This window comes from Priestia sp. P5 (assembly GCF_029522155.1).
Taxonomy (GTDB): domain Bacteria; phylum Bacillota; class Bacilli; order Bacillales; family Bacillaceae_H; genus Priestia; species Priestia megaterium_E.
The window spans coordinates 1-57,671 of record NZ_JAKWFJ010000005.1; the positions used below are offsets into that span (position 1 = coordinate 1).

Below are 57,671 nucleotides of genomic sequence, written 5' to 3' on the forward strand. Positions count from 1 at the left end.
ACGCCGCCAGCGTTCATCCTGAGCCAGGATCAAACTCTCCGAAGAAATGTTTGACTTGCTCAATTAAAAAATAAAATTTAACGTTGACGTTTGTCGCTTTGTTCAGTTTTCAAAGTTCAACCGCCGCCCTTAAGCGACTTTATTATCTTATCAAGTTTTTAACGTAATGTCAACAACTTTTTGAAAATCTTTTTTTAGCTTCGTTGTTAACGGTATGTCTCAACGACGCTTTATAATAATAAAATATATTTTAACTAAAGTCAACGGTTTTAAAAAAAAAAATTAAAAACTATTATTTATAGATTTGAACAATGACTACTGCACCGTATTCCGTATTATAGTAAATATTATAGGCAAAAGCCAGCTGTAACTTTGCCTTCTTTGTTCCTGCGCTTTTACATATTCTTTTTTATTATTCTTTTTTTTATTATTCCTATAGAAGAAACTAAAAAAGAGCTGTCCATTAGACAGCCCTTTCTTATTTCCCTTTAAAACTAGGCCTTCTCTTCTCAGCAAATGCTTGAAGCGCCTCGAGACGATCTTCTGTCGGAATCGTTAACTCATATGCTTTTCGTTCAATTTGCAAACCAGTCTGCAAATCAGCCTTCATTCCTTCTTTAATAGCAAATTTTGCTTGCTGAAGTGCAATTGGCCCATTTTTCAATAAAAGAGAGATAAAAATATCTATTGTTTCTTCTATTTCATATCCGGGAGCCACCTTCGTTACTAGACCACATTCTTTCGCTTCTGATGCTGAGAGACGCTGAGCTGTTAAAATTAGTTCCATTGCTTTTGCTTCCCCAACTAACCGAGGGAGACGCTGTGTTCCTCCTGCGCCTGGTATAATCGCTAAGCTTGTTTCCGTTAAACCCATAAGCGCTTCGGTTGAAGCAATCCGGAAATCACATGCTAAAGCCAGCTCCATTCCTCCTCCAAATGCATATCCATTGATGATTGCTATCGTTGGCTGAGAAAGCTGCTCTATCTTCGAAAACACTTCTCCTATTTTGTAAATATTGCGCTTTACCTCTTGATCAGAGAGGGTTTTACGTTCTTTTAAATCGGCCCCTACACTAAAAGACTTTTCACCCGCCCCTTTAAACGTCACAACTCGAATATCTTTTTGAATACGAATTCCTTCAATTACTTCTTCCAATTCTTTAAGCATATCGTAATTAAAAGCATTCATCGCTTCCGGACGGTTCAGTATCACATGGGCTACGTGTCCCTTTATTTCATAAGAAATAGATGACATCCTTTTACCACCTCCGACTTGGAATCGCTTTCATTTTATCGCTCCTGGGATACTTGTTGCTTCAGTGCACGACGTAAAATTTTTCCCGTTGTATTTTTAGGAAGTTCTTTTAAAAATTCAATTTCACTTGGCACTTTATATTTAGCAAGGTGCTCTTTGCAGTAGGCAATAAGCTTCTCTTCCGTTATCTCTTGATTATTGCAAACCACGTAACACTTCACACATTCACCTAAGGAAGGATCAGGGACTCCAATAACAGCCACTTCTACAATATCCCGATGCGCATATAGCACTTCTTCTACTTCGCGAGGATAAACGTTATATCCTCCTACAATAATTAAATCTTTTTTACGGTCAACGATATAAAAATAACCTTCCTTATCCATTCTTGCTAAGTCACCTGTATACAGCCAACCATCTCGGAGAGCATATTCCGTATCTTCAGGAAGCTTGTAATACCCTTTCATCACGTTAGGGCCTTTGACGATAAGTTCGCCGACTTGTCCTACTTCTACTTCTTCTCCTAGTTCGTTTACCACTTTATTTTCAACATTCATAATAGATGTGCCTATAGAACCGGCTTTTCTCTCTCGATCAATCGGATTGAAACACGTCACAGGAGAAGCCTCAGATAATCCATACCCTTCTGCTACCATTACCCCAAACTTACGTTCAAAATTGGTTAGAAGTGCCACCGGCATTGATGCCCCGCCTGATATACAAAGCCTTACCGTGTGAAAGTGCTCTTTTTTCCCTTTGTCGTGCTGAAGTAAGAAATTATACATTGTGGGAACGCCCGCAAAAATAGTCGCTTGTCGATTTTGAATTAATTCAAATATAGAAGATGGACTGAATTTTGGTTCAATTAATATAGTCCCTCCATTCATTAAAGGCGCATTCAATGAAACAGTTAAACAAAATACGTGAAACATCGGCAAAGCAGCTACGACTCGGTCATTTCCATTTATACTTAAATAATCTGCTACGTCTTGAGCATTTGAATAAATATTTTTATGTGTAAGCATAGCTCCTTTTGGTTTTCCAGTTGTTCCTGACGTATACAGAATGAGGGCCACATCTTCTTCTTTTAACTCCAGAAAATCATATGTAGCTTCCCCTCTGTTTACAACTTGCGAAAACGTGTGAAAATAAGAAGGTATATTTTCTACTGTATCTGTCGTTTCACATAAGATAACGTGTTCCAAAAATGGAGCGTGTCCAATGATTTTCTTTAAAATAGGGAGAAGTAAATCAACCGCAATAACTGCTTTTACATCTCCATCCTGAAGCATGTAGCTAATTTCATCCGCTGTGTAAATAGGATTAATCGGTATAACAGTAGCTCCTACTCGAAGAGCACCGTACAATCCAATCACAAAATGAGGCGAGTTGCCGACAATCAAAGCGATATGATCTCCTTTTTTTACACCTAACTGCTTCAGACCACTAGCAAACTTAGATACCGATGCATCAAGATCTGCATAAGATGTTTCCTGGTCCATAAAAACATATGCCGATTTTTGTGGAAATTGCTCAGCTGTTTTATGAAGCTGTGCTGACAAATTCATCTCATAACTTCCTCCTTTTAATAACGAATGAATGAACAACCATTCATTATTAAGTCATAATAATGTAAAAATTCTTACTTCTTCTATTCTATTATAATGTTACTGCTGTTCTATTGACAAGACTCATCTGTTTAAAAAGAAAAAAAGCCTGATGTAGCAGACTTTTTTCTTAATAGATTAATTCAACAAACTCTTCTTTTGTAATATTACCAAAATAATGTGGAATATCGATGTCTTCTAAGGCTTGTTCAATAGAAGCTTTTTCATAACGAACACCTGTTAATTTTTCCTGTACTTCCTGGACATCCCCCACTCCAAAGAAATCTCCGTAAATGGTGCAAGCATCGATTTTTCCTTTATTCACTTCTAAACGAACGTCAATTTGTCCCACAGGAAAGCGGTGAGAGTGCTGTAAGTTAAATTTAGGTGATTTTCCATAGTTCCAATCCCATGACTGATAGCGCTCTTTAGAAATTTGATGAATCGTTTCCCAATCTTTTTCCGTTAGTTTATATTCTGTTATATTTTCTTCTCCGTCAAAGATATACCGAAGCAGCATTTCTCTAAATTCTTCCACCGTTACTTTCTGTTCTAAAAATTCGCTGATATTTGCTACTCTATTTCGAATAGATTTAATGCCTTTGGATTCAATTTTATCTTTTTTTACTTTTAACGCTGATACGACGTTTTCAATCTCTGAATCAAAAAGAAGAGTTCCATGACTGAACATTCTCCCTTTCGTTGAAAACTGAGCATTTCCAGAAATTTTCCGTCCTTCGGCCATTAAATCATTTCGTCCGCTTAGCTCAGCATTAACTCCTAATTTCTTTAACGCTTCCACGACCGGCTCAGTAAACTTTTTAAAATTATGAAAGCTATTTCCATCGTCTTTTGTAATAAAGCTGAAGTTTAAATTTCCTTTATCATGATAAACGGCACCGCCTCCAGATAGACGTCTCACTACATGAATTTGCTGATCTTCAACATATTTTGTATTAATCTCCTCAATGGTGTTCTGGTTTTTTCCAATAATAATAGAAGGTTCATTAATATAAAACAGCAGATATGTCTCATTAATGTCTAGATGCTTGAGCGCATACTCTTCAATTGCTAAGTTAATTCGGGGATCATAGTTTTTTTGATTATCAATAAATAACATTCATTTTCCTCCTTGTTATTCCCATACATATCCTGATTCAGCTAACGTAAGCGTACCTCTATAATGAGCAGCAGCTTCCTCTACTAGCTGTTGATGTTCTCCATAGTGCGGAAGGTGAGTAAGCATGAGGTGTTTGACACTTGCTTTTGAAGCAAGTGTCCCGGCTTCTGTACTTGTCATGTGTCCAGCGCCTCTTCCATCTTGGTTAGCATAAAAATTACATTCACAAATAAGAAGATCTGCTTCTTCTGAGAAGGAAACAAACTCTTCCAAATAGCTAGAGTCCGCTGTGTACACGACAGTTTGATTGCCGGCGCTTACTCTCATGGCATAACAAACGACTGGATGTTTCGTTTTCATAAATTCGATGGTAAAAGGCCCAACTTCAAGTTTTTGACTCGGATCATACTCTACCCCTTTAGTAATTCCTTTATGAGTAAGTTTGTTGAAGCTTTCCTGATCATATGTATGTCCGTAAATAGAAAGTTCCTTAACAGCGTTACCTAGATGAGTCTGAATGAGGCGTGCATATTGAAATACTCCGACATCAGCCACGTGATCATGATGATAATGAGATAAAATCATAGCATCTATTTCTTCTGGCTTTGCATATTTTTGCAGCTGAGCCAATGCACCGCTTCCGCAATCAACAAGCAGCTTAAAACCATCGTGCTCCACTAAATAGCTAGAAGTAGCCTCTGAAACAGCTGGATATCCTCCCCAAAAACCAATAACAGTTACTTTCATTTTAATCACCCTTTCGTACTATTTTTATTACGTTCAGTATACCCTACTTTTTTTTGAAAACTAACTGAAAGGCACTCGTTTCGGCCATTTTATCAAAATAACTCATTGTTATATAACAAATAACCACTTAGAATAGCAAAATAGGCTAAATTGTTATAAAACATAATTGACATTTTATCATCTGTTATAATACAATGTTAGTAACAAAAGACAACGGAGGGGATTTAAAATGTTAGAAAAGATGACTGAATTTTTCAAAAGATTACCCAATAAAAAGTGCGTAGAATGCGGAAACGACATCGAGGAACAGCATGAGTGCTACGGAAATAAATGCGATCACTGTCTAGATATCATGAAATAAAAAAAGCTGAAACTGTTATAAAACAGTTTCAGCTTTTTTTTATACGGTCAAACTTCGATACTCGTTTGGCGTAATGCCTTCTACTTTTTTAAACACTTTTCGAAAGTATTTATCATCATGATATCCAATCATATTCGCAATTTCATAGATTTTTAGTTCTTCATTTAGTAAAAGTGATTTGGCTTTATTCATTCTGACTTTCACCATATAATCTGAAATGTTTTCTTGAAATTCTTGCTTAAATTTCCTCGAAATGTATTCACGGCTTAAATAGAAACGTTCCGATATCTCTTGAAGCTTCACATCTCGATGAAAATTTTGCTGCAAATATTGTTCGATCTCATAAATAACGTCGCGATTGTTTTGCTTGCTATACCTTTTTACTACTTTTAAAAAACGCTTTACTTCACGCTTCTTTCTCTCTACATACTTTGCTAGCTGAAACTGCCCATCTTGGTTATAGAAAAAAGAAAGGACATATTCAGGACCGTTATTTATCGTATAAGGAATGTGATATCTTTTTAACCAATGCTGACTTAACAGCTGATATTCCTGCTCAAAATGCAGAATTTGCTTTAATGAGAGATAATTTTGCGCTTCAAAAGCTGTGATAATTTCGTTGAATACCGGCAAAAAGGCTTCAAACTTCCCGACTTGCAGCGCTTCTTCAATTTTACTGTTATAGTCCATCATATTTATTAATAAAGCACTTGCTAAAACGTCTTGCTCGCCGTAGACCTTCACTTTATTTTGATCAAGAACATTGCTTAATAAAAGCGAGTTTTTCGCATGTTCATAGGATTTCATTAGCTGATCAATAGAAGAAACTTTGCACCCTCTTGCAATCCGACAGCTCACGTCTAGCGTACGGCGAATTGCTGTATGTAAAGTCGTCAGTAAAGAGGTTATACGTTCAAAGTCATTCCAAAATATAATGATAATTTCCCACTTATTTGATAAATAACGGAAGGCTACCCCATTTTCTTCTGCCATCAGCATTTCATTGATTACATTTAAAATTGAAAAATAGGCTAAATCCCGGTCACCGCCAAAAGAACGAATAATGGATTCATCTACACGTACAATCCCCACTTCATATTCTCTAGTCAGATGGAAACCAAACTCTTCATAGATTGATTGATTTAGCAAATAATTGTTCATTAACTGCGTCAGTTTTCGATCTCGATAAATCGGCTTCATTTCATTGATTAAACGATAGCTGCTGTTATGGACTTTTCTGGACTCTTCTTCTTTCTTCCATTGGGTTACAGCTCGTACAAGCGTATCGTTTAAAATCGAAGGATCCACTGGCTTTAGAATGTAATCCGTACTTCCAAAATGAATAGCTTTACGCATATAGTGGTAGTCATCATACCCTGTTACCACAATCGTTTTGCTAGAAGGCGAATTCTCTTTAATCCACTCCAACAAAGCAATTCCATCGATATTAGGCATCTTCATATCAGTAAAAATGATTTCCGGTCCATGATCCTCGATAAGCGCAATCGCTTGCTCACCGCTATCAGCTTCTATCACATCTGTAATTTCATGCTCTTCCCACTGTCCAAGCAGCTTTATTCCTTCTCTTACATGCTCTTCATCATCCACGATTAATACTTTCATCACTATCCCTCTTTTCCTCAATTGTTGTTAGCTTTATGACAACGGTAAAATCGTGATTTTCTCGACTGCTAATTTGCATTGAAGCATGATCTCCATAGTAGATGCGAAGTCGTTCATAAATGTTTTGCAACCCAATATGCTCATCTGTTTGATTATACGATTGCTGAAGTCTCGTTTTTAATTGATTCAACTCTTGCTCTCCTATCCCTTTTCCGTTATCAGAAACAGTTAGAATCAGTTCTTCGCCGTTCAGATCCGCTGAAATCAACAGCTTTCCGCTTCCTGTGCGGGTTTCGAATCCATGCTTAAAAGAATTCTCAACAAGAGGCTGCAAAATCATTTTCGGTATTCGCATAAGCTCTGCCTCTTTTTCAATATTTAACTCATACTCAAACTTTGAACCAAACCGCTGCTTTTGCAGACTTAAGAAAGCTTTTACGTGATCGACTTCTTGCTTTAAGCTAACGATATCCTCTTTCATATTCATGCTGTAACGCATAATGTGCGAAAGTGAGGTTAATAAAGAATATACTTCAACTGCTTTATGCTTAAGAGCAAGAGTTCCAATCGATTGAAATGCGTTGTATAAAAAATGCGGATTAATTTGTGACTGCAGCACTTTTAGCTGCGTTGATTTATTTTCTAATTCCAATCGAAATTTACGTTCAATCAAGTCATTAATTGTTTCTACCATAGAGGTAAAATGCCTTCCTAAAACACCAAATTCATCGTTTCCAAGCGACTTAAACCGCACCTCAAATGATCCTTTTTCCACTTCTTTCATATTGCGAATCAATACGTTAATCGGCTGTGTAAAACGTACTGATATAAAAAGCGTAGCGATAACGAGCATACACAGAAATGGCAGGCCAATTAATACATTCATAAGTGCTGTCTTTCTTGCATCCTCATATAAAACACTGTAAGGAATTCGTTTCACAATGTACAAGTCCTCAAAGGGCTGTTTAAGCTTTTCATACATTAATACGCCTGAGAAGCTTTTATCCTCCCATTCCATGCTATGGTCTTTTTGAGAAGTGAGCGCCTTCATCCACGGGTAGTTTTCATTTTTTCCAATAACCTTTGAATCAGAGGAATACAAAACCTTCCCTCTATTGTTCATTAAATAAAAATCTTCTGACTCTTCATTATATAGACGCTGCGATATAGATTGGATTTGTGTCATATTAATGTCTAAAGATAGATAAGCTAACAACTTGTCTGATGGAATCTCATCAATCCGCTGATGAAAGCTAATAACTTGATTCGGAAGTGAATCAATTAACGTTGATAAATTATTGTAGCTATAAATTTCATGGGTAGGCTCAATCACAAGAAATTTATGATTTTTATTTAAATAAGAATAGTAAGGCTGAGTGTAAATATCATCGTACTTCCCTCTGCTGCTCACTTTCGAATTATAAGCTGTATACGAGTCATGCCCGTTTTCAATGTAAAGATGGAGCTGTTCAATCTCTGGACGAGTATTATATAAATAAAGAAGAGTTCGTGATATTTCCAGCTGATTGGCTCCTAAGTCACTTGATACACCTTCATCTAGCACTTTAATAAATGGGTGGTAGCCGTACAGCCTTTTTGTAATATTAGCAATTTCATTTAAGTAATCACTCAAATCATTGCTTCCATTTTTAATAACTTGATAGTTGGTAGAAATAAATCGATTCTTAACCGTTTCTTTTGTGTACTGATACGTAAAAATCGTCGAAATTAAAAATGGAATAACCGTTGCAAATAAGAAAAACAAAATTAATTTCTTGCGTATGCTCCATCCTTTCACAAATAACCTCCTTTGACTAATGTCATACATTATGACTATTATTATACATTAAAAGCGCTTTCAATTGACTATTATTTTTTCATAGCTATAAATCTAACCAACTATTTTTTCACACCAAAAAGTCCGCGTTTTCCACGCGGACTTCTTGTTTATTTTTTCATTTTTGCCCAAATTGTATCTAATTTCTTCATAAACTCTTCTTCCGTCATTTGCTTGCCTGCGTAAGACTGCATTGCTGCGCCGACTTCTTGAACCGTTCCTTCCGGATACTTAAACCAGTTCCAAGATAATGTTTTACCTTCTTCGGAGTATTTTAAGATATCATCAGATAAAGAATCGATTCCTTTTCCATCGATGTTTTTGAACGCTGGAATGAACTTGAACTTTTCAACTAAGAATTTTTGACCCTCTTTAGAAGAAACCATCCAATTTAAGAATTCCTTCGCTGCTTTTTTATCTGCATCTGGCGCATTTTTGTTCACTACCCAGTTATTTGGAACTCCGATTGCTAGTTTATCATTTTTCTTTGCATCGTTGCTGATTGGCATTGGAATAAAGCCCATTTTCATGTCCGGATTGATTTTCGTAATCATATTTACCGTCCAGTTACCTTGTTGCATCATTGCTGTTTCCCCAGAAGCAAATTGAGTAACTTGTGTATTGTAGTCTGTCGTTAGTGGATTTTTATTTCCATACTTTAACGTTAAATCGAACAGATTCATAAATTGCTTAAACGTTTCATTGCCTTCAAATTTTGCTTTTCCTTCGTTTAGACCTTTAATAAACGCATCTGGATCGTCTTGCTGTGCCATTGGAATATTAAATAAGTGGTTGCCTAGCACCCACCACTCGCCGTATCCATTAGAAAATGGCGTAATGCCTTTTGCTTTAAGCTTTTTAGAAGCTGCTTCTAATTCTGACAGCGTTTTAGGTAATTCTTTAATCCCTGCTTTTTCAAATAAATCTTTATTATAAATAAAACCATAACCTTCTAAGTTTAGCGGCTGACCATAAATTTTCCCGTCCATTGTCATCGGTTCTTTGGCGATATCATACAGATTATCTACCCACGGCTGATCAGATAGATCTTCTAATTTATCCTTCCACGTTTGCGCTTCTTGGAACCCTCCATTGTTAAAGATATCAGGTTCATTTCCAGAGGCAAACTGTGCTTTTAATGCCGCACCATAGTCCGCGCCTCCGCCGACTGTTTGGATGTTAAACTTTACGTTTGGATGTTCTTTTGTATATTCATCCGTTAATTCTTTCAGCTGATCTGCAATTTCCACTTTGAACTGGAACATATCAATAACAACTTGATCACCTGAGCCTGTTGATTTACTTGCTTTTGAATCCGTACCTGAGTTTGAACATGCTGTCGCAAATAAAAGTGATGTTGCTAACACGCCAGACATTATTGAAAGCCTTTTCATTTTCATTCGTTTTGCCCCCCTTGATATCTATCTCTCTTTATTTTACCGATTCTAGGACATTTGAACAGGTAACAATATTGAACAACCGAGTGGAAAATATTGAACAACCCCTTCAGCACCCTTCGACAGGTCTCTCTTCTTCCGCAAAAATTTCTATAAATTTTTTGTCTGTTTTATTCCACCTAATAACATTTATAGACAAAATTATGTTAATATGTAGAGTGATAGATTCATAAGAAAATTTATGAATTTTTTTAACTTGTATAAACAAAGTGAAGGGGTTTACATGAAAACTAAAAAGCGCAAAAAAACACATGTCTCATTTCGAATTAACTGGCTGTTTATTGTGGTTTTCCTGCTTTTTTCTGCACTCATTTTACGATTAGGCTTCGTACAGATCGTGTACGGAGAGAACTATAAACGAGAAGTTGAAAAAACAGAAGATGAAACGGTAGATTCACCGGTTCCTCGCGGAAAGATGCTAGACCGCTATGACCGCGTTATCGTGGATAATAAACCGTTGAACGCTGTCACGTACACGCGTTTGAAAGGCGTCACTCAAGAAGACAAGCTAAAAGTAGCTAAAAAGCTTGCTACTCTTATTGATGTTCCTGTTACAACAGACGTGTTTGGCAAATCGGATAAAAAGAAAGATAAAAATACGATTAAGCTAACAGAACGCGACTTAAAAGATTACTGGATTGCAACTCATCCAAAAGCAGCAGCGAAGAAAATTACCGCAGCGGATAAGCAAAAAGTAAAAGAAGGTCAACTTTCTGAAGATGATTTATATCCTCTTCAGCTAAAGCGCATCACAAAAAGTGAACTTTTATCGGTGAAAGATGACCTTGAAGTGATTGCCATTAAAAGCAAGATGGAAGGCGGGTACGCGTTAACTGCTCAAATTATTAAAAGCGGCTTAACCGATAAAGAGCTTGCCGTTATTAGTGAGCAACTGGGTGACTTACCGGGCGTCGATACGACAACTTACTGGGACCGTATGTATACATACGATGACTTACTTAGCACGCTGCTTGGTAAAATCACATCAGCAGATGAAGGATTGCCAAGCGAAAACTTGCAGTACTATTTATCACATGGCTACAGCCGTAACGACCGAGTTGGAAAAAGTTATTTAGAAAAGCAGTACGAAGACGTTCTTCGCGGTCAAAAAGCTCGCGTGCAAAACGTAACGGACCGCTCGGGCAACTTAGTGAGTCAAGAGACCGTTACAGAAGGTCAGCGGGGCAGTGACTTAATTTTAACAATTGATATGGAACTTCAAAAACAAGTCGAAGATGTTTTAACAAAAGCTGTGACATCCGGTGCTGCTGGTTCACGATTAATGGATCGCGCGTTTGCTATTATGATGGACCCTCACACGGGAGATATTTTAGCGATGGGCGGAAAACAGCTTGTTACTGATAAGCAAACCGGAGCACGTAAAGTACAAGACTTTGCTCTTGGTAACATGACCACTTCTTATGAAGTAGGTTCCGCAGTTAAAGGAGCGACCGTTCTAGCAGGACTTGATTCAGGCGCTATTCAGCCCGGTACGGTTTTTTACGATGCGCCGCTGAAGTTTGCTGGCGGAACAATTAAAAAGTCGTCTCACCAAATTGGAGCAACTGGGATTCAAAATGCTTTGGAACAATCGTCAAACGTGTTCATGTACCGTACGGTTATGAGCATGGCTGGTGAAACGTACCGCCCTGGCGGTAAACTGAACATTCCACCGTCTATCTTTAATAAGCTGCGCTCATACTATAGCCAGTTTGGTCTTGGAATTTCAACGGGCATCGAATTAGAAAACGAATCAACGGGTATTCGCAATACCGTAACAAACGAACCAGGTAAAGCACTGGATTTTGGTATTGGACAGTATGATACGTACACACCGCTTCAGCTTGTTCAGTACATCTCAACGATTGCTAACGGTGGATATCGCATGAAGCCGCACTTAGTAAAAGAAATCCGCGAACCTGAGCTTGATAGCGAACTAAAAGGAAGTATTCAAAGTTCTGTTGAACCAGAAGTGTTAAACCGTATTACGATGGGCCAATCAGAAATTAACCTTGTCAAACAAGGGTTTCGCCAAGTAGTTACAGGGTCCCATGGTACAGGGCGTTTACTTAACACAGGAAAATACCGTCAGTATAATATTGCTGGTAAGTCTGGTACCGCAGAAACCTTTAATAAAGGGGTAAGCGTTCGTAACTCTACATTCGTTTCATACGCGCCTTATGATAATCCGGAAGTAGCAGTAGCGGTTGTTATTCCTTCTGCTTATGTAGCCGGTACATCTAACACGTTAAGTAAAACTATTACCGGTGACGTAATAAAAGCTTACTTCGATCTTAAAAAAGAAGGCGAAAAAGAAGTAGAGCAAAAAGAAGAAGATGCAAAAACAGGAAATACAGAATTAAACGGCGTAAAAAAAGATGATAATGAACAATAAAAAAGGTCTCGTCATGAGACCTTTTTTGTTTTTTTATGAAAAAAGCCCATCTCACTGAGACAGACCGCGTAAAAAATATAGTTCAATTAATTCAGCAATTTTTTCTTCTGAAAGCGGCTCATGCCGTTTTTCCCAATCATAGACGAGTGCAATGTACATTTTAAATAATAAAAAAGCTGTGAGCTCTGGGTTGCACGGTTTGATTTCTTTTTTAGAAATCGCAATTTCGATTTTGTTTTTTATATAAGTCAAAATCTCTTCTTCTACTCGCACCAGCACTTCTTGCACTGCTGTAGTGCCTAACTGCTGTTCCTGTACCAGCTTCAGCATGAGCTGATGCTCGGTGCGGAATTCTAAGATTCGAAAAATAGCTGCTTGGGCATTTTCAAAAAAAGGACGGTTGCTATCAATGACAGTTTCAGCTGCATCTGTCATTTCTCGAATCATTCGTGTAACAATTTCATCGAATAACTCTTCTTTGTTTTTAAAAAAAGTATAAATCGTTCCTTTTCCGACATTTGCAAGCTTCGCCACTTGCTCCATAGTCGTTGCTTTATATCCAAACAGCGCAAATGATTTTGACGCTGCATCCACAACTGATTGCTTTCGGTCTATCGCCACGTTATCCCCTTCTTTCTGACCAAATGAATATTTCAGTCAACAAGTACGGTTTTACTATAGCATAAGTTTCTTTTGCTTTTCAACCACAATCTCTTCTCTTAGTATAACCTTTCTCTTCTACAGGTAGTAGACAAAAAAGCGGAGCATTGATTCACCGCTCCACTTCTAGTTGCTGCACATATTTAACCGCTTTTTTAGCCACATCTTCTCCTTGCTCTACACATTCCGGTATACCCAGACCTTCATATGAGCTTCCCGCTACATAAAGACCGGCAAGCTCTTTTTCAAGCTGTTCATTCATCGTATCTAGCATATCGTGATGTCCGACCGTATACTGAGGCATTGACTGCTTCCATCTCGTTACCGCGTAAAATTCGGGGTCAGCAGAAATGGTGATGAGCTTCTTCAAATCCTCCAGGACAATTTTAAAAATTTCATCGTCAGGCTGATCCACCACAGCTTCATCCCCGGTTCGTCCAACTAAACATCTCAGCAGCACTTTTCCTTCCGGAACCGCATGCGGCCACTTTTTATTCAGCCATGTGCACGCCGTAATCGTGTAATCGCTATTTCTTGAAACGGCGATGTTCATTGCATCTAGATTGTCTTGCAGCGCTTCTTGTGCAAAGGCTATCACAACAGTAGCTACTGAAGTGGAAGGCATATGCTTCAACGGCTCGAATATTTTATATTCCGAAAGCATAGACTGAGCAGCTGCATGAGGAGAAGTTACAATAACGCTGTCTGCTTTTATGACTTTCCCGCTATTTAAAGATAATGCATATGCGGTATCTTGTTTATAAATTTTCTCTACTTTTATTCCTTTTGTAATAATATCAGGATCTATTGCTTTTTCTACCCCATCTACTAGCGATTGAAGGCCTTCTTTTAATGTTAAAAAAACGCTATTTTTTTTGAATTCCGAATCATCACCGTGCTGTGGGTGAATTTCTTTTAGCTTTTTCATTCCAACAATTAAGCTTCTGTACTTATGTTCAGCATGCAAAAACTGTGGAAATGTTGATTGTAAACTCAAACGATCAACGTCTCCTGCGTAAATTCCTGATAATAGAGGCTCAATTAAATTTTCAACAACTTCATCACCAAACCGTCTTCTAAAAAATACGCCTAGCGAACGGTCATCTTGATTTTTTGTCTTCGGTATAAAAAAATCAGCTGCTGCGCGCAGCTTGCCAACAGGTGAAAATAACCCTGTTGTGATAAAAGGAGATAACTTGGTTGGTATCCCCATTACAGCACCATCAGGCAGCGCATGCGGTGTATCTTTTACTAAAATATAGGATTTTCCTTTTTCATTTCCGACTAGCTCCCTGCCTAGCCCTACTTCTTTTGCCAGTTTTGTAGCAGCTAGCTTACGCGCTAAAAATGAATCCGGACCTTTTTCAAATAAATACCCGTCTCGTTTGACCGTTTGAATTTTTCCACCAAGCCGATGCGTCGCTTCTATTAGTTGAAGATCAATTGGCAGCTGATGATCCTTTATTTTTTTTTGCAAATAATAGGCAGCTGAAAGACCTGTTATTCCTCCACCGATGATGACAACCTTTTTGCGTCTATCCGTCATGTTATCATCGCCTTTTCTGTAAAATTCAATATAAAGAGAAGCGATTATGGAAATCCATAGCTCGCTTCTTACTTTTCTCTATATTGATTATAATTTACTTTTCATCCCTGTTCAACGTACAAAGAATCTATATTGACTTAACGGGCAATCTGTTTTAAAACAACTGTAGCTAACCCATCGATAAATTCAGGCTGTGCATTGGGCATTTCAGGGCGGTAATAATCAGCCCCAATTTCATCTGTCACAACTTTGCATTCATAGTCGTTATCATAAAGTACTTCTAAGTGATCTGCGATAAATCCAACCGGAGTATAAACGAATGATGTATAGCCTTTTTCTTCGTGCAATTCTCTTGTTAAATCTTGTACGTCCGGACCAATCCATGGTTCTGGCGTATTCCCAGCACTTTGCCAGCCAATTTCATAATGTTCAATACCAGCGGCTTGTGCAATTAAATCCGCTGTTTCTTGAAGCTGATTTGGATATGGATCTCCTGCTGCAATAATTTTTTCCGGCAAGCTGTGCGCAGAGACAATCAACACGGCTTTTTGGCGTTTCTCTTCGTCTATTAAATCAAACGTTTGTTTAACACGTGTAGCCCAGTACTGAATGAACTTTGGCTCACTGTACCAGCTTTCTACAGAATGAATGATTGGTCCTCCTAATTTTTCAGCCGTTTCTTTGGCGCGTCCATTATAGGATTTTACGCTAAACGTTGAAAAGTGAGGTGCAAGTACAATGCTGACCGCTTCTTTAATTCCGTCTTTATGCATGGCTTCTACTGCATCTTCAACAAACGGTTCAATATGCTTTAAGCCAAGATACGCTTTAAATTCAATTTCATCCTGCACTTCATTCAAGCGCTTTTCCAGACTTTCCATTTGCTGTTGCGTAATTTTTGCAAGAGGTGAAATGCCCCCGATTGCTTCGTAGCGGTTTTGTAAATCTTCTAAGGCTTCCGGTGAAGGTTTACGTCCGCGGCGGATATGTGTATAGTAACGTTCAATATCTTCTTCTTTATATGGCGTTCCATATGCCATTACAAGTAATCCCATTACTTTTTTACTCATGTGTTCGACACCTCTTTGTTAGATTCAATACTTGTCTTCATTTTGCCATGAATAAAAAGAAAAATTCAAAGTTTAGCGCTCCAAATTATTTGACAATTCATTGTCTATTTGCAGAATATTCATGAATAAAGGTTGTTAAACGCTTCAACGTTTCCGGCTGAACCTGTGGAAAAACGCCGTGCCCCAAGTTAAAGATGTAACCAGGACTGGCCATCCCTTTATCTAATATTTCTGTTACACGTTCTTCAATAACTTCCCATGGAGCTAACAAAATAGCAGGATCTAAGTTTCCTTGCAGTGTTTTTGTTAAGCCTAATGCACGTGCTTCATCCAGCTGCGTTCGCCAATCTAATCCCACTACATCCAGCGGCAGATCATGCCATTCTTTTGCCAAATGACTTGCCCCTACTCCAAACATAATGAGCGGTACATTTTTTTCACGTAAAGAGGTAAAAATTCGCTCCATAACAGGTTTTATAAAGTAACGATAATCCGCTACATTTAAAGCACCTACCCATGAATCAAAGATTTGAATGGCTTTTGCCCCAGCGTCAATTTGCGCTTTTACATATGTAATCGTCATATCTGCTAACTTATCCATTAGTGCAAACCATGCTTTAGGTTCCGTATACATAAATGCTTTTGTTTTATTGTAATTTTTTGAAGGTCCTCCTTCAATCATATAGCTTGCCACTGTAAAAGGAGCACCCGCAAAGCCAATTAGAGGTACGTTTAACTGTTCTGTTGTTAACAGCTTAATTGTATCTAATACATACGGAACATCTTCTTCCGGCGTAATTTCTCCTAGTTTTTCTACATCGCTTAAAGATTGAATTGGATTAGAGATTACAGGACCAATTCCTGACTTGATCTCAACATCCACTCCAATTGAAGGAAGCGGTGACATTATATCTTTATATAGAATAGCTGCATCCACTCCGTACTGTTCAACGGGCAGGCGTGTTACGTATGCCCCAAGCTCCGGCTGATGAGTGATTTCAAATAAAGAGTATTTCTCTTTTAGCTTTCGGTATTCCGGCTGTGAACGCCCTGCTTGGCGCATATACCAAACCGGAACATGATCCGTCTTTTCCCCTCTACAGGCTTTTAAAAAAGTATCGTTAAACGTTCCTTGACTCATAATTTCCACCTTTCTCGATTGTCTTCCATCCGTATTTTCTTCGATTAGACAGACAATAATCAGCAAAGGAACATACCGGTTCCTCTACTGATTAAAGTTTCACGTTATATTCTCTACTTGTCACTATACCCATTTCTTTACGACTTGTATAGCCACCTGCTAAAAATGTCAAAAATTCGCCCTACTCTTCCTTATTTTATTGAAAAAGAGCAGGTGTTACTTCGTTAGATTTTTTTCCTTTTTGTTTTGTTTGGGAATTGTAAGGAACTACATAATAAGTAGGACTGTCGAGCAGATTCACCCGCTCTTTTTCAAATGCTCCTTTTCCCTTCACTTTGCCAATTACTTCGGCTTTATCTCCTTTTTTCTCATAAACATAATAAACAGCTCTTTTATCAGGTGAAGGTGTCCACGATAAATTTACCGTTAGCAAACCAAATGGGTGGAATGTTAATTCTTGTTTTAAGTCTTTAACTTGCTCTAAGCGTATTGGTTTTGGCAAATCTTTAACACCTGCTGGCTTTTGAAATGCAGCTTCGTCGTAACCAGCTCTTTTGAGAATGTCTTTAAATAATAGAGTCGGATAAGAACTTCCTTTTGTTAAATAATGCTGGTCATTTGTAGAATCATATCCCATCCACACGCTTCCTACAACATCTGGCGTATATCCAACGAACCAAGCATCCCTTGTGGCTCCTTTAACATTCGTATACGAAGTAGACCCTGTTTTTCCTGCTAACTCTCCTTTAAACTCTCCATTTTTTGCCGTTCCTTCTTTAACAACTCCTTGAAGCATCTTTGTCATATACCAAGCCGTTTGTTTTGAAAATGCTTTGTGAGTGTCGGGAACAGCTTTTGCAATTACTTTTCCGTCTTGATCTTTTATTTCTTGAATAAAGTACGGTTGGATGTTTTCTCCGTTTTCAGCAAATGCCCGGTACGCTCCTGCTAATTGAAGCGGTGTAATTCCTTCCTTTAACCCTCCAAGAGCAATCGCAAGCCCTTTATCTTCTAAAGGAATTCCTAGCTTTGTGAGATACTGCTTACTTGTTTCAACTCCTAGCTGATTCAATGTCCAGACGGCAGCTGCGTTTTTAGAATCTTTTAGGGCATCGTACATCGTTACCTTTTTAGCATATTGGCCGTCTACATTTTTAGGTGTGTATCCCCCATAGCTTCTAAGCTTGTCTTGCAGCAAGGAATAAGGCTTGAATTGACCTTCTTCTAATGCAGGGCCATATACCGCAATAGGTTTCATCGTAGAACCTGGCTGTCTTTTGACATTTACGCGATTGAGCGATTTTTGTACATAATCTCGTCCTCCCATAACAGATAAAACTCCTCCGCTTTTGTTATCCACTAATACAAAAGCACCTTGGGCACTGTTATCTGTACCTGGAAAATAACGATTTTCTTTCATCAGCTCGTAGGCGGCTTCTTGTACTTTTGTACTCATAGGTACTTTGACCGTATAACCGCCACGCAGAAGCTCATTGCTCGAAATGCTGTATTTCTTCTCTGCTTCTTGAATAACCATATCGATATAGGTTAAATACGCTGGGTTTTTAGCCTGTTCCTTTACGTTCAACCCCAGCGTTCTTCCTTGCAAACGGACATTTTTTTCAGCTGATAAATAACCTGCTTTTTGCATGGCATTTAACACAACATTTCTACGTTCTATACTTTTTTCTGGATGTAAAATAGGAGAATAAGAATTCGGTGCTTTTGGCAGTGCAGCGAGCAGTGCACCTTCTTCTACCGTTAATTCGGAGACATCTTTATTGAAGTAAAGCTTGGATGCAGCTTGGATTCCATAGGCTCCGTGTCCAAAGTATATTTGGTTCAAATACATTTCAAGCAGTTTTTGCTTACTGTAACGCTGCTCCAGGTTAATGGCCACCACTACTTCTTTTGTTTTTCTAAGCAACGTTTTATCATTCGATAAAAACACATTTTTAGCCAGCTGCTGTGTTAAAGTGCTTCCTCCTTCAACACTTCCTCCAGCCAATATATCTCGGTATAATGCTCGACCAATAGATTTAAAATCAATTCCGTGGTGTTCATAAAAACGAACATCTTCAATTGAAATAAATGCTTGTTGCACATGCTTTGGAATCTTGTCAATTGAAACCAAGTCCCGATTTTTCACATAGAGCTTTGTTAATTCGTCTCCATTTTCATCCACTAATCTCGTAGCCGAGTCCATGACGATTTTTTTCTCATCAATTACATAGTTTCCAAGAAACAAGATGATAATATATCCAATCAATCCTAATAGAAAAATTCCAGCTAAGGCAGCAATTGCGTATAAGCCTTTTTTGTACATCGTGCCACCCCTTTTCTTCCGCTAAACTTTTGATAATATGGAAAACAACTTCATCAATGTTTTACTTTACCATCTTCATTAGAAGTTCACAATTTTTGAATTTTTGTGTGTAAAATTTTATAATTTTAGTATGATTTACAATTGTAAATTGTATGCAATTCCCAATTAGAAAGGAAGTATAATCCATGAAGATCTTTATTACTTACGGAACAGGCCCTTACCTTCAAAAGTTGATCGACGAACATCCGAGTGAACGTTTATTACTGCTTCACAAAGATGACGATCAATTTGCACTAGTCCACGAAACAGATGGAGATACAATTTTTAAAGAAGGACATGCTTATGAAGTATTAGATGCTTCTGGAGATCTTGCAGATAGCGGATTTGCTGTATTAAATAATATTTCAGTTACAGATGAAGGGCGTCCTTTGTTTGAACAGCGATTTAGCCAACGCGCTCGTTTAATTGAAAATGAAGCAGGCTTTTCAGCTATTCGTGTGCTTCGTCCACTGCAAAATGACACATACATTATCTTTACAGGATGGAAAGATGAAAGTTCATTTAGCGATTGGCAGTCTTCAAAAGCCTATAATGAAGCACACAAAAAACGCGGTACGTCAGAAGGCGTGGATCAGCAGCCATCGATTTTCTCTCGCCCTTCTTATGTGACCTCATACCACGTAGTTAAATAAGTAAACATCCTCCTAGTAGGCGAGTATCACAATAGGCACAAACGTCATATTGTATACTACATCACCTATTGGGAGGAATTTTTATGGGCATAGAGCTTGGAGCTCTTCATTGGATGTATGTCCTTTTTATCGCCTTCATTATCGGCTTTATGATTATGCGGCGAGATACGAGTATCCTTTGTATACTCGGGATTTTTTTGCTTTCCTTAACGGCTACCTCTTCGTTAAGCCACTCCGTCAGCGCTGTTTTTTCCAGCTTCATTTATGCCATTACAGAACTGCTTCCTACCATTTTAATTATTTCAATTATTGTATCTATGAGTAAAGTCTTAATGGCTACAGGAATAAATGAATCGATGATTTCACCTTTTGCTCGCCTCATTAAAACACCTGCTCTTGCCTATTGGGTTATTGGATTAGTTATGATGACCATCTCCTATTTTTTCTGGCCTTCTCCAGCCGTTGCTTTACTTGGAGCCGTGCTTTTACCAGTGGCCATCCGCGTAGGGCTTCCAGCTATAGGCGTAGCTGTAGCGATGAATTTATTCGGCCACGGCGTTGCTCTTTCAGGAGACTTTGTTATTCAAGCTGCTCCTAAGATAACAGCTGACGCAGCAGGTCTTCCAGTTCACGAGGTGGTTCAAGCAAGTGTCCCTCTTGTCATTGTGATGGGAGTTGTTACGACACTCTCTGCTTTTTACTTTTTAAAACAAGATATGAAGCATAATAGAATTCACGTTCAACCGACAATGTTAACAAACAGTTCTTCTGTACAGTCCACACCTCTTTCTTCTTCAATACGCCGGGCTTTAGCCATTATAGTTCCCCTTTTCTTTGCTATAGACGTATGGGCAATGTTCACCCTTCATTTACAGGGAGGAGATGCGACTGCTCTCGTTGGTGGCACAGCCCTATTTATTTTAGTGGTGGTTTCACTTATTGCTCACAAAGGAAAAGGTCTCGAACAAACAACTTCCTACTTGATTGAAGGCTTGCAGTTTGGTTTTAAAGTATTCGGTCCCGTTATTCCCATTGCAGCTTTTTTCTATTTAGGAGATGCTGGATTCACAACAATCATTGGTGACTTTCTTCCGAAAGGATCACATGGACTTGTAAATGACCTAGGCGTTGCGCTTGCTTCCACTGTGCCGTTAACCGCACAGGTCGCCACTGTAACGATAACTGCTCTAGGAGCTATTACCGGATTAGACGGTTCAGGCTTTTCAGGCATTTCACTTGTAGGCTCTGTCTCTCATTTATTTGCATCTGCTTTAGGATCCGGCGCTGCCACCCTAACTGCTTTAGGGCAAATTGCTGCGATTTGGGTTGGGGGAGGCACGTTGATTCCATGGGCGTTGATTCCAGCTGCTGCGATTTGCGGAGTCAGTCCGTTTGAACTCGCCAGACGTAATTTAAAACCTGTAGCGATTGGATTAGTCGTTACAACAATTGTCGCGATGTTCTTAGTTTAAACAAAAGCCCCCTTCTTTTTATGAAGGGGGCCATATGTATATATTTTTACATGCCTTTTGGAAACTCTTTTTCCGCTGATGGCTTTACATACGCATAAACGAGCGTATAGAAGAAAATGCCTACAATAAGCCACATAAGCCCTAAGCTGTAGCCAGCTAAGACATCTGTTAAAAAATGTTCTCTTAATAGAATACGGCTCACACCTATTAATAAAACGATTAAAGTAATTGCAAGCTGATACCGCTTGGCTACCTTTTGACTGTTCATATGCTTTGTGAGAAAAAAGATAATCAGACCATAGATAAGAATTCCCATCATCGCATGGCCGCTTGGAAAACTGTAGCCTTCGATGCCTTCAAGAGGACGTCCTCGTTCTACCGCATCTTTAACTGCTTTATTAATAATATCACCGCTTAAAATAAGTAAAAATGCCGATATCATACCGATATAGTCCTTTTTGAAAAATAAAAAAACGAGAAGTACAGCTAAAAGAACCATAATCATCACTTTTGAAGCTAAAAAAGACAAGCCATGAAAAACAGATGACGCTGACTGAAGAATAGTGCTGTCATCTATAGCTGAAACAAGCCAGTGGTCTCCTTGAAAAGAATCTGTCGACACAACAAACAACACTCCTAAAAAAACGAGACCTGCCCCCCCAAACATCCACATCAATTTTTTGTACAGGGATACAGTTTGTGAATCTACCATATTGTTACCTCCTATTATTTCATGAGAAAATTGGTAAAAAACTCATTCTTTATCCCTATTCCTCACCTTATGCATCTATTATGTATATAAAATATTTCATGATTCAATTACTTTTTTCAATAACAACGCTTACATTCTTTTCTTTTTTATAGATAATGATATAATGATTAAAATGTCAAAAAATTCAAAACTTTATTCAACTTATACAGAAAGGATATGGTCACGTGAATTCCAAGCTACATACTTTACTTGAAGAAAAATTTGATGAAATGGTTCAAATCCGCCGATATTTGCATCAGTATCCAGAACCGTCTTTTAAAGAATTTCAAACCGCTGCCTACATTCGATCTTTTTATGATAAAATCGGTATTTCTTACCGAGCAAATGTAGGAGGAAACGGTATTGTAGCAAGCATTCAAGGAGGAAACCCTGGTCCTACTGTAGCTTTGAGAGCCGACTTTGATGCCCTTCCTATTCAAGATGAAAAAGATGTACCATATCAATCAACTGTTCCGGGTGTGATGCATGCTTGTGGTCACGATGGTCATACGGCTACTCTTTTAGTCCTTGCTAAAGCGCTTTTTGAAATAAGAGATTCTCTCCCTGGTAAAATCGTCTTCATTCATCAACACGCCGAAGAGTACGCTCCCGGAGGCGCCAAGTCCATGATTGAAGACGGATGCTTAGACGGTGTAGACGCGATATTCGGAACACATTTATGGTCATTAACTCCGACTGGTGTGATTCAATATCGAACGGGCCCTATTATGGCTGCTGCTGATCGCTTTGAAATTACGATCAAAGGAGCAGGCGGACACGGTGCACAGCCCCACAAAACAAAAGATTCAATCGTCATCGCCTCTCAGCTTGTTGTTAATTTACAGCAAATTGTAAGCAGACGTGTAAACCCAATTGATTCAGCGGTTGTGAGCATAGGTTCTTTTGTAGCGGAAAATGCATTTAATATTATTGCTGATTCTGCTCGACTAATTGGAACGGTAAGAACATTTAATGAAGATGTACGAAATGATGTCGAAAAAGAAATCGAACGAATCGTCCAAGGTACATGCTTAACAGCTGATGCTTCTTATGAACTGAGTTATACGCGCGGCTATCCTTCCGTCGTAAACCACCCGGAAGAAACGGCCTTTCTTGCTTCTGCTGCTTCTCAAATCGATGAAGTTCATACAGTCGAAGAAACGGAGCCTCACATGACTGGGGAAGACTTCTCTTATTATTTGCAGCATATTAAAGGAACGTTCTTCTTTACAGGAGCTCAGCCAGAAGGTGTAGATACTCCTTATCCTCATCATCATCCTAAATTTGATTTTAACGAAAAAGCAATGCTTATCGCAGCTAAAACGCTTGGTACGGCTGCTGTTGAGTATTTAAGAGAACAAGCTCCTTCTAAAAACGTAATAAAAGCGAATTAATCATTCAGCAAGCATTCGTACGGATAAGCAGACGAGTGCTTGTTGTTTTATTTCAGGAACCTTTTTCTCACTTAAAACGTAGTATTTATATCGACTGAAATGAGGTGACTTTTTTGAATACGTATGAAGAAAAAATGTTACAAGAAGCTGAACACTGGAAATTCAGTATATTGAAACGACCTTCTAAATTTCAACGGACCGCAAAATCTTTACAGCTTAAAATAAATGAAAAAATACCTGCTAAAGTCCATAAGGTTATGACTGAAAGCATAAAAAAAATGGTTGAAACCACGCTTGTTGGATCCGATTTCACCACTAAAAAAAGAGATGTCAGCGGTCTTTCGTTTGAAGAAAAAGAGAAAAAAATTTTGGAGCTCATACCTAAGTACAAAAAAACTGCTGCTGTAGAGGGAGCTGGTACTGGTGCAGGCGGTCTCCTTTTAGGTGCAGCAGATTTCCCGCTTCTTCTTTCCATAAAAATGAAGTGCTTATTTGACATTGCCGCTACGTATGGTTTTGATGTAAAAGAAAAAGAAGAACGCATTTATATGCTGTATATTTTTCATCTTGCTTTTTGCAGCGATGACCATAGAACGAAGCTGCTCGAAGTAGTAGAAAACTGGGAGGAAAAGAAAGAGGAACTTCTTGAGCTTGATTGGAAAGCTTTTCAACAAGAATACCGCGATTACATTGATGTTGTGAAAATGTTTCAGCTGATGCCGGGAATTGGAGCTGTTGTAGGTGCGTATGCTAATTATCAGCTTCTTGATCATCTCACAAAAGTAGCGATGAACGTCTATCGCTTTCGGATATTATCTTCGTCACAAAAGTAGTCTAAAAACGTAAAAAAAGCTCCATTCGGAGCTTTTTTTACGTTAATTTTTTATTTACATATGCATTTACAAATAAGTGAATAAATATAGCACCTGCTGCCACGGAAAGCAGTGCAGCAACTATATTAGAAAAAGCCACCGCTATGGCGAGCACAAGAATTTGTACATACAGCGCTTTTTTCCATACGTCCAAAAATGCCTTTTTCCGTTCTTTGGCTTCAACTGGATAAAGAGAAAGCCATAAAATCTGTTTGTGCTGCTTCCAAAGCGGGAGTAATTGAAAACCCGTCATGTACACAACAAATAAAACAACCACTATATTGCCGTATTGAAACGGCGCAGCTACAATTAAAAATCCGCCAATGACAGTTAAGCGAACGAGCAAACTTAAATAATCTCCTGATCGCAAAAATGTTCTGGTGTACAAGTAATGGTAAGTGGCACTTTGACGAAATGGAATACGTGCTACTAGCCAATCTAAATATCTACGGCGTTTAATTCGCTCTTTTACCTGAGGAACATCCGTAAATAAATTAGCTAATCGATAAAAATAGCCCATGCGCTTTTCTTCTAAGTCAATTAGATTTTCCCATTTAATCGGCTTTCTTTTTGTAAGGGAGCGATAATAAATGGCTAGCGCAATCATAATCACCGCTACGACTCCTGTAAACAATACGTATGCATGGGAAAATAAGAAGTACGTAAAAACTGCGTTCAAGAAAAACCTGACGATGTAATCTGTCCACTTCGCCCACTTTTCTTCAAACCATACGGCCCACCAAGACATGCCTAAGTTTACAACTTTCAAGATGAGTAATAGCATAAAAAACACAAAAACGTTTGAGTAAGAATCATGCATTACTTTTACGTGAAGAGGTGCTGCTGCACCAGTTGCAAATAATAAAATATAAAGCTGAATCGTAAAGGTAAACCAAAAAGATTTTTTAAAATAAGGCTGCAGCTTCGTCTCCAAAGGAAGTAAAAAGACTAAATCAGGTCGTTTTAAAAACGTTTGAATTTGACCCATGGTTAAAATCAATCCCATAAGTATCGCAATGACTACAGCCGAAGGAAACGCAGGTGTTAATGTACTCAACCACTGTTGATAATAGTAGGCCAAACCGCCAATCGCAAAAATTAACACTAATTTAATGTGGTCATTTAAGATATATTTTGTATATCTTCTTATATCCACTAAATACTGCTGAAACCGTTGCTTCCATAATACATCAATCTTACTCATAGCCTTCTTCCTTTGTTAATTCAATATAAATTTCATCAAGAGTAGCATTGCGCATTTGAAATTCTTCTTGAAGGTCTTTAAGCGTTCCTTGCGCTCTTACTTCTCCGTTATGTAAAATAACAAATTTATCGCAGTAGCGTTCCGCGGTCGCCAAAATGTGTGTGGACATTAAAATGCCTGCACCTTGCTTTTTCATATCCGTCATCAAATCAAGTAAAGATTGAATACCAAGCGGGTCTAAACCTAAAAAAGGTTCATCAATAATATAAAGAGACGGCTGAACCAAAAAAGCGCACATAATCATAACCTTCTGCTTCATTCCTTTTGAAAAATGCGCAGGGAACCATTTTAACTTCCGGTCTAAACGAAATTCTTTTAAAAGCGGCTGCAGACGGGCTTCATATGTTTGAGGCTCAAGTCCATAAGCCATAGCTGTCATATCTAAATGTTCTTTTAATGTTAATTCATCGTATAGCACAGGAGTTTCTGGAATAAACGTAAACTGACTTCGATAACCTGTTGGGTCTTGTTGAAAGGTTTTATTATTAATGGATACACTTCCTTTTTTTGCTTCCATTAATCCAATGATATGTTTAATCGTTGTACTTTTGCCGGCTCCGTTTAACCCGATTAACCCAACTAATTCACCTGCATTTACATCAAACGATACATCTTTTAAGACGGGAGTTTTTGTATATCCCCCTGTAATATTATTAATTTGCAATAAAGAACCCATCACGATCTCCTTTTATTTGTTCTTTTTTGTCTCCAAGCGCAAGCGCTATTTGCTCTATTGTACCAAATCTTTTTCTTCCTCACATCGTTTTCAATTTTTTTCGGTTAATTTTTCCAGAATATAATCAAAATATCGGGACATTCTATATAGGGAAGAAGGAAAACAAGTTATTGATTACAACTAATCATTACAAAGCTTCTTACATTTGGGATGAGGTGTCTACAGCAGGCATATTTCAGAAAACCTTATTGTAAATCGATGTATGTTTGATTCATAAGGGGATGGTAATCATGAACGTAGTAAGAATATATATAATGGGTAGACAATAATGTTCATTTATTACTGTGTAAATGAGGTGTTTGTCAAAGACCAAGAACGATTTCGTTCACATTGTATATTTTTTAGCTCAATGCTTAAATGAGGTGTTTGTTAAAGAGCATATACTTTTTCAAGTTACTGTTTCATTAGGCAATGCAATTACGTAAATGAGGTGTTCCTTAAAGATCATATGCTGCATTAAAAGCTATTTTTTCCTTCTTCACATGACGGGATGCATAATCGTTTGCATCCCGTTTTTGTGTATAAAATGCCAGCAGCTATTTCTTGCCTGCTGATTGCATTTCTACTTTGTGGTAAAATAAACGTACATGTATACCCATACATTTATATTGGTAACGGAAGGTGAACATAATGAGCACACATGATGAAAACTGTATTTTTTGCAAAATTATTCGCGGTGAAATCCCAGGTGCAAAAGTATTTGAAAATGAACATGTATTAGCTTTTTTAGACATTAGTCAAGTAACAAAAGGTCATACGCTGGTGATTCCAAAAGTACATAAAAAAGACATTCACGAACTAACGCCGGAAATTGCGCGCAATTTGTTTGAAGTGGTTCCTCAAATCGCAAATGCAATTAAAGAAACATACAGCCCAATCGGCTTAAATATCTTAAATAATAATGGTGAAAAAGCTGGTCAATCCGTGTTTCATTATCATATGCACATTATTCCTCGCTATGGGGAAGGCGATGGATTCGGTGCTGTATGGAAAGAGCATACAAGCGAATACACGCCTGAAAAACTTCAAGAAATCGCTGGCAATATTTCTTCTCGCCTTTCTTGAAACAAAAAAAGCTTACACATGTAAGCTTTTTTTATTTTATCTATTCATTTGACACATGTTTAATCAGTTTATGATATAAAACATCGTGCGGCTTTTCACTTATTATGAACGACTTTCTGCCTTAACTTCTAAATTCATACGTTCTTCAATCAATTTTGTTAATGCTCTTGATCCTTCAGGTACCAAGTGGACACCATCTGATGTAAAGTATTCAGGGTGCTTAGAAGCCTCTGAGTACCAATCTACGAGCGTGACGTGATCAAACTTTTCAGAAGCAGCTTTCAAGTTCTTGTTCACGGTGCTTTCCCACGAACGAGGAACGCGCGTATTCACTAAGTAAACGTCTGCGTGTGAAAAAGCTTTTACCAGTTGTTCAAGTTCTTCGTTTGTAAAATAGCCGTTTGTTCCTAACTCAATAATCACTGCGCTGTTCGCGTTATTAAATGCTTGATAGCTAGGAGTTAGCTGCAGTGCTTCATTGAGCTGCCTTCCTACTTTTCCGTCAATCGTAATGCTAAGCGGCATCTCTTTAAGATTAGGAGCAATATCCAGCATGACCGAGTCTCCAATCGCAAGAACATCTCTGTAAGAATGCGGCTGCTGTTTTTCTTTGGCATCAGATTTTTCTTCCCCGGAACTCTTTTCCGCGTTCTCTGCTTTTTTATCATCCGCTTTGTTCTTGTCTTTGACAGAAGTTGAAGCATTTTCTTTATGATTCGTTTGAATTTTAACCTCTGTCTCTTTTGCTGCCGTTTCATCCTTTTGTTGCGTACTAATAGCAAAGCTTGTCATATCCGCTGTAAACAACGCCAAAAAGAAAATGAGACTGCCCAAAACCGCTTGTCTCGAACGAGAGAGATTACGCCATTTAAAAAGCTCTCTCGGATGGTAGTGCCGGAAATAATAGCGAAAGCCGCGTGTGCGGATAGGTACTTCGATGTAACGGTAAGAAAGTTCAGCAATGATAAATGTAAGGCCTACTTGTAACAGCGCATGCCAATAGACCGGGCGGCCAATCTCGGATACAGGTGTTGTAAGAACAATAACCGGATAATGCCACAAATAGATACCGTATGATCTAGTACCAAGCCAGCGAAGCGGTTTAAACGACAGAGCTTTTCCTAAAAAACTACTAGGATGACTAATCGTTGCAACCAGTACAGCAGCGTTTAAACAAATCAGCAGCATTCCACCTTGATAAAGGAAAGATGCATGAGTATACTCATCAACGCTCCATACGCAGAGAATAAATACAAAGAAACTCACCATACTTACAGCGTTTAATACTTGCTTGCCTACGGCTGGAAGATTTTTTGATGACAAACGATACATCGGCCAGACAAATGCAAGTAAACAGCCGATTAAAAGGGCAAACAGCCGAGTATCGGTTCCATAATAAATGCGGCTAGGATCTCCTCCTGGCTCATATAAAAAAGACATTAGAATAGCGGAGGCCATTACTCCAGCTAAAATGAATAGAGAAAGAATTCCTCTCTTTTTGATAAATTTTAAACCCAACAATAAAACAAGTGGCCACACAATATAAAACTGCTCTTCGATAGCAAGTGACCATAAGTTCTTTAATGGTGACGGTGACCCAAAACTATCAAAATATGAAACTTTATGAAAAATAAACCACCAGTTACTCATATAAAAAATAGACGATAATGCATCGCCTCGTAGCGTTGTTAACAATGGCCGGTTAAATAAAATAACCCACGCTGCAGTTAATACTACCATCACATACACAGCTGGAAGAAGTCTTCTCGTTCGGCTGATCCAAAAATGCTTCAAATTTCCCAAAGGATTTTCCCAAGATTGCACGAGTAAAATCGAGGTAATTAAATACCCTGATAATACAAAGAAAACGTCAACTCCTAGAAATCCTCCAGATGCCCACCCAAATCCTAAGTGATAGGCAATGACAGACATAACAGCGAAAGCTCGAAGTCCATCCAAACTATATATATACCTATTTTTCTTTTCTTTTGCACTCATAAAAATGCCTCCAAGCAATATGTACAACAAATTTCTTTCCTAATAAATATTAAGAATATTACGTAATTGTTACATTTTTGTTACAAAAATCATTATATACAATATTATTACTTTCTTCAATATATCACTTACTTAAAATCAAAGAATAAGTAAAAAGAAACAAATTCACTATCTATCTTATTCATAAATTACTAATTTAGTAGTAGTCATATCGATTCTATCTGCGCAGTACTAAAGCCTAACATCTTTCTTTCACCTTACCCGTTTCAGAAATAGAAAAACTTCACACAATTGGTGAAGTTTCTAAGGTGTCTTTAGCATATCTAGGTGGGGAAGCCCTTCATCTGAATAAATATCGGAAATAGGTCTAAAACCAAACGATTCATAAAATGTTTGAAGTCTGCTTTGAGCTTGAATTTTAATTGTCTTCTCGTGCAACTCATTTTCTAAAAAATCAATTCCTCTTGCTACTAGTTCTCTTCCAAGACCTGTACCGCGCTGTGCTTGTTCTACAATAATGCGTCCAAGAGAAGCTTCCCGATAGCTAATTCCTTTTGGTAAAACTCTAAGGTATGCGATAATTTTCTCATTCTCTTTTTTGAACAAGTGATAAGCAAGTTTGTCTTTTCCATCTACTTCTAAGTAAGCACACTTCTGTTCGACAACAAAAATAGCGGTGCGAACTTGTAGAATTTCATAAAGTTCATCGTTTGTCAGCTCTTGAAATGATTTTATGCACCAAGTCATGATCCGCTCACCTTTTCTTATTGTTCTTTTTCAATTAAATTCAGCGTACGTTCAAGCCAATTGATATAGCTTGTCTCCCGGTCTTGAGCGCGAGATAGCACCAAATAATGACCAAATTGAGGAGACGAAACGGTAATGTGATGATTAACTTGTTCCAAAAGGTCATCCATTCGTTTCTTTAAAAAAGTTAGCTTCACTTTCCTGCTTGATAGCTGATTATCTATTTGTTGCTTTAACTCTTCTATTGACATGGATGAAGCAAAATAAGCTTTTAACATAAATTCATCTTTAGTTGTTTCAGGAATAGGATCAATCGTAGTGAGCCACTTGCTTAACTCGGCTCTTCCTTCTTCCGTTATCGAATACATCTTTTTTTCTAATTTCTTGCCTTGAATCACGGTTTCATAGCGAATAAATCCCTCTTCTGTTAATCGCTTTAACTCAGGATAAATCTGGCTGTGCTTAGCACTCCAAAAATTACCGACCTCTTCTTTAAAAAGTCTGGTAATGTCATACCCGCTGAGCTCCTTCTGATCTAAGAGCCCTAATATGGCATATTTTAATACTCTCATTCTGTTCCTCCACATTATTTCTTCCATCAGTATAGCATATAAACATTTCATTTACATGTTTGCCAAAACATGTTTGCGTATACTTTTTAATTATCTTTTTTCTATTATTTTCTCTTTACAGATTAATTTAAATTTTTGAAAAGTTACCTCCACAATCAATGGTTTTCATGATAGTATAATGATATTCTTTCTGACATCAGTCATTAGCCATTTTGTATGATGAGTGTTCGAACTAATTTGAGGAGGAATTAATGTGATTACGTTAAACAGAGCTTATAATTTTAATGCAGGTCCGTCTGCGCTTCCCCTACCTGTCTTACAACTTGCTCAAGAGGAGCTAGTTAATTTTAAAAATACGGGTATGTCTGTGATGGAATTATCACACCGCAGCAAAGAGTTTGAAGATGTATTAACACATGCTAAAGAAACACTCACGGAATTGCTTAACATTCCAGATACGCATGAAATTTTATTCCTGCAGGGCGGAGCAAGCCTGCAATTCTCTATGATTCCAATGAACTTTTTATCTCCCGATCAAGTCGGTGCATATGTACTAACGGGATCATGGTCGGAAAAAGCATTAAAAGAAGCAAAGAAACTTGGAAAAACAGCAGTTGTTGCTTCTACTAAAGAAGAGAACTACCGCTCTATTCCAGCTTTAGATGATGTAAAGCTTCCAAAAGAAGAGATTGGGTACTTGCATATCACGTCCAACAATACCATTTTTGGTACACAATGGGCTGACTATCCTTCTATCGAAGGAGTAGACTTAATTGCCGACATGTCAAGCGACATTCTTTGCCGTCAAATTGATGTATCTAAGTTCTCACTCATTTATGCTGGTGCTCAGAAAAACCTCGGACCATCTGGTGTCACGGTTGTCATTTTGAAGAAAGAATTACTTAAACGTATTCCTGAAGGTTTACCAACAATGCTGAATTATGAGACACACGTAAAGAGCAACTCTCTTTACAACACTCCTCCAACGTTTGGCATTTACATGCTTTCACTTGTTTTAGATTGGATTAAAGAACAAGGTGGCGTTAAAGCAATTGAAGCCCAAAATCATAAAAAAGCTAAGTTACTCTACACAAGCATGGAACGTTCAAATGGTTTCTATACCCCTCACGCTACAGAGGAAAGCCGATCAATTATGAACGTAACGTTTACTTTACCAACCGATGAGTTAACGGCTGCGTTTTTACAGCAAGCAAAAGAAAAAGGCTTCGTAGGATTAGCTGGACACCGTTCAATCGGCGGATGCCGCGCTTCTATTTACAATGCTGTACCGCTTGAAGCGTGTGAAGCTCTTGCCGCCTTTATGGATGAATTTGCACAGGCAAACGCATAATTGGCAGAATTAACTGATCCTTTTTTCACATAAATATGTTATAATCAGTATGTAAATATATGCAATGGGCATAGACGCACTATTGGTATATTTCGAGCTTAGCTTAGAAGAGGAGAGATGAGAAATGAATACAAAGGTTTTAGTTTCTTTAGCGTTATTAGTCGGAATTGGAGCGGTTCTCCACACGGTGGTACCTCCTATTTTATTTGGAATGAAACCAGATATGATGTTAACGATGATGTTTTTAGCAATCCTGTTGTTTCCTAGCGTAAAAAATGTTGCATTGGTTAGCTTAACCACAGCGGTTATTTCCGCTTTAACAACAAGCTTTCCTGGCGGACAAATTGCAAACTTGATTGATAAACCAATTACAGCATTTGTTTTCTTTGCATTATTTATGCTTGTGAAAAAAGCAATAGGCATGAAAACACCAGTTGCTGCTGCTTTAACAGCTGTTGGCACGCTCGTATCAGGAACCGTATTCTTGTCAGCTGCCGCGCTAATCGTCGGCTTACCGGGCGGAAATAGCGTCATGGCACTTGTTGCTGCGGTTGTATTACCTGCAACAGTAGTAAATACAATCGTTATGATCGTTATTTATCCAATTGTTCAATCCGTTCTAAAACGCACAAGTATCAAAGCAAAATTATCGTAACGTCAAGAGCCTGATTTAATTAAGAATCAGGCTCTTTTTTTACACCAAAAGCTAAGGCCCGCCAAAGCGTGGCGGACCTTTAGATAAAACGATTCATTTATAGTATGTTGCTGATCTTTTAGAAACAGCCTGCGGTTCGGCTCTTAACTTTTTGTTAAAAAAGAAATGGTACAGAATGCTTTTCACTTAAATTTCATTTGCAGCTCATACAATAGGTATGAAGACTTACTATGTAATAAAGGTTTAAGTTCTCCATCCTAGGTTACATAATAAAGTATAAGCGCCAATAAAAAACTCGCAAAAGCCACTGTCGCACATGTAAGAGACTTTTGTTTCAGCACATGTTTAGGTGGATATGATGCCGTTCTAGTCGTAAGGGTAAACCATTTAAAGGCAGCCAGAAAAAAACTCAGGCTAATCACCAAAAGAATGAATAAAGCTACCCCATGTTGATAACCTCCTTCTTTTGTATAAATCTATGCTATTTTTTTATGATTATGTCAGAAGGAAGTGTTAGCAATTACTTTACTACATAGGAGGAAATAAATAATGAGTAGAATGAAAAAACTAGCAGCTGGAGCAGTAATCGGAAGCACCGTAGCCGCTATTACAACGCTTCTTGTTACCCCATATTCAGGACGAGAACTTAAACAGCGTGTCAGCTCTCGAAAAGACCGAGTTAACGCTTCACAACAAGAGCTCTCAACAAAAATAAAAGCTGTTTCTCAACAAGTACAAATGACCGCCAGAGAAGGAAATACTATAGTGAAAAATATCGCAAGTGACCTTTCCACTACCCTTGGTCAGTTTAAAGAAGAAATTGTCCCTCATAAGGAATCCCTTCAGCATCATTTGAAAGAAATCCAAAATTCTTTGTCAAACCTAGAGGAACATGTACAGACAACTAAAAATCCCAATGAAAAAATTGACAAAAAAGAAGGTTAAAACGCCTTCTTTTTTAATTTTTTAAAATTTTGTAAATTTACATCTTTATAATTTTTTATTTTATTGGCATAATAGAAGATAAATAAAAAAAGAGACTAAGTAGGTGGGAGAAGATGAAAAAGACTAGTGATCAAGATTACAGTTTGAAAGAAGCACTTCTATTTAGCCAACGCATTGCCCAATTAAGTAAAGCCCTTTGGAAAACCGTAGAGAAAGATTGGCAGCAATGGATTAAGCCTTATGACCTTAATATTAACGAGCATCATATTTTATGGATTTCATATCATTTAAACGGGGCTTCCATTTCCGAAATTGCCAAATTTGGAGTTATGCACGTTTCTACTGCATTTAACTTCTCCAAAAAACTGGAAGAACGAGGTTTACTTGAGTTTTCTAAAAAAGAAAGCGACAAGCGAAATACGTACATTCAGCTGACAGATAAAGGCGAGGCCATTTTATTAGATTTAATGGAACATTACGAACCTTCTAATAATTCAGTGTTCAGCGGCGCACTTCCGTTGCGCGACTTGTACGGCAAATTCCCTGAGTTTATGGAACTAATGACCGTCATCCGCAAAATTTACGGTGAAGATTTTATGGATATCTTCGAGCGATCTTTCCATCATATCGAAGAAGAATTCACTGAAGAAGATGGCAAGCTTGTCAAGAAAGATAAAGAGAACCACTAGGAGACTATTTCAAACTCTTAATGGTTAGTCCCTTATCCATTGAATAATTTCAAAAAATTCATTCATCACATCTTGATAAGAAGGTTGATAACGAAGCGATTCGACCGTCTCTCTGGGAGTTAATTTATAATTCAGCATGCCAACAAATTGTGTAAGAAGCGGAACAAAGTCTGTTAGACCTTCCGCTTTTTGCTCAATATATTCGTTTTTTGTATCTTCACACAGAATTAAAATTTCCTCTACTTCCTTCTTTGTAAGCTGATTTCTTACCACTAAATCAATAAATGGTTTAGCTTCTTGTTCAGATGTCCCAGATAACAGTTTTATGTAATATTCTAAACGTGATACTCGAGATTCTAAAGTTTCCATCCGCTTCCCCTACTCCTTCAACGTTCATATACCTCTACTCCATATTGTACATGATTCATTCATGTTCTTCCAAATAATTCTTTCTGCGTCATTCACATTTCCTGTTTAAGTAGCACCGTATAAAGATTTTCATATACTGATTATGTACTCACTGCATATATTAATATAAATCCCTCTGTCCTTTTTAACAATCCTTTTGCACAATGGATAATTGTTACTCATTCTTATCCATTCACTTTGCTATTTCGTTTAAAACCTATTTCTCAACTTCTTAACTACCCTTTATAAAATAAAAACCGCATTTCTGTGTAAATACCTTTTGAAATTCTTTGCTCAACTGTATATATAACTATCTATTTTACCGCTTTTTTGGTAATGTTAATATAGATATTTGTAAATTCATACAAAGCTGTACTATATAAATGACTATAAGACTTTTTGTCTTCGTCACACTGATTTTGTTAGGGGGATTTTTATGTACATATTCTTTATTGTATTTGCACTATTCATTTTATTCTACATCAATGCACTAACAAATACATTGTGTATTCAAAAAGAAATTCCAGCTGAAAAACAGCCTAAAGTTTTTCGTACGATTAATGTATTAATTACCATTTTATTAGTTTCATCTTATATTGAAGTATCATTTACATAAAAAACGGTGAGATGTCTCACCGCTTTTTTATAGGCTTAGCAAAAACAGCTAGCTCCGATGATAACTAATAAGATGAATAATACGACTAATAGCGCAAATCCACTGCCGTATCCGCATCCGTAAGAACCCATATCTATCGCCCCTTTCCTTTTATATTCATCTGTTTCCTAGTGGTAACATGCACAACCAACAATGACTAATAAGATAAACAGTACAACTAATAGTGCAAAACCGCCTCCATGTCCGCATCCGCTCATTTGAGCACCCCCTTTGTTTACTAATACTGCATCTTATGCATCAGCTCAAAAAACGTCTAGGCTTTTAGCCCAAACTCCATAATTTATTTCTCTTGCTTCTCGTTTGGAGATTACTCTGTGAGTTTGTCCACCATTTTGAAAACGCTTTATAAAAAAGCCATCATAAGCGTATAATCACTCCATGCTTAGTGGAAAATAAATGTAAATTTACGTGGTTTTAACTTCATTTGCTAACATCAGGAAATGTGATATAGTAAATCTTGAGTCAAGCTACATAAGTAAAAATGATGAGTAGGAGTGTTTACGTATGAAAAAAAGCTTAGTTGCACTAACAACGGCAGCCAGCCTCGTTGCTTTATCAGCATGCAGTGGGGGAAATGATGCTTCAAATGCAAACGATTCTTCAAAAGTAATTGTAGAAACAAAAGCAGGCAATATCACTCAAGGTGATTTGTATAAGCAAATGAAAGATACAATCGGACAAGACCAATTTAATACACTCGTACGAAGCGTTACCGAAGAAAAAGTATTGAGTAAAAAATATAAAGTAACGGATAAAGAGCTTGATCAGCAGCTGAACATTCTAAGAGAACAATACGGTGATCAGGTGGATTCAGTTATTAAGCAAAAAGGCGAAAAAGAAGTCAAAGATATGCTAAAAGTTGATATTCTCCGTGAAAAAGCTGCTACAGCAGGCATTAAAGTATCGGACAAAGAAGTGAAAAAAGCTTATGATGAGTATAAAGCTCAAAAACCTCAAATTCGCGCAAGTCATATTTTAGTAAAAGACGAGAAAACAGCAAACGAAGTGGAAGCGAAAATCAAAAAAGGCGAGGACTTTGCTAGTCTGGCAAAAGAATATTCAACGGATCAGCAGTCTGCCGCTAACGGCGGGGATTTAGGCTACTTCGGTGAAGGCCAAATGGTTAAAGAATTTGAAGAAGCGGCTTACAAGCTGAAAAAAGGTGAAGTAAGTAAACCAATCAAAACAGAGTACGGCTACCATATCATTAAACTAGTCGATAAAAAGAAAGTAGAATCGTTTGAGAAAAAGAAACCCGAACTTGAGCAGCAAATCAAACGTTCAAAAGTAGATCAAGCAGAAGCAAACAAGAAGATTCAAAAAGAGCTTGATAAAGCAAAAGTGGAAGTCAAAGATAAAAATGTAAAACCAATTTTCGAAGAAGGTGCGACAGATAGTCAATCTGGCGTAGAAACTCCTCAGCAGTAATGCTAAGAGCCTGTCACTCATGTGACAGGCTCTTTTATATAATCAGATGGAATCGCTGTTGCGTCTTTCTTTTTCCACTTGCATTCTTTCGATGAAGACTTGTCCCTCTTTTTCAATAAACGAATCATCCACTTGCTTATCATGTTGTGCAGCACGAATCGCCATAAATCCACTAAAGAAAATGCCTGCTACAACTAAATAAATCCAAATTGGTAGTGTCACCATATATTGATCCCCCATCACAGTTATTTACAACCACTATATGCGAAGGAAGAAAGACTTATACCTTTTTTAATCAATCGTTGGTTTATAAAATGAGCGATTATCAAGTGCAAAAATACGCTCTGTAAACTCACCGGGCTTCACTTTTGTTAATGCTCGGTCCAGCATATTCATTTTAGCGTCTACATTGTCAATCAAATGAAGCATCTCAGCCTCTTTAATTAACGGCTTTTTCGGACTTCCCCACTCTTCCTTACCATGATGCGATAATACAAGGTGCTGAAGAAGCATAACCTCTTCTCCTTCGATCGCTAATTCTTCTGCCGCTTTTCCAATTTCATTCACCATAATCGAAATATGGCCAAGCAGGTTCCCTTCGACTGTGTATATCGTCGAAACAGGACCTGAAAGTTCAAATACTTTGCCAAGGTCATGAAGAATAACTCCAGCGTACAGCAAGTCGCGGTTTAAGCTTGGATAAAGGGTTGAAAATGACTCAGCCAGCTTCAGCATAGACACCACATGGTAGGCAAGTCCCGATACAAACTCATGGTGATTTTTAGTTGCTGCCGGATATTCTAGAAATTCCGTTTGATATTTTTTAAACAAATGGCGAGTAATGCGCTGGACATTCGAATTTTTCATTTCGAATATACTCTTTGTAATATGTTCGACCATTTCTTCTTGAGATAAAGGTGCCACTTCTAAAAAGTCAGATGTGCGCACTCCGTCCTGGGGCTGTGCAGGACGAATGTTGCGTATTTTCAGCTGGTTGCGCCCGCGGTAATTCATTACTTCTCCAGCAGCTCGCACAATCTTTTGAGCAGCATAATTTTCCTCGTCATCTGGGGAAGCATCCCACAGCTTGGCTTCAATATCACCTGTTTTATCCTGCAGGATTACCGTTAAAAATGGCTTTCCATTGCTTGCAATTCCTCTCGTTGAGGATTTAATTAAAAAATAAAGATCAACTTGCTCTCCTACTTCGTATTGAGCAATTCCTTTTGTCATGATCTTTTCCTCCTTACCACTTCATTCTATGTATTTGATAGCAAAGCTCTTATCGCTTCGTCCGCTTATTTACAGCTCTTTACATTTCATTTTACCATCGCTTGGCACCGAATGCACGGGTAGACGCTTTTTCACACAAGATGAGATTGCAACATAACAAAATCAATGCAATCTAAAGATGAACAAATTGGATAAAGGAGCTGAACTGCTTGAGATACCGCTGTTAATTTCCGTGCAAGACTTCGCTTTCCACGGGAGGGCGCTGAGCCGCCTCGTCGCTTCCGCTCCTGCGGGGGTCTCACCTATTCCGCTTTTCCCGTAGGAGTCTTCGTCTTGCTCTCCAATACACAGCTAGAAGCAGCCACATATATGAAAACTATGGTTACCATAGCAATAAAAAAATCCGAACGAGTTGGATTCTCAATCAAGAATCTAGGTTGTTCGTTCGGACCTTCCTTCGACTAAACTACTTTTGTCTCAGCCTCTCGCTTCTTTATGTTTCTTTTTTCGTTAACTGCAGCGCCTTTTTAATATCTTTAAAAGAGGTAGATTGCCCATACATAAGGACTCCTCCTTTATACACACGGGCACCAAATATAGCTAAAGCAGTAATCGTCACAACTAAAATCCCTATCGATACACTCACTTCCCACACAGGAACATTTAACATACCTACACGTAAAAACATAATCATCGGAGCAAAAAATGGGATAAAAGATGTGACCGTAATGATTGTGGTTTCAGGATCACCAAGTCCAAACATAGCAATTAAAAAAGCGGCCACAATCACAAGGGTCATGGGCGTAATCATTTGCTGTACATCTTCAATACGGCTCACAAGAGAACCTAAAAAAGCCGCGAGCGTAGCAAAAAGAAAGTATCCCAATATGAAAAAGACAAATGCATACACGAATGTAGTCAGCGGAACATCATTAAATCCGAGATAAGAAAAGATGCCGTTATGATTTGTTTCTACACTGGCTTTTAACGATGTGTAGCCCACGCTCAGTATCACTGCAAGCTGTGTTAAGCTGAGCAGTGCAATTCCAATGATTTTAGCAAACATTTGTGTAATAGGTGATACGCTCGATACAAGGATCTCCATAACGCGGGATGATTTTTCAGTAGCTACTTCCATCGCAATCATGCTCCCATACATGATAACGGCAAAATAAATAACAAACAGCAGCACATACACAAGACCTCTTGCTTGATTTAGCTCTTGTTCTGTTTTGGCATTTTCAACTAACGCTTCTTTTTTAAATGAAACAGGGCTGTAAAGCTGATCAATTTGCTTTTCTTCTAACCCGATTTTCACTGTAGCCATAGCCACTTTTGTTTGCTGTACCGCCTGTTCTAAGGTAGAAGAAAGATTTGATTCGGCCAAAGAGTTAGCTTTGTACACAGCTTGAGGCAGCTGCTTATCGTTTAAAGATAAAAGTAAATAGCTATCGAGCTCCCCGCTTTTTACCGCTTGCTTTGCCTTAGACTCAGACGTAAATTCTTTTAAATGAATGTCTTTATCCATGGCATTTACGTTTTGTTTGAACAACGTATATACGCTTTCCACTTCATAGATGACACCAACATTTGTACCGTTATCGTCTGAATTAAAAACGTCGATAATTTTCTCCATATTTGTAAGAGCAACTAGAATAAGAGCAGTAATAATCGTTGTAATAATAAAAGATTTTGTTTTTAATTTATTAAGATATGTATGAAAGACAATGACCCAAAATTTATTCATAGGAAGCACCTACCTTTTCAATGAAAATATCATTTAATGAAGGCTCTTCCACTGCAAATTTAGATACAAATGAAAAGTGTTTAAGTTCTTGAAAAATGAGTTGCGATACGGATTCATGTTGAATTTGAACAATCATGCCTTCAACCGTTTTTTTCACCTTTACAACGCCTTCAAGCTCTGTAATTCTCTCAAACGGACCTTTTCCGTGTACAATGACGTTTTTCTTGCCAAATGAACGCTTGATCTCCGGCAGCCTTCCATACACAACAGGCGTGCCATGATGCATAATACATAAATATTCACAAAGTTCTTCCACATGTTCCATTCGATGACTTGAAAAAACAATCGTCGTTCCGCGTTTTTTCAAGTCAAGTACCGCTTCTTTTAGTACCTCTACGTTTACAGGATCCAAGCCGCTAAAAGGTTCATCTAAAATAAGCAGCTCGGGACGATGAATAACGGAGGCAATAAATTGAATTTTTTGCTGATTTCCTTTGGATAGCTCTTCTACTTTTTTCGAAGCATATTGAGGAATATTAAACCGAGATAACCAGTGCTCCATTTCTTGCAGCACGTTCGCTTTTTTCATTCCGCGCAGCCGTCCAAGGTACACAAGCTGATCTTTGACTTTTAATTTCGGATACAATCCCCTTTCTTCTGGAAGGTAGCCAACTAGATGACTTCTACTGTAAGTTAAAGATTTATCGTTCCATTGGATGTGACCTGAGGTTGGTTCAATGAGCCCTAAAATCATTCGAAACGTCGTCGTTTTGCCAGCACCGTTTGCACCTAAAAAACCAAACACTTCGCCTTTTGGAATTTGCAAGGATAGCTCATTTACAGCTGTAAATTCACCGTACCTTTTTGAAACTTCACGGATAGAAAGAGACATTTAATTCCTCCTTTGTAAATAAACCTATGTTTATTGTATGGAAAAAAATGATATCTGTAAACCTTAGCAGGATTTAGGGGAATAGGACGAGAAATATGTTGAATACGCTTACAATTATACTATAAGAGGAGAGTAGATTTTATGAGTACTTACACATTAACCGCTTTTGAAAAGACTGGAGAAAAATTAATAGATGAAAGTTTCGAAGCAGCTTCTGATACAGAAGCAAAGACTATCGGCACCAAAAAGTTAGAAGAGCTTTCCTATTTAGAAAAAACGCATCGGTGCGTTAACCCCAGCGGAAAACTTGTATTGTTTCATCGTTAATACAAAACGCCGGAAAGATTTAGCTTTCCGGCGTTTTATATTACTTTACAGCTTCTTTTAGTTCTTTACCAGCTTTAAATGCCGGTACTTTTGATGCTGGAATTTGCATTTCTTCACCCGTTTGAGGGTTACGACCTGTACGAGCAGCACGCTCGCGTACTTCAAATGTACCGAAGCCGATTAACTGAATTTTTTCACCTTCACCTAGCGTTGATGAAATTGTTTCTAGTAATGCGTCAACTGCTTTAGATGCATCTGCTTTTGTTAACTCTGATTTTGTTGCCACTGCGTTTACTAAATCTGTTTTGTTCATTTCCAATCACCTCATTAGTTTCTACATTATCTTGTGTTACCACTGTTTTGCAACTTTTAAACATGCTCTATCAATATGATAGACAAAAATATTGGCTTTTAAACTAGTTCACTTAATTTTCGGAAATATCTTTTTCACTTTGATTAAAAACAGGCGCTCGCTTTTCCAGAAACGCACGTACACCTTCCTTATGATCCGAACTTTGGCTCATAGCAAACTGACTTCTTTTCTCAAGCGCAAGCACTTGCTTTAATTGTGAAACAGATGTCTCCACATAAATCCGCTTTGTTTCCTTCAAAGCACGTGAAGGTTTTTTTAGCCAATATGAGAGATAATCTTCTACATGCTTCGCCAAATCTCCTTCTTTTATTTCATCAATTATGCCAAATTGATGAGCTTCCTCTGCTTTTAATGTCTTTCCTTCCCAAATCAGCTGTTTTGCACGATGAGCACCGATGCGCTTTTCTAGTAAAAAGTGACCGCCTCCGTCTGGAATTAGAGCAATACCGATAAAGTTCATCGCAATTTTTGTGTGTCTTTCTGCAATAATATAATCAGAAGCAAGCGCAATGCTGAGCCCTAGCCCTGCTGCCGCACCGTGCAGTACACTTATCGTCATTTGAGGAAGGCTGTATAAAGTCAGTACGGCTTCATTAATCAAATCCATCACCTGCTCAAAACGTTCTGATTGTGAAGGTGACATCATCATATTAATATCTCCGCCTGCTGAAAATACTTTTCCGTTTCCTTTTACTACTAAAAAGTCCGCTTCGCTTTCTTCGACAACTTTTAAACATTGAATAAACTGCTCTAGCACTTCTTCGTTTAATGCATTTAAGGCATCCGGCCTGTTAAACGAAATTGTGGCGATACGCTCTTGCAAAACTAGTTCTACTACTTTTAATTCGACGGTCATCTTACTCACCCTTTCTGATAATGATTGAGGACTTGTTCACGAAGCGTACGTTTTAAAAATTTTCCTACCGTTGTCTTTGGAATTAAATTCATAAATAAAATGTCATCTGGAAGCCACCATTTTGCAAACTGCGGCGCTAAAAATCCGAGCAGCTCTTCTGATGAAACGACACCTTTGTATGCATCTTTTAACACGACACAAGCCACTGGACGCTCTTGCCACACCTTATGAGGGACTGCTATAACACAGGCTTCAAAAACAGCTTCATGGGCAATAAGCGCGTTTTCTAGATCAACCGATGAAATCCATTCTCCTCCGCTTTTAATTAAATCTTTTGTTCGGTCTACGATTTTGATTGTTCCCTCTTCGTCAACCGTCACAATATCTCCGGTATACAGCCAGCCGTCTTTAAACGTATCTTCTGTTCTTTTATCTTTGTAATATTCAGAAGCTACCCATGGGCCCTTTAGTAATAGCTCACCCATTTCCACTCCATCCCAAGCAACTTCTCCATTTTGACCTATTACTTTCATTTCAACCCCAGGAACTAAGAAACCTTGCTTTGCTTTTACGCTGAGCTGATACTCAAAGTCTTCACTGTACTGATAGCTTTTTAAGCGGGAGACGGTCACTACAGGGCTTGTTTCCGTCATTCCGTATGCATGCATAAATTCAATTTGATATTTTTCCTGAAATTCTCGAATGACGCTTTTTGGAGCCGCTGATCCGCCACATAAAATAGCTCGCAAACTATCAACTGCGTAAGGTTTTTCTTCTAACTCTTGTAAAAAATTTAACCAAACGGTAGGCACAGCTGCAGCAAGAGTGACTTTCTCTTGTTCAATCAGAGAAGCGATCGTCTCTGAAGTACAAAAAGCACCCGGCAGCACGAGCTTTGTTCCAAACCAAACGGCAGCAAAAGGAATTCCCCATGCGTTCACGTGAAACATTGGAACGATAGGCATAGCGGTATCAGCTTCTGATAATCCAGCACTATCAGCAAGCCCTAGCGCCATACAGTGCAGATAAATAGCGCGATGAGAATATACAACGCCCTTTGGCTCTCCTGTAGTAGCAGAGGTATAACAAAGACCTGCTGGTTCTTCTTCGTTTAAATCTTGAACAAAAGAATGCGATGCATCCCCTTGCTCAATCCAATTTTCGTAATGATAAACTGGCAAGTCTGTTTCTGGCAGCTCATCTTCATCTGACATAATGATATAGGCTTCAACATGTGGAAGCTTTTGATGAATACTTTCAAATAAAGGTAAAAAGCATTCATCAAATAAAATGACTTTATCGCGTGCATGGTTAATGATGTATACAATTTGCTCAGGATCTAACCGGATATTAATGGTGTGAAGAACAGCGCCTATTCCGGGCACGGCGAAATAAGCCTCTAGATGTCTATGATGATTCCATGCAAACGTCCCGACTCTTTCTCCTCGCTTCACTCCAATTTGTTCTAGCGTACTAGAGAGCTGCCGAGTCCGTTTTATTAACTGGTTATAAGTTAAACGCTGAATTCCTTTTGAAGATTTAGAAACCACTTCTTTTTTACTAAACAGCTTTTCAGCTCTTTCCATCATAGATGGTACGGTTAACTGTACATTCATCATTAAGCGGCACCTCGCATCGTCATAATAAGAAAACGCTTACAACTTTTTTATATATTCAACAGATTCCGACATTTCCCTGCTGAAAATAAAAAAAGATCACTAAAAAGTGACCTTTTTATTTCATAAATAATTCATCTAAAATCTTGAGTTTCTCTTGTGTGTAGTGCTCGAATCCATCGTTGTACGATTTTGGATCTTTTGGATTCGCAAACCTTGTAATAATGCCTGTTTCTGGATGCACGAACTTACTAGATGCCCCGCATCCAAGACCAATAATCGTCTGCTTTTCCTCCATGATCATAATATTGTACAGGCTCTCTTGACCAGGGAATGAATATCCAACGTTCTCTAAATTACCTAAAATATTTTTTTGGCGATATAAATAATAAGGTTCATACCCTTGTTCTTGAGTCCACTCAGTCGCTAAATCCATCATTTTACCAATTTCATAGCGATCTGCCACTTTGTATTTCCGTTTATTTTGAGTCATTTCAGACGCGCGTTTAAACGATAGCGTATGAACAGTTAAAGATTCAGGAAGCAATTTTTTAGATTCGTCTAGCGTATGCTGAAATTCTTCTACACCTTCATTTGGAAGACCAATAATTAAATCCATGTTAATGTTATTCATCCCCATTTTTCGAGAAAGATGAAATTTATCAATAGTTTCTTCAACCGTATGATGACGTCCAATAGCTTTTAAGGTTTCTTGAATATAAGACTGCGGATTTACACTAATCCGGTCAATATTCCATTTGTTCAAAACAGCTAGCTTTTCTTCCGTAATCGTATCGGGTCTTCCTGCTTCTACGGTAATTTCACGGATATTTTGTACATCCGGGAACGATTCATACATCTCTTCATACAGCATATCCATTTCTTCAGCGGTAATGCTCGTTGGTGTGCCTCCGCCATAATAGACGGTTGTAATGTTGACGTTATTGTCTTTTAGCCATTTTCCTACTTCACGCATTTCATAATGCAAGCCGCCTAAAAATGACGTAACGGATCCTTGACGTCCGTTAATCGCATAGGCTGGGAATGTACAGTATGCACACTTCGTCGGACAAAACGGAATGCCTATATAAATGCTGACTTCATTCTTTAACTCATGTAAATCGGGAATAGCTGCTAGTTGACGATCTACAATATGCTGCATTAAATTAATTTTGTCATCGGTAATTAAATATTCTTCCTTTAGCTCACGATGCGCTTGTTCTTTACTTTTGCCTGACTGCAGTTTCATATGAAGCAGCTTCGTCGGACGTATACCGGTCAAAATACCCCATTTTTGAACAATGCTTGTATACTCCTGTAATACAGATAAGTAGACGCGAAGCACCACATTTTTTATTTGCTTAAATTCTTCTTTTTCTGTTTCATACGGCGTAAACGATTTAGAAAGCTCTTCTGTAAACACCTTGTCCGTTTCAGCGTCATGCAGCACTGCTTTCGCATAAATTTCTTCATGAACTTTTAGCTCTACTTCGACCTTCAGCTGAGCTTCGTTATCATCCTCAAAGGAGACATTGCTTTCTTCAAAAAACAAATCTGAAATTCGGTGAAGCGGACGTAAAAAACGCTCATCTTCTATACCTTTTATATAAATGTTCAATATAATCACCTTTCAAATCAATTCTATCTAAGTAATCAGTTTACAAAACCTACGTATGTCCGGTCAAGGTGCTCAGCTCAAGGGAATGCGCGGACAGGAAACAAACGGAAAAAGAGATTGAGCCATAACTACATTCATTCAATCTAAAGACGAACAAATGAGATACATGAGCTGAACCCCTTGTTACACTTTGTTGATTTCCATGCAAGGCTTTGCTTTCGGCGGGCGGCCGATGAGCCTTCTCGTCGCTTGCGCTTTTCGCGCAAAAGTCTTCGCCTTGCCCTCCAGTCAACAGCTAGAAGCACCTACATATATGAAACCTACGTTCACTCTTCCAATAAAAAAATCCGAACGAATTGGATTCTCTATCAAGAATCTCGATTCATCGTTCGGATCTTCCTTCGGCTAAACTACTTTTGTACTAGCCTCTTTTTTCCTTTATTTATTTTAAACGAAAGCTGTCAATTTGATGAAGATAACCAAGGCGCTGCTGCTTTCTAAATAATTCTTTTACCATATAGGCTACACCATTTTCATTATTAGAACGAGTAACCCAATCCGCAAGCATTTTTAATTCTGTTGGTGAATTGCCCATGGCCACACCCATTCCTGCATGTTCAATCGTTTCTAAATCATCGTAGCAATTTCCAATTGCTACTACGTCTTCCATTGGTATCCCTAGACGATTTGCTACATAACGAACGCCGGCAGCTTTTGTGGCTCCTTTTGGCGTAATATAACATCTATTTTCATTTGGATACGAAAACCATTCAATATCCGGAACTGCACTAGCAATTGTTTGCTCGGCGTATTCTTTTTCTCTACGATCTGCAAAATACACTTCTATTTTTGGCGTAGAAACAGGTTCATCACGAAGCGTATCTCCTAATGAATCTACAAACTGCACGGGATAAAAGAGCGGTTCTCCCGTTTTTAACACGCTTTTAGCTACAATATTATTAGGAAGCTTTACACGATTTCCAATTGAAAACCTTTCATGCAAAATGCGGACATGACAATTAAAATTTTCAAAAAGCTGAATGAGATTAAATGTTTTTTCCTCGCTAATTCTCTTATCTAGTATCGGTTTGTCTATCGATGTTCCGATAAAGGCACCGCTATGAGTAATTAGCATTGCTGGATGAACTTTAAGTGACCGAGCAATTTTTTTAGCAGACGGAAAATGCCTGTTTGTTACTAATGTAACGTAAACCCCTTTATTTTTAACGAATTGAATTGCGTCTTTCGTTTCTTTTGTAACGCGCCCTTGGCTATTTAAAATGGTTCCATCAATATTCAACGCTAGCAATCGATAAGCCATATGAGAACCCCTTCTTTCATAGATGTCTAATCCGTTAGGATACGGTTATAAATGACCTTTTCATGATAGTCGGCATGTGTAGCCTTGTTACTAAACTTATGAGCAGAACTGCACAATTAGAAGGAATTTCCGCATAAAAAAAAAGGAAAAGATTTCTCTTTTCCTCTTTCCTCTATTTCTTATTCAGCCGCACCGTAAAGTTCTTCAAGTGGCTTCATGATAATTTTGTTTAATTCACCAATTACCATGCTCATACGTTGCTCAGCTTCCATTAGCTTCGCGATATTTTGATCTTGTTGAACGATTGCAACTGTTTGTTGAGCTTGCTGAACTTCTTCTTCAGTGATTTCTTGGCCCATCATTTGCTTTTGTTGCAGCTCCATTTGCATTGTACGGAAACGCTCAAATAATTGTTTTGAACCTTGATCAGCGTTTACTGCTGCATATAAGTTTTTTAAGTTTGTGTAATCGTCGCTTTGACGAATTGCTTTTTCTAAATCATTTGCTACATCATGTAAGTTTACAGACACGTTAAGTTCCTCCTAATTAAGTTCTATAATTTCTTGACTTCCCTAACTATAACAAATTATTATATAAAATTCAGCTTAAGACCTTTATTTTCTCAGAAAACGATAAATTCTCTTCACAGATTGGGCTAATTCCTCATAGTATATATCAGCATTCGCCTACTAAAGGAAAGAAAAAGAGGATTCGTTTATGAATACTTTTACCATTTCTCTAAAACCACTAGAGAACCATATGAGCAGCGACATTTACATTAGTTCTGCTCTGTTCTCCCGTGTGAAGTGCAAGCAGGAGTTTACGTTAACAGTAGGTTCCATCACGAAAGAAGTCGAAGCCACCGTGTTTCAGCATCGAGAGTGCTGTTTCATGATGTCAGAAGCTCTATTTACAGACTTTCGCTTTCCGTATGAAACGCATCAGCTGAGAGGCATTTATGAAGAGAACTCGTTTAGGTTGGGACCCGTAATTAGCATCGTAACAGAAGTTCGAGAAGATGAAGAACTCTTTGGCTCCATTTCTGTATTTTGTAAGGAATTTGTTCAAGCTTGCAAGGAGTTAGGGTGTTTTTGCTATGTGAGCAAATTAAGCGACGTGAAGTTATTATCCCCTAAAGGATATGTTTATCGCGCTGATCGATGGGTTTATTCAGACGTTCCCTTTCCGGGAATCGTACACAATCGGATTCATGCCAGGAAAACGGAGCAAACCGCTGATTTTCAAACCTTTAAAACATTTTTAAAAGAACATGACGTTCCTTTCTTTAACGCACGCTACTTAAATAAATGGACGGTTTTTCAACAGCTTAAAGATGTCGTACACTTGCTTCCATATTTGCCGAAAACGTATCAGCTTCGTTCACGGCAAGATCTTCTTGACGCTTTGGAACTTCATGACGATGTTTTTTTGAAGCCTGTTCATGGTAGCCAAGGAAAAAACATTTTTAAAATTTCAAAAAAAGAGAAGTATATTTTAGACTATACAACGTTTACGCAGACGTATGAAAAAGAATATGAATCTCTTTATGACTTATTTGAAACGCTTTATAGTCAATTAAAAAGGCAAGGATTCCTCATCCAAGAAGGAATTTCCCTGCAGACATACAAACAGTGCCCTTTTGATTTCCGCATTCTCTGTCATAAAAAAGACGACTTGACGTGGAAAATCACGTCCATTGTCACACGTGTATCAAAACCCGGCAATTTCGTTTCAAATCTTGCCCGTGGAGGAGATATTCATCCTCCTCATCAAGTGTTAAATCAGCTCTACGATTCAAAAACTACGCGCCATATCCTTTCACTTCTAAAAGAGATTGCGATTGAAATTTGCACACAGCTTTCTCATCCGTCTGAACTTTATGCGGAATTCGGTATTGATTTAGCGATTGATCAAGAAGGAAAGCCTTGGATTATTGAAGTAAATGTCAAACCTTCCAAACAATCCGATTCAAGCGCTTTCTCCGTCCGTCCATCAACAAAAGCACTGCTTGATTATTGTCTGCATGCAACGAATTTTCAATTTCCCAAGGAGGATTTACGATGATTTCATTAGGCTTTTTAACGATTCACCCACAGCAAGAAGTGGAGTACGTGACCGAAATTGCTAAACATGCTTCTGAGTTTTCGATTGAAATATACCGTTTTACTCCTTTTAACATTCATCCTAACACCGAAAATATTGAAGGCTTCCGCTACGATTTACAACAAAAGAAATGGATAGAAGATTCCTTCTTACTTCCTTCGTTTATTTACGATCGCTGCTTTTATCGAAAAGACTCTCTGTCTAAAAAGGCTCGCCCTATTGTAAACTGGCTTAAACAGCGGGAAGATGTGACATTTTTAGGCCATGGATTACCCAATAAACTAGATGTCTATGAAGTAATTAAAAAAGATAGCTATTTATCTTCATATATTCCTCCTACCACTCCAATCGAAAGTGTAGAGCAACTTGTTCAGCTGCTTCGAACAAACGATAGCCTAATGATTAAACCTGCCAATGGCTCACAAGGTAAAGGGATTGTGAAATTAAGACAGCGCGGACGTGAAATTGAAGCTTCTTATCAACAAAATGACATTGTAAACACCATTCTATTTTCCTCTTTTCAAGAGTTTAAGAACTGGTTTACGAAAACGACCCGTGATGTACTGTATATTGCTCAGCCCCATATTTCATTTTTCCCTTATGAACGCACTCCTTTTGATATAAGACTGCTATTACAAAAAGGAATCGATGGTAATTGGAAAGAAATTGGAAGAGGAATTAGACAAGGTGAACGGGACTCCATCGTAACAAATGTAAGTTCAGGAGCATCTATTGTACCTTTTGAGAACTTGCTGCCTCGCATCCCACGCGTTCATCGTCAATATGTAATGGATGAAATCAACACCATTTGTAAAACGATTCCGTCCGTGCTGGAAAATCACTTTCCTTCTCTTTTTGAATTAGGTATTGATTTATGTATCTCGAGAGACTTCAGCATCTGGATTCTAGATTTAAATTCGAAACCGGGAAGAAAAATAGTAATGGAGACAGCTCCTGAACAAAAAGAAGTCATGTATAAAAATGTCCTGTCTTACTGCGTCTATTTAGCTAACACACTATCGTATCGTAAGGAGTAATGCTATGAAAAAAACTCTTACTCGCCTTGTTGTAGTAGAGCAGCTAGGCTGCGATCTTTCTGTTCCTGCAACTCTTTACAAAGACTCCTTGAAACAAGCAGCTTTTGGAACAATGACAGCTCCATGCCTTATACAACCTTCAGAACGTGAAGAAATTCAGATTTCAGCTGAGCTAATGACAAAACTTCAAATTCCTTTCGCCCATATGATGTATCCTATTATTGTGAATGAGACCATTCACTTAGGACCTTTAATCGGTGTGTTATCCGCTGGTTTTACTGGTTCTCTGCTGCGGCCAATTGGAAAGCGTTCCCTTCACTTAGCTAAACTTCTTTCTACTGCAAGTATAACAGGGGGCCTGCCTTTTATTTTTGGAACTCATCATATCAACTGGGAGGCCGGGACCATAAACGGCTATTTTTATGAAGAAAGCGGCTGGACACAGCATGAAATCCCGCTTCCTAACGTTGTATATAATCGTTTGCCAAATCGAAAAACAGAGGGATTAGCTCCTTTTAAGTTCATTAAAGAAAAGATGATGACTGATTACGGCATTCCATTTTTTAATCCTGATTTTTTCAACAAGTGGGAAATTCATGAGCTTTTAAAACTGAACGAGCAGACAGCCTATTTGTTACCTTACACGGTTGAAAGTCCTTCGTGTAAGCAAATAAAAAAACTTCTGCTTCTTCATCAAACCGTTTATTTAAAACCGAAAAACGGAAGCTTAGGCCGCGGCATCTATACCCTATCTTTTAAGGATTCCATGTACACGCTGACTTACAAAGGAGAAAAATGTCTTCATGTTCAAGCAAAAGAAACCTTAGAGGATCTATTATCAGAATTTGAATATTTACTTACTAATCCTTCCTACATTGCTCAGCAAGGTATTTCATTAATCAAAAAAGAAAAGCGCTGTGTAGACTTTCGCGTGCATACGAATAAAGACGGGAATAACCAATGGGTGCTTACTGCCCTAGCTGCTAAAGTGGCCGGTCCCAACAGCATCACTACGCATCTTGATTACGGCGGAGAAATTGAAGCTACAGCCAAAATATTCACTAACCCTTCTTACAAAAAAGAAATTGAAAATAAGCTAAAAGATGCCGCTATCTCAATTAGTCATGTGCTTGAACAGGAGTTGAACGGATTAATTGGAGAGCTTGGATTCGATTTTGGAGTGGATTATCAAGGAAACGTATGGCTGTTTGAAGCTAATTCTAAGCCCGGTCGCTCTATTTTTTCACACCCTGCCTTACGAAAAGCGGACCAACAAACTAGAAAACTTTCTCTAGAATACGCGATTTACTTATCTGGATACTATCTAAATACACCTGAAGGCATCAGCATATGATTACAATTTACTATCACAAAGAAAAGCAGCAGTGGTTTCATCACAATCCTTCAGCATCTTACACATGGGGAGTTCAAGAAATTGAACTTCCCTTTACTCAAAACATTTCTTCTACTCAAGCTTTTCTTCGTTTAAAAGGAGAAAAAGCTGGTCCTATTGTGGGGGTTTTAACGAACAAAGCTGTTTTAGAACAACTGAATGTAAAACAGCGTCCTTTATTAGAACTCTTACATCATACCCTGCAAGAAAAAGGAGGGCTTCTTGCTTTATTCACTGAAGAAACAATGTCTCATCACTTCTTTGAAGGGTATTGCTTTGACGGTGCAAAAAAGCAGTGGATCAAAACAACCTTGCCGCTGCCAAACGTTATATATAATCGTTATCCAGGAAGAAAATCAGAAACCAAGAAGTTGACATCTTTACATCAAAAAATTAAAGGCAAGCGCATCCCACTTTTTAATTCCGCTTTTTTTTCAAAATGGAAAGTATATCAATTATTTTCAAAGGATCCACTGCTATCTTCTCACCTTCCTAAAACCTATCGTTTAACACCAGAAATTGATATTGCTAAGCTTCTGCAAAAACACTCTTCCCTTTACTTTAAGCCTATTAACAGCAGTAAAGGTGCTGGAATTTTCCGATTATCTTCCCATAAGCATACGATTATTTATCAAGATCATAAACGCAAAGAAGAATTTTCTTCTTTACAAGCAATTGATCTTCCCAGGTCTGCTTATCTCATTCAAGAAGCGATTGAGACGCAACCATTCAAAGACAGGCGCTATGACTTACGTATTTTAGCCCATCACAAAGATAGCCGATATGTTATTAGCGGCGTCGGTATTCGACATAGTCCCTATCAATCCATTACAACACATACGTTAAACGGCGGCAGCATTTCATCTTTTCAAGATCTTGAAGATGAAGTAGATACTTCCTTTCTTTCGTCCTTTGTAAATACGTGCGGGCAAGTCCTTCAAAAGTCCTTCCCTCTAGTTGAAGAATTTTCTCTTGATATGGCAAAGTCAGCTCAAGGACAGTATTACTTGTTTGAAGTGAATGCAAAACCGATGATTTTTGATGAAACAGATATTCAAACGCAAGGTGCTAAACACATATGCAACATATTTTACAAATTAACAAAATTTTTAGATTAAATGATTTTTCATCTCCTTTTCTCATGGTAAGCTTATAATAACTAATTGAGAAAGGAGATTTTCTTTATGGTTTCACACTTTCAGGTTAAACCACTGTATCAAAATAATCGAATGCCGGGCTGGCACATCTCGTTTTATATGAATCGGGTTTATTATGAGGCTGATTATTTAAAAGATGGACAAATTGTATGGAAAACTGCGCTTTCTAATCAGATAGATGAAACACAATTAATTGATTATATTCATGAGCTTATGCTTTTTCACGTTTATGAATAGTAAGCTTTCACCGAAGGGAACGAGCACAGATGAAACAGCTGCACACACTATTTGGGGATAAAATGATTAAGGCTACAATCCCTTCTCAATTTGAGCGTTACAAATGGTTTTCATGTGATGAAGGCTTCATTGGAATTGAACACACGGCTTTATCTCAAAAAGAGCAGGCATTACTTTCTGCTTTTTTAACGCCTTATGATGAGGAAGTTTCTTTCCTGACGCCAGAACAATTGTATTGGTCAAACCTGTTATTTAAAGCACCTGAAAAAGTCATTCACTCTCATCATACGCACCATTCTTTTCGCTTTACCCAGTTTTTAATTAAACGTTTGTTTGAACAAAAAATAGAGTTTGAAAATGCGCTCCACGCCTTGTATTCTACCTCCATTACTGTGTTGTGGATCGATAAGCAATCAGGTATCGTTATCGAAACCTTTGATGATCCTAATGACTTAACTGAAAATTTATCAGACTCTATTGAGGTGCTATGTCATGATTTTGAAACTTCGATTCAGTTCTTTGAAGGGCAAATTCATTTTTTTCCGTCTTCACCGCAATTAATTTTTGAACGTGAAAAGAAATGGTTTTATGAAATTAAGCATACAGTCGAACAAAAACATGTTATCCATTTTACCGACGTTTTACCCCATTTGGTTCTGCAAGAGTCTTCAGGGGCAATCCAAAATCATATGATACATTTACTTGACTTAGTAAAAGATGATGGAGATCTTTTAGAAACGATTAAAATTTATTTAGAATGTAATTTAAACGTATCTCTTGCTGCTAAGAAATTGTACATGCATCGCAACAGCTTGCAGTATAGAATTGAGAAATTTATTGATCGCACACACCTTGATATCAAACACTTCACAGGAGCTGTGTCTGCTTACTTAGCTATTCTTGCTTTAAAAAATTCGCAGGATGAAAAATAAAATGAAAGGGTTTTCGTAAATAGTGCACGAAAACTCTTTCTTTTTTTGTGCATGTTTGCCATTTACCGTTTCATTAAAAAAAATTACACTAGAGTTAAGAAAACGGTTTCACAGAGTACATACAAGGGGGAAATGGAAATGGCTGAATTACGTTTAGAACATATTTATAAAATGTATGATAAAGATGTGACGGCGGTAAAAGATTTTAACCTTCACATTCAAGATAAAGAATTTATTGTATTTGTTGGGCCTTCAGGCTGCGGGAAATCGACAACGCTTCGTATGGTTGCAGGTCTAGAGGAAATTTCTAAAGGTGATTTTTATATTGACAGCAAGCGTGTAAATGACGTGGCTCCAAAGGATCGCGACATTGCAATGGTATTCCAAAACTACGCATTGTATCCGCATATGAGCGTATATGACAACATGGCTTTCGGCTTAAAACTTCGCAAATTACCAAAAGATGAAATCGACCGCCGCGTAAAAGATGCCGCTCGTATTTTAGGACTTGAGCAATACTTAGAGCGCAAGCCAAAAGCATTATCCGGCGGACAGCGTCAGCGTGTAGCTCTAGGTCGTGCAATCGTTCGTGATGCTAAGGTCTTCTTAATGGACGAACCTTTATCAAACTTAGACGCGAAATTACGTGTGCAAATGCGCTCTGAAATTGCGAAGCTTCACCAGCGTTTGGGTACAACGACAATTTACGTAACGCATGACCAAACCGAAGCAATGACAATGGCTTCTCGTTTAGTTGTTATGAAAGATGGGATTATCCAGCAGGTTGGTACACCAAAAGAAGTATATGAAAAACCTGAAAATGTATTTGTAGGCGGGTTTATTGGTTCTCCTGCTATGAACTTCTTAACCGGAACGTTAAAAGACGGAAAGGTTCAAGTAGGCGATTCTCTTCTTGCAGTTCCGGAAGGTAAAATGAAAATACTTCGCGAGCAAGGATATTTAAACAAACAAATTATTTTAGGCATCCGTCCTGAAGATTTCCATGATGAGCCTGTATTTATTGAATCTTCACCTGGCACAAAAGTTACAATCAAAGTCGATGTATCCGAGTTAATGGGAGCTGAAACCATGCTTTATTCTAAACTTGGCGGACAAGATTTTGTAGCACGCGTAGATTCAAGAACAGATATTAAACCGCTTCAGTCTCTGGACTTAGCATTAGATATGAACAAAGCGCATTTCTTTGATGCAGAATCTGAACAGCGCATCCGTGCTGAACACGAATAAAAAAAGACCCCTAGGGGTCTTTTTTTATTCCTGTATTTGCTTCAATTCTTCACTGTGACAAGTAGAGCAGTAAAAGAGATGAATACATTGGTGATTTGCTAAATCACTAGGATACCCATTTTCTACTTTTAACTGATCAATTTCCATGTAAGCACTGTAATCATCAAAATAATCGCTGACTTTCCCCATATCCCCCAGCACTCCTCCACATGTTTTGCACGTCATTTGTACATCACTAAACCCATTACATAAGGAACAAATCGACATCCGCACACCTCGCTTTACCTGATCAATATGTACCTATAATATGCACGGAATAAAACTCTCTTACTCTTTATCAAACTCCACACAAAAATTTCTATAAATTACCAACAAATTTCTATGTATATGTTTTTTTCCCTTTCGCCATAATACTAGTAACAACCGAGCACAACAGCTCGCAAGCATTGAGTTACGCCGCGGTGGGCAAGCAGATCTAATCGATGCATCTGCTCGGCTGGTTCAACTCCAGCTAACTCAACCATTACAATCTATTTTATCTAACGAGGAGATGAATACACATGGCAAATTATCAAAACGCATCAAACAGAAATTCATCAAACAAGTTAGTAGCGCCTGGTGCTCAAGCTGCTATCGATCAAATGAAGTTCGAAATCGCTAGTGAGTTTGGTGTAAACTTAGGACCAGATGCAACAGCTCGTGCGAACGGATCTGTTGGTGGCGAAATCACAAAACGTTTAGTACAATTAGCTGAGCAAAACCTAGGCGGCAAGTACTAATATTAACTAATTTCATATTATGGCTTTAGCGCTCCAAGATTTCTTGGAGCGCTTTCTAGTTTCTTTTAATCAGCTTCCTCATTCTTATTCGCAAATGATTTTACGGAAACTTTGCGAATACGTCGATTTTCTACTTCCTTAATGGTAAACAATATCTCTTCATATGAAAAAAAGTCTCCTTTAGCAGGAATATGATCAAACTGCTCATATATCCATCCCCCTAAGGTATGACACGTACTGTCAGGAGAACTAACCGCTATATAGGTTAAAAATTCATCAATAGGGATGTCGGCGTTAAATTCGTACTCCTTTTCCCCAATCTGGTGTACATACTTAACAGCTTCATCATGTTCATCCCAAATCTCTCCTACAATTTCTTCTAATATATCCTCTAAGGTCACAAGACCGGCCGTTCCCCCAAACTCATCAACTACAATTGCCATGTGAACCTTACTTTTTTGAAGCTCTGGCAATAGAACAGATATTTTCATGGATTCTACTACAAAGATAGGTTGTCTCAACAAATCACGAATAGAAATCTCTTTTCTTTGGACTAAACAGGTTAAAAATTCTCTTTCTGATAAAATGCCAATAATATTATCAATATGATCTTCGTATACAGGGACTCTTGAATATCTCTCTTCAAGAAACATTTGACAAACCGAATCAATATCGGCATTTACGTCAACTGCTGTGACATCTATTCTAGGTTTTAAAATTTGCCCCACCACAATGTCATTAAAATTGAGTGAACGATGAACTAGCTCTTTTTCAATATTATTAATCGTTCCTTCTTCTTCGCTTAAATCTACCATCACTTTAATTTCATCTTCTGTAATCGTTGGTGTAGGAGCAGACGCTAACAAGTGAGAAGTTCCTTTTTTCACCTGTAAAAATAAGAAGGAAATCGGGGTTAACAATTTAATAATAAGAAATAACAAGGAAGAAATTACCAGAGCAAAAGATTCGGCATGCTCTTTCGCTAACGATTTTGGCAAGACTTCACCAAAAATCAAAATGATGATGGTCATAACGATGATACTAATCACAAGTGCTAGGTTTCCTTTAAACATATCGAGGGCAATTTTAGCTGCCAAAGAGGACGCAGCAATGTTTACGACAATATTTCCTACTAAAATTGTCGATAGCGTCTGCTCAAAGTGTTCAGCAATATGCAGCGCTTTTTTACTTCCCCGATATTTTTTCTCAGCGTAATGTTTTAAACGAATTTTATTTACGCTTGAAAAGGCTGTCTCAGCAGATGAAAAAAAAGCTGATAACATAAGCAAAACGACTAATATCATCATTTGATTCAGAGGCAAGTCTCCCAAAAGACATTCACTCTCCTATTTTTTGATTTTTCTGTCTTTTTATCATATCAAATTTTTTTGTTGTTGAATATTTCATTCATCAACTTTGTATTACTTTATGCTACGCATGCTTTTTATTATGAATAAGTATACAGATTGTATATCCTAAAGAATAGATACTATCTTTTATAGAGGGGTGCAGCCAATGAAAATTTTACTATTAGGCTCAACAGGGCGAGTTGGACAGTCTTTATTAAAAATGATGCTAAAAGATGAAAACGACGTTACTGTACTTGTTAGAGACCGCAATAAGCTAAAGATTAGTCATCCAAACCTACATATCTTACAAGGCGATGTCCTGCATCAAGAAAATATCAACTTTGCCCTCAAGCACCAAGATATCGTAGTCAGCGCGTTAAATACAGATGGTGCAAAAACAATTTCAAAAAGTATGCCGCTTATTATAAACAGCATGAAGCATTACGGCGTTCATCGTATTCTTACTATTGGAACTGCGGGCATCTTACAATCACGAACAGAACCAGAAAAGTATCGTTTTCAATCCAATGAATCAAAGCGTAAAACGACCAGAGCAGCAGAAGATCATTTAAAAGGATACTTACACTTGAAGG

57 protein-coding genes and 1 pseudogene (1 of these 58 running past the window's edge) are annotated in these 57,671 nt (G+C 38.0%); 23 read left to right on the forward strand and 35 right to left on the reverse strand.

Translation table 11 applies throughout. The features are described from left to right. Positions 1-478: 478 nt before the first annotated feature. From MMB69_RS24175 to MMB69_RS24190, 4 genes are all read right to left on the reverse strand, one after another. Positions 479-1,255 carry an enoyl-CoA hydratase-related protein gene (locus MMB69_RS24175; RefSeq protein ID WP_277448541.1) on the reverse strand — a complete coding sequence of 259 codons (777 nt, stop codon included), beginning with the start codon at positions 1,253-1,255 and terminating at the stop codon, positions 479-481. A 35-nt stretch (positions 1,256-1,290) separates the two neighbouring features. Further along, positions 1,291-2,823: a fatty acid--CoA ligase family protein gene (locus MMB69_RS24180; RefSeq protein WP_221812725.1), complete on the reverse strand. Its 1,533-nt coding sequence runs from the start codon at positions 2,821-2,823 to the stop codon at positions 1,291-1,293. A gap of 169 nt (positions 2,824-2,992) precedes the next feature. Continuing rightward, positions 2,993-3,982, reverse strand: coding sequence for a lipoate--protein ligase (gene lplA / locus MMB69_RS24185; RefSeq protein WP_013055339.1), 990 nt, complete (start codon positions 3,980-3,982; stop codon positions 2,993-2,995). A gap of 15 nt (positions 3,983-3,997) precedes the next feature. Next, entirely contained in the window at positions 3,998-4,729 is a 732-nt protein-coding gene (locus tag MMB69_RS24190; RefSeq protein WP_221785133.1) for an MBL fold metallo-hydrolase, read from the reverse strand. A 229-nt stretch (positions 4,730-4,958) separates the two neighbouring features. Here MMB69_RS24190 and yhfH point away from each other — a divergent pair, with 229 nt between their 5' ends. Further along, positions 4,959-5,090: a protein YhfH gene (gene yhfH, locus MMB69_RS24195; RefSeq protein WP_013055337.1), complete on the forward strand. Its 132-nt coding sequence runs from the start codon at positions 4,959-4,961 to the stop codon at positions 5,088-5,090. Positions 5,091-5,129: 39 nt separating this feature from the next. Here the strand turns inward: yhfH and MMB69_RS24200 are convergent, their stop codons facing one another. The 3 genes from MMB69_RS24200 to MMB69_RS24210 all read right to left on the reverse strand — a co-directional run bounded on the left by MMB69_RS24200 (position 5,130) and on the right by MMB69_RS24210 (position 9,950). Next, positions 5,130-6,713: a response regulator gene (locus tag MMB69_RS24200; RefSeq protein ID WP_221785134.1), complete on the reverse strand. Its 1,584-nt coding sequence runs from the start codon at positions 6,711-6,713 to the stop codon at positions 5,130-5,132. Continuing rightward, a complete protein-coding gene (locus MMB69_RS24205) occupies positions 6,691-8,511 on the reverse strand; it encodes a cache domain-containing sensor histidine kinase (protein ID WP_269871618.1) in 1,821 nt (606 codons plus the stop codon). Before MMB69_RS24205 ends, MMB69_RS24200 begins: the two co-directional genes overlap by 23 nt. 149 nt (positions 8,512-8,660) lie before the next feature. Further along, a complete protein-coding gene (locus MMB69_RS24210) occupies positions 8,661-9,950 on the reverse strand; it encodes an ABC transporter substrate-binding protein (RefSeq protein ID WP_013081692.1) in 1,290 nt (429 codons plus the stop codon). Between the two features lie 280 nt (positions 9,951-10,230). Here MMB69_RS24210 and MMB69_RS24215 point away from each other — a divergent pair, with 280 nt between their 5' ends. Next, entirely contained in the window at positions 10,231-12,402 is a 2,172-nt protein-coding gene (locus MMB69_RS24215; protein ID WP_264408875.1) for a peptidoglycan D,D-transpeptidase FtsI family protein, read from the forward strand. A 51-nt stretch (positions 12,403-12,453) separates the two neighbouring features. Here MMB69_RS24215 and MMB69_RS24220 read toward each other — a convergent pair whose 3' ends face one another. From MMB69_RS24220 to MMB69_RS24240, 5 genes are all read right to left on the reverse strand, one after another. Further along, positions 12,454-13,023: a TetR/AcrR family transcriptional regulator gene (locus MMB69_RS24220; protein WP_013081690.1), complete on the reverse strand. Its 570-nt coding sequence runs from the start codon at positions 13,021-13,023 to the stop codon at positions 12,454-12,456. Between the two features lie 151 nt (positions 13,024-13,174). After that, positions 13,175-14,608, reverse strand: a complete 1,434-nt coding sequence (hemY, locus tag MMB69_RS24225) for a protoporphyrinogen oxidase (protein ID WP_221785137.1) — start codon at positions 14,606-14,608, stop codon at positions 13,175-13,177. A 137-nt stretch (positions 14,609-14,745) separates the two neighbouring features. Continuing rightward, the gene (gene hemH / locus MMB69_RS24230; protein ID WP_013055330.1) at positions 14,746-15,678 is read right to left on the reverse strand and encodes a ferrochelatase; all 933 of its coding nucleotides are present in this window, start codon (positions 15,676-15,678) and stop codon (positions 14,746-14,748) included. Positions 15,679-15,775: 97 nt separating this feature from the next. Continuing rightward, entirely contained in the window at positions 15,776-16,819 is a 1,044-nt protein-coding gene (hemE, locus tag MMB69_RS24235; RefSeq protein WP_013055329.1) for a uroporphyrinogen decarboxylase, read from the reverse strand. 196 nt (positions 16,820-17,015) lie between these two features. After that, on the reverse strand, positions 17,016-19,145 hold the full coding sequence (locus MMB69_RS24240; RefSeq protein ID WP_277448546.1) for a transglycosylase domain-containing protein: 2,130 nt from the start codon (positions 19,143-19,145) through the stop codon (positions 17,016-17,018). A 185-nt stretch (positions 19,146-19,330) separates the two neighbouring features. Between MMB69_RS24240 and MMB69_RS24245 the strand changes: the two genes are divergently transcribed. After that, positions 19,331-19,837, forward strand: coding sequence for an antibiotic biosynthesis monooxygenase family protein (locus MMB69_RS24245; RefSeq protein WP_013055327.1), 507 nt, complete (start codon positions 19,331-19,333; stop codon positions 19,835-19,837). A gap of 83 nt (positions 19,838-19,920) precedes the next feature. Continuing rightward, a complete protein-coding gene (locus tag MMB69_RS24250) occupies positions 19,921-21,309 on the forward strand; it encodes a hypothetical protein (RefSeq protein ID WP_047931562.1) in 1,389 nt (462 codons plus the stop codon). Between the two features lie 46 nt (positions 21,310-21,355). Here MMB69_RS24250 and MMB69_RS24255 read toward each other — a convergent pair whose 3' ends face one another. Then, the gene (locus MMB69_RS24255; RefSeq protein WP_264408870.1) at positions 21,356-22,021 is read right to left on the reverse strand and encodes a phosphatase PAP2 family protein; all 666 of its coding nucleotides are present in this window, start codon (positions 22,019-22,021) and stop codon (positions 21,356-21,358) included. A 224-nt stretch (positions 22,022-22,245) separates the two neighbouring features. Between MMB69_RS24255 and MMB69_RS24260 the strand changes: the two genes are divergently transcribed. Both MMB69_RS24260 and MMB69_RS24265 read left to right on the forward strand, forming a co-directional pair. After that, complete coding sequence (locus MMB69_RS24260; RefSeq protein ID WP_277448547.1) at positions 22,246-23,454, forward strand: M20 family metallopeptidase; 1,209 nt, start codon at positions 22,246-22,248, stop codon at positions 23,452-23,454. Positions 23,455-23,567: 113 nt separating this feature from the next. Then, positions 23,568-24,287: an EcsC family protein gene (locus MMB69_RS24265; RefSeq protein WP_264408869.1), complete on the forward strand. Its 720-nt coding sequence runs from the start codon at positions 23,568-23,570 to the stop codon at positions 24,285-24,287. A 37-nt stretch (positions 24,288-24,324) separates the two neighbouring features. Here the strand turns inward: MMB69_RS24265 and MMB69_RS24270 are convergent, their stop codons facing one another. Together MMB69_RS24270 and MMB69_RS24275 are read right to left on the reverse strand one after the other, a co-directional pair. After that, positions 24,325-25,530, reverse strand: coding sequence for an ABC transporter permease (locus tag MMB69_RS24270; RefSeq protein ID WP_277448548.1), 1,206 nt, complete (start codon positions 25,528-25,530; stop codon positions 24,325-24,327). Further along, positions 25,523-26,266 carry an ABC transporter ATP-binding protein gene (locus MMB69_RS24275; RefSeq protein ID WP_013055321.1) on the reverse strand — a complete coding sequence of 248 codons (744 nt, stop codon included), beginning with the start codon at positions 26,264-26,266 and terminating at the stop codon, positions 25,523-25,525. Before MMB69_RS24275 ends, MMB69_RS24270 begins: the two co-directional genes overlap by 8 nt. 690 nt (positions 26,267-26,956) lie before the next feature. Between MMB69_RS24275 and MMB69_RS24280 the strand changes: the two genes are divergently transcribed. Beyond that, entirely contained in the window at positions 26,957-27,391 is a 435-nt protein-coding gene (locus tag MMB69_RS24280) for an HIT family protein (protein ID WP_014461670.1), read from the forward strand. A gap of 102 nt (positions 27,392-27,493) precedes the next feature. Here MMB69_RS24280 and MMB69_RS24285 read toward each other — a convergent pair whose 3' ends face one another. The 3 genes from MMB69_RS24285 to MMB69_RS24295 form a co-directional block, all read right to left on the reverse strand. Beyond that, positions 27,494-29,389 (reverse strand): acyltransferase family protein, encoded by a 1,896-nt coding sequence (locus MMB69_RS24285; protein WP_221785145.1) that lies wholly within the window; start codon positions 29,387-29,389, stop codon positions 27,494-27,496. Between the two features lie 303 nt (positions 29,390-29,692). After that, positions 29,693-30,136 (reverse strand): GNAT family N-acetyltransferase, encoded by a 444-nt coding sequence (locus tag MMB69_RS24290; protein ID WP_195695444.1) that lies wholly within the window; start codon positions 30,134-30,136, stop codon positions 29,693-29,695. 17 nt (positions 30,137-30,153) lie between these two features. Further along, the gene (locus MMB69_RS24295; RefSeq protein WP_025752934.1) at positions 30,154-30,708 is read right to left on the reverse strand and encodes a PadR family transcriptional regulator; all 555 of its coding nucleotides are present in this window, start codon (positions 30,706-30,708) and stop codon (positions 30,154-30,156) included. A 253-nt stretch (positions 30,709-30,961) separates the two neighbouring features. Between MMB69_RS24295 and serC the strand changes: the two genes are divergently transcribed. Next, the gene (gene serC, locus MMB69_RS24300) at positions 30,962-32,059 is read left to right on the forward strand and encodes a 3-phosphoserine/phosphohydroxythreonine transaminase (protein WP_050689474.1); all 1,098 of its coding nucleotides are present in this window, start codon (positions 30,962-30,964) and stop codon (positions 32,057-32,059) included. A gap of 124 nt (positions 32,060-32,183) precedes the next feature. After that, a complete protein-coding gene (locus MMB69_RS24305; RefSeq protein WP_221785146.1) occupies positions 32,184-32,714 on the forward strand; it encodes a tryptophan transporter in 531 nt (176 codons plus the stop codon). Positions 32,715-32,971: 257 nt separating this feature from the next. On the opposite strand, the gene yhzF is transcribed toward MMB69_RS24305, so the two are convergent. Continuing rightward, positions 32,972-33,190, reverse strand: a complete 219-nt coding sequence (gene yhzF / locus MMB69_RS27345; RefSeq protein ID WP_481861929.1) for a membrane protein YhzF — start codon at positions 33,188-33,190, stop codon at positions 32,972-32,974. Between the two features lie 73 nt (positions 33,191-33,263). Between yhzF and MMB69_RS24310 the strand changes: the two genes are divergently transcribed. Then, positions 33,264-33,659 carry a YtxH domain-containing protein gene (locus tag MMB69_RS24310; RefSeq protein ID WP_050689473.1) on the forward strand — a complete coding sequence of 132 codons (396 nt, stop codon included), beginning with the start codon at positions 33,264-33,266 and terminating at the stop codon, positions 33,657-33,659. A gap of 113 nt (positions 33,660-33,772) precedes the next feature. Continuing rightward, a complete protein-coding gene (locus MMB69_RS24315; RefSeq protein ID WP_277448549.1) occupies positions 33,773-34,348 on the forward strand; it encodes an HTH-type transcriptional regulator Hpr in 576 nt (191 codons plus the stop codon). Between the two features lie 24 nt (positions 34,349-34,372). Here the strand turns inward: MMB69_RS24315 and MMB69_RS24320 are convergent, their stop codons facing one another. Further along, complete coding sequence (locus tag MMB69_RS24320; protein WP_013081673.1) at positions 34,373-34,717, reverse strand: DUF1878 family protein; 345 nt, start codon at positions 34,715-34,717, stop codon at positions 34,373-34,375. A 475-nt stretch (positions 34,718-35,192) separates the two neighbouring features. On the opposite strand from MMB69_RS24320, the gene MMB69_RS24325 reads away from it, so the two are divergent. Beyond that, positions 35,193-35,372, forward strand: coding sequence for a hypothetical protein (locus MMB69_RS24325; RefSeq protein ID WP_013055312.1), 180 nt, complete (start codon positions 35,193-35,195; stop codon positions 35,370-35,372). A gap of 35 nt (positions 35,373-35,407) precedes the next feature. Here MMB69_RS24325 and MMB69_RS24330 read toward each other — a convergent pair whose 3' ends face one another. Next, positions 35,408-35,503, reverse strand: a complete 96-nt coding sequence (locus MMB69_RS24330; protein WP_016762974.1) for a YjcZ family sporulation protein — start codon at positions 35,501-35,503, stop codon at positions 35,408-35,410. Positions 35,504-35,539: 36 nt separating this feature from the next. Beyond that, a complete protein-coding gene (locus tag MMB69_RS24335; RefSeq protein WP_078081447.1) occupies positions 35,540-35,629 on the reverse strand; it encodes a YjcZ family sporulation protein in 90 nt (29 codons plus the stop codon). 307 nt (positions 35,630-35,936) lie between these two features. Here MMB69_RS24335 and MMB69_RS24340 point away from each other — a divergent pair, with 307 nt between their 5' ends. Continuing rightward, positions 35,937-36,860 (forward strand): peptidylprolyl isomerase, encoded by a 924-nt coding sequence (locus MMB69_RS24340; RefSeq protein ID WP_221785148.1) that lies wholly within the window; start codon positions 35,937-35,939, stop codon positions 36,858-36,860. 42 nt (positions 36,861-36,902) lie between these two features. On the opposite strand, the gene MMB69_RS24345 is transcribed toward MMB69_RS24340, so the two are convergent. The 5 genes and pseudogenes from MMB69_RS24345 to MMB69_RS24365 form a co-directional block, all read right to left on the reverse strand. Then, positions 36,903-37,085, reverse strand: a complete 183-nt coding sequence (locus tag MMB69_RS24345; RefSeq protein WP_013055310.1) for a sporulation YhaL family protein — start codon at positions 37,083-37,085, stop codon at positions 36,903-36,905. A gap of 66 nt (positions 37,086-37,151) precedes the next feature. Continuing rightward, on the reverse strand, positions 37,152-38,093 hold the full coding sequence (gene yhaM / locus MMB69_RS24350) for a 3'-5' exoribonuclease YhaM (protein ID WP_013055309.1): 942 nt from the start codon (positions 38,091-38,093) through the stop codon (positions 37,152-37,154). Between the two features lie 131 nt (positions 38,094-38,224). Further along, positions 38,225-38,438: pseudogene (locus tag MMB69_RS24355) on the reverse strand (hypothetical protein). A gap of 148 nt (positions 38,439-38,586) precedes the next feature. Further along, the gene (locus tag MMB69_RS24360; RefSeq protein WP_221785149.1) at positions 38,587-39,840 is read right to left on the reverse strand and encodes an ABC transporter permease; all 1,254 of its coding nucleotides are present in this window, start codon (positions 39,838-39,840) and stop codon (positions 38,587-38,589) included. Continuing rightward, positions 39,833-40,732 (reverse strand): ABC transporter ATP-binding protein, encoded by a 900-nt coding sequence (locus MMB69_RS24365; protein WP_029320779.1) that lies wholly within the window; start codon positions 40,730-40,732, stop codon positions 39,833-39,835. Before MMB69_RS24365 ends, MMB69_RS24360 begins: the two co-directional genes overlap by 8 nt. 141 nt (positions 40,733-40,873) lie before the next feature. Between MMB69_RS24365 and MMB69_RS24370 the strand changes: the two genes are divergently transcribed. Further along, positions 40,874-41,059, forward strand: a complete 186-nt coding sequence (locus MMB69_RS24370) for a YhzD family protein (RefSeq protein WP_014461682.1) — start codon at positions 40,874-40,876, stop codon at positions 41,057-41,059. A 40-nt stretch (positions 41,060-41,099) separates the two neighbouring features. On the opposite strand, the gene MMB69_RS24375 is transcribed toward MMB69_RS24370, so the two are convergent. The 6 genes from MMB69_RS24375 to MMB69_RS24400 form a co-directional block, all read right to left on the reverse strand. After that, positions 41,100-41,372: an HU family DNA-binding protein gene (locus MMB69_RS24375; RefSeq protein WP_013055305.1), complete on the reverse strand. Its 273-nt coding sequence runs from the start codon at positions 41,370-41,372 to the stop codon at positions 41,100-41,102. A gap of 112 nt (positions 41,373-41,484) precedes the next feature. After that, positions 41,485-42,288, reverse strand: a complete 804-nt coding sequence (locus tag MMB69_RS24380; RefSeq protein ID WP_221785150.1) for an enoyl-CoA hydratase — start codon at positions 42,286-42,288, stop codon at positions 41,485-41,487. Between the two features lie 5 nt (positions 42,289-42,293). Beyond that, positions 42,294-43,907 carry a long-chain fatty acid--CoA ligase gene (locus MMB69_RS24385; RefSeq protein ID WP_277448550.1) on the reverse strand — a complete coding sequence of 538 codons (1,614 nt, stop codon included), beginning with the start codon at positions 43,905-43,907 and terminating at the stop codon, positions 42,294-42,296. Between the two features lie 115 nt (positions 43,908-44,022). Further along, a complete protein-coding gene (locus MMB69_RS24390) occupies positions 44,023-45,522 on the reverse strand; it encodes a coproporphyrinogen III oxidase (protein ID WP_264408865.1) in 1,500 nt (499 codons plus the stop codon). 442 nt (positions 45,523-45,964) lie between these two features. Then, positions 45,965-46,843 (reverse strand): Cof-type HAD-IIB family hydrolase, encoded by an 879-nt coding sequence (locus tag MMB69_RS24395; protein WP_013055300.1) that lies wholly within the window; start codon positions 46,841-46,843, stop codon positions 45,965-45,967. Between the two features lie 179 nt (positions 46,844-47,022). Continuing rightward, the gene (locus tag MMB69_RS24400; RefSeq protein WP_013055299.1) at positions 47,023-47,373 is read right to left on the reverse strand and encodes a YlbF/YmcA family competence regulator; all 351 of its coding nucleotides are present in this window, start codon (positions 47,371-47,373) and stop codon (positions 47,023-47,025) included. Positions 47,374-47,560: 187 nt separating this feature from the next. On the opposite strand from MMB69_RS24400, the gene MMB69_RS24405 reads away from it, so the two are divergent. From MMB69_RS24405 to MMB69_RS24435, 7 genes are all read left to right on the forward strand, one after another. Continuing rightward, entirely contained in the window at positions 47,561-48,907 is a 1,347-nt protein-coding gene (locus MMB69_RS24405; protein ID WP_277448551.1) for a YheC/YheD family endospore coat-associated protein, read from the forward strand. Continuing rightward, positions 48,904-49,983: a YheC/YheD family endospore coat-associated protein gene (locus MMB69_RS24410; protein ID WP_221785154.1), complete on the forward strand. Its 1,080-nt coding sequence runs from the start codon at positions 48,904-48,906 to the stop codon at positions 49,981-49,983. Before MMB69_RS24405 ends, MMB69_RS24410 begins: the two co-directional genes overlap by 4 nt. A gap of 4 nt (positions 49,984-49,987) precedes the next feature. Continuing rightward, positions 49,988-51,337 (forward strand): YheC/YheD family endospore coat-associated protein, encoded by a 1,350-nt coding sequence (locus MMB69_RS24415; protein ID WP_277448552.1) that lies wholly within the window; start codon positions 49,988-49,990, stop codon positions 51,335-51,337. Next, positions 51,334-52,494 carry a YheC/YheD family endospore coat-associated protein gene (locus MMB69_RS24420; protein WP_277448553.1) on the forward strand — a complete coding sequence of 387 codons (1,161 nt, stop codon included), beginning with the start codon at positions 51,334-51,336 and terminating at the stop codon, positions 52,492-52,494. The genes MMB69_RS24415 and MMB69_RS24420 overlap by 4 nt, the downstream gene beginning before the upstream one ends. A 66-nt stretch (positions 52,495-52,560) precedes the next feature. After that, positions 52,561-52,770: a YheE family protein gene (locus MMB69_RS24425; protein ID WP_013055294.1), complete on the forward strand. Its 210-nt coding sequence runs from the start codon at positions 52,561-52,563 to the stop codon at positions 52,768-52,770. Positions 52,771-52,799: 29 nt separating this feature from the next. Continuing rightward, positions 52,800-53,702: a PucR family transcriptional regulator gene (locus tag MMB69_RS24430; protein WP_277448554.1), complete on the forward strand. Its 903-nt coding sequence runs from the start codon at positions 52,800-52,802 to the stop codon at positions 53,700-53,702. A gap of 138 nt (positions 53,703-53,840) precedes the next feature. Then, positions 53,841-54,950, forward strand: a complete 1,110-nt coding sequence (locus MMB69_RS24435; RefSeq protein ID WP_013055292.1) for an ABC transporter ATP-binding protein — start codon at positions 53,841-53,843, stop codon at positions 54,948-54,950. 24 nt (positions 54,951-54,974) lie between these two features. On the opposite strand, the gene MMB69_RS24440 is transcribed toward MMB69_RS24435, so the two are convergent. Continuing rightward, positions 54,975-55,139: a hypothetical protein gene (locus MMB69_RS24440; RefSeq protein WP_013055291.1), complete on the reverse strand. Its 165-nt coding sequence runs from the start codon at positions 55,137-55,139 to the stop codon at positions 54,975-54,977. Between the two features lie 371 nt (positions 55,140-55,510). On the opposite strand from MMB69_RS24440, the gene MMB69_RS24445 reads away from it, so the two are divergent. Then, a complete protein-coding gene (locus MMB69_RS24445; RefSeq protein ID WP_013055290.1) occupies positions 55,511-55,729 on the forward strand; it encodes an alpha/beta-type small acid-soluble spore protein in 219 nt (72 codons plus the stop codon). A gap of 65 nt (positions 55,730-55,794) precedes the next feature. Here MMB69_RS24445 and MMB69_RS24450 read toward each other — a convergent pair whose 3' ends face one another. After that, positions 55,795-57,060 (reverse strand): hemolysin family protein, encoded by a 1,266-nt coding sequence (locus MMB69_RS24450; protein WP_277448555.1) that lies wholly within the window; start codon positions 57,058-57,060, stop codon positions 55,795-55,797. Between the two features lie 184 nt (positions 57,061-57,244). On the opposite strand from MMB69_RS24450, the gene MMB69_RS24455 reads away from it, so the two are divergent. Further along, positions 57,245-57,671 carry the 5' portion of an NAD(P)-dependent oxidoreductase gene (locus MMB69_RS24455; protein WP_277448556.1) on the forward strand. Its footprint extends 194 nt past the window's final position, so 427 of the gene's 621 nt are visible here — the first part of the coding sequence; the start codon lies at positions 57,245-57,247; its stop codon lies beyond the right edge, outside the window.

What these genes read in the sequence shown, in the direction of transcription:
- MMB69_RS24415 (WP_277448552.1), top strand. Translation starts at nt 49,988, where the DNA reads ATGAAAAAAACTCTTACTCGCCTTGTTGTAGTAGAGCAGCTAGGCTGC.
- MMB69_RS24310 (WP_050689473.1), top strand. Translation starts at nt 33,264, where the DNA reads ATGAGTAGAATGAAAAAACTAGCAGCTGGAGCAGTAATCGGAAGCACC.
- MMB69_RS24360 (WP_221785149.1), bottom strand. Translation starts at nt 39,840, where the DNA reads ATGAATAAATTTTGGGTCATTGTCTTTCATACATATCTTAATAAATTA.
- MMB69_RS24340 (WP_221785148.1), top strand. Translation starts at nt 35,937, where the DNA reads ATGAAAAAAAGCTTAGTTGCACTAACAACGGCAGCCAGCCTCGTTGCT.
- hemH (WP_013055330.1), bottom strand. Translation starts at nt 15,678, where the DNA reads ATGAGTAAAAAAGTAATGGGATTACTTGTAATGGCATATGGAACGCCA.
- MMB69_RS24285 (WP_221785145.1), bottom strand. Translation starts at nt 29,389, where the DNA reads ATGAGTGCAAAAGAAAAGAAAAATAGGTATATATATAGTTTGGATGGA.
- MMB69_RS24255 (WP_264408870.1), bottom strand. Translation starts at nt 22,021, where the DNA reads ATGGTAGATTCACAAACTGTATCCCTGTACAAAAAATTGATGTGGATG.
- MMB69_RS24385 (WP_277448550.1), bottom strand. Translation starts at nt 43,907, where the DNA reads ATGATGAATGTACAGTTAACCGTACCATCTATGATGGAAAGAGCTGAA.
- MMB69_RS24425 (WP_013055294.1), top strand. Translation starts at nt 52,561, where the DNA reads ATGGTTTCACACTTTCAGGTTAAACCACTGTATCAAAATAATCGAATG.
- MMB69_RS24370 (WP_014461682.1), top strand. Translation starts at nt 40,874, where the DNA reads ATGAGTACTTACACATTAACCGCTTTTGAAAAGACTGGAGAAAAATTA.
- MMB69_RS24275 (WP_013055321.1), bottom strand. Translation starts at nt 26,266, where the DNA reads ATGGGTTCTTTATTGCAAATTAATAATATTACAGGGGGATATACAAAA.
- MMB69_RS24250 (WP_047931562.1), top strand. Translation starts at nt 19,921, where the DNA reads ATGGGCATAGAGCTTGGAGCTCTTCATTGGATGTATGTCCTTTTTATC.
- MMB69_RS24395 (WP_013055300.1), bottom strand. Translation starts at nt 46,843, where the DNA reads ATGGCTTATCGATTGCTAGCGTTGAATATTGATGGAACCATTTTAAAT.
- MMB69_RS24180 (WP_221812725.1), bottom strand. Translation starts at nt 2,823, where the DNA reads ATGAATTTGTCAGCACAGCTTCATAAAACAGCTGAGCAATTTCCACAA.
- MMB69_RS24445 (WP_013055290.1), top strand. Translation starts at nt 55,511, where the DNA reads ATGGCAAATTATCAAAACGCATCAAACAGAAATTCATCAAACAAGTTA.
- MMB69_RS24270 (WP_277448548.1), bottom strand. Translation starts at nt 25,530, where the DNA reads ATGAGTAAGATTGATGTATTATGGAAGCAACGGTTTCAGCAGTATTTA.
- MMB69_RS24200 (WP_221785134.1), bottom strand. Translation starts at nt 6,713, where the DNA reads ATGAAAGTATTAATCGTGGATGATGAAGAGCATGTAAGAGAAGGAATA.
- MMB69_RS24380 (WP_221785150.1), bottom strand. Translation starts at nt 42,288, where the DNA reads ATGACCGTCGAATTAAAAGTAGTAGAACTAGTTTTGCAAGAGCGTATC.
- lplA (WP_013055339.1), bottom strand. Translation starts at nt 3,982, where the DNA reads ATGTTATTTATTGATAATCAAAAAAACTATGATCCCCGAATTAACTTA.
- MMB69_RS24405 (WP_277448551.1), top strand. Translation starts at nt 47,561, where the DNA reads ATGAATACTTTTACCATTTCTCTAAAACCACTAGAGAACCATATGAGC.
- MMB69_RS24290 (WP_195695444.1), bottom strand. Translation starts at nt 30,136, where the DNA reads ATGACTTGGTGCATAAAATCATTTCAAGAGCTGACAAACGATGAACTT.
- MMB69_RS24240 (WP_277448546.1), bottom strand. Translation starts at nt 19,145, where the DNA reads ATGTACAAAAAAGGCTTATACGCAATTGCTGCCTTAGCTGGAATTTTT.
- MMB69_RS24295 (WP_025752934.1), bottom strand. Translation starts at nt 30,708, where the DNA reads ATGAGAGTATTAAAATATGCCATATTAGGGCTCTTAGATCAGAAGGAG.
- MMB69_RS24365 (WP_029320779.1), bottom strand. Translation starts at nt 40,732, where the DNA reads ATGTCTCTTTCTATCCGTGAAGTTTCAAAAAGGTACGGTGAATTTACA.
- MMB69_RS24325 (WP_013055312.1), top strand. Translation starts at nt 35,193, where the DNA reads ATGTACATATTCTTTATTGTATTTGCACTATTCATTTTATTCTACATC.
- yhfH (WP_013055337.1), top strand. Translation starts at nt 4,959, where the DNA reads ATGTTAGAAAAGATGACTGAATTTTTCAAAAGATTACCCAATAAAAAG.
- MMB69_RS24215 (WP_264408875.1), top strand. Translation starts at nt 10,231, where the DNA reads ATGAAAACTAAAAAGCGCAAAAAAACACATGTCTCATTTCGAATTAAC.
- MMB69_RS24435 (WP_013055292.1), top strand. Translation starts at nt 53,841, where the DNA reads ATGGCTGAATTACGTTTAGAACATATTTATAAAATGTATGATAAAGAT.
- hemE (WP_013055329.1), bottom strand. Translation starts at nt 16,819, where the DNA reads ATGAGTCAAGGAACGTTTAACGATACTTTTTTAAAAGCCTGTAGAGGG.
- MMB69_RS24210 (WP_013081692.1), bottom strand. Translation starts at nt 9,950, where the DNA reads ATGAAAATGAAAAGGCTTTCAATAATGTCTGGCGTGTTAGCAACATCA.
- MMB69_RS24375 (WP_013055305.1), bottom strand. Translation starts at nt 41,372, where the DNA reads ATGAACAAAACAGATTTAGTAAACGCAGTGGCAACAAAATCAGAGTTA.
- hemY (WP_221785137.1), bottom strand. Translation starts at nt 14,608, where the DNA reads ATGACGGATAGACGCAAAAAGGTTGTCATCATCGGTGGAGGAATAACA.
- MMB69_RS24315 (WP_277448549.1), top strand. Translation starts at nt 33,773, where the DNA reads ATGAAAAAGACTAGTGATCAAGATTACAGTTTGAAAGAAGCACTTCTA.
- MMB69_RS24330 (WP_016762974.1), bottom strand. Translation starts at nt 35,503, where the DNA reads ATGGGTTCTTACGGATGCGGATACGGCAGTGGATTTGCGCTATTAGTC.
- MMB69_RS24440 (WP_013055291.1), bottom strand. Translation starts at nt 55,139, where the DNA reads ATGGGGAAAGTCAGCGATTATTTTGATGATTACAGTGCTTACATGGAA.
- MMB69_RS24430 (WP_277448554.1), top strand. Translation starts at nt 52,800, where the DNA reads ATGAAACAGCTGCACACACTATTTGGGGATAAAATGATTAAGGCTACA.
- MMB69_RS24305 (WP_221785146.1), top strand. Translation starts at nt 32,184, where the DNA reads ATGAATACAAAGGTTTTAGTTTCTTTAGCGTTATTAGTCGGAATTGGA.
- MMB69_RS24410 (WP_221785154.1), top strand. Translation starts at nt 48,904, where the DNA reads ATGATTTCATTAGGCTTTTTAACGATTCACCCACAGCAAGAAGTGGAG.
- yhaM (WP_013055309.1), bottom strand. Translation starts at nt 38,093, where the DNA reads ATGACAAAAGGAATTGCTCAATACGAAGTAGGAGAGCAAGTTGATCTT.
- MMB69_RS24280 (WP_014461670.1), top strand. Translation starts at nt 26,957, where the DNA reads ATGAGCACACATGATGAAAACTGTATTTTTTGCAAAATTATTCGCGGT.
- MMB69_RS24420 (WP_277448553.1), top strand. Translation starts at nt 51,334, where the DNA reads ATGATTACAATTTACTATCACAAAGAAAAGCAGCAGTGGTTTCATCAC.
- MMB69_RS24190 (WP_221785133.1), bottom strand. Translation starts at nt 4,729, where the DNA reads ATGAAAGTAACTGTTATTGGTTTTTGGGGAGGATATCCAGCTGTTTCA.
- MMB69_RS24320 (WP_013081673.1), bottom strand. Translation starts at nt 34,717, where the DNA reads ATGGAAACTTTAGAATCTCGAGTATCACGTTTAGAATATTACATAAAA.
- MMB69_RS24345 (WP_013055310.1), bottom strand. Translation starts at nt 37,085, where the DNA reads ATGGTGACACTACCAATTTGGATTTATTTAGTTGTAGCAGGCATTTTC.
- MMB69_RS24175 (WP_277448541.1), bottom strand. Translation starts at nt 1,255, where the DNA reads ATGTCATCTATTTCTTATGAAATAAAGGGACACGTAGCCCATGTGATA.
- MMB69_RS24335 (WP_078081447.1), bottom strand. Translation starts at nt 35,629, where the DNA reads ATGAGCGGATGCGGACATGGAGGCGGTTTTGCACTATTAGTTGTACTG.
- MMB69_RS24245 (WP_013055327.1), top strand. Translation starts at nt 19,331, where the DNA reads ATGAAGATCTTTATTACTTACGGAACAGGCCCTTACCTTCAAAAGTTG.